This window comes from Paraburkholderia franconis, assembly GCF_009362735.1.
GTDB classification, from domain to species: domain Bacteria; phylum Pseudomonadota; class Gammaproteobacteria; order Burkholderiales; family Burkholderiaceae; genus Paraburkholderia; species Paraburkholderia franconis.
Genome location: NZ_WHNP01000048.1, coordinates 1 through 56,319, shown reverse-complemented (window position 1 = coordinate 56,319; position 56,319 = coordinate 1). Strand labels below are relative to the sequence as shown.

52 protein-coding genes (1 of these 52 only partly in view) are annotated in these 56,319 nt (G+C 64.7%); 24 read left to right on the top strand and 28 right to left on the bottom strand.

The genetic code is table 11. The features are described from left to right. Nucleotides 1-1,675, bottom strand: the 5' portion of a protein-coding gene (locus tag GCT13_RS33785) for an IlvD/Edd family dehydratase (protein WP_152765864.1). 38 nt of this gene lie to the left of the window's left edge; the window shows 1,675 of its 1,713 coding nt (coding positions 1-1,675); its start codon is at nucleotides 1,673-1,675; its stop codon lies off the left edge, out of view. 469 nt (nucleotides 1,676-2,144) lie between these two features. Between GCT13_RS33785 and GCT13_RS33780 the strand changes: the two genes are divergently transcribed. The 4 genes from GCT13_RS33780 to GCT13_RS33765 all read left to right on the top strand — a co-directional run bounded on the left by GCT13_RS33780 (nucleotide 2,145) and on the right by GCT13_RS33765 (nucleotide 6,293). Continuing rightward, entirely contained in the window at nucleotides 2,145-3,317 is a 1,173-nt protein-coding gene (locus GCT13_RS33780; RefSeq protein WP_152765862.1) for a quaternary amine ABC transporter ATP-binding protein, read from the top strand. Continuing rightward, a complete protein-coding gene (choW, locus tag GCT13_RS33775; RefSeq protein WP_152765860.1) occupies nucleotides 3,310-4,215 on the top strand; it encodes a choline ABC transporter permease subunit in 906 nt (301 codons plus the stop codon). The genes GCT13_RS33780 and choW overlap by 8 nt, the downstream gene beginning before the upstream one ends. 134 nt (nucleotides 4,216-4,349) lie before the next feature. Beyond that, a complete protein-coding gene (locus tag GCT13_RS33770) occupies nucleotides 4,350-5,327 on the top strand; it encodes a GlxA family transcriptional regulator (RefSeq protein ID WP_321574800.1) in 978 nt (325 codons plus the stop codon). 24 nt (nucleotides 5,328-5,351) lie between these two features. Then, nucleotides 5,352-6,293, top strand: a complete 942-nt coding sequence (locus GCT13_RS33765) for a choline ABC transporter substrate-binding protein (RefSeq protein ID WP_152765858.1) — start codon at nucleotides 5,352-5,354, stop codon at nucleotides 6,291-6,293. A 65-nt stretch (nucleotides 6,294-6,358) separates the two neighbouring features. On the opposite strand, the gene GCT13_RS33760 is transcribed toward GCT13_RS33765, so the two are convergent. The 6 genes from GCT13_RS33760 to GCT13_RS33735 all read right to left on the bottom strand — a co-directional run bounded on the left by GCT13_RS33760 (nucleotide 6,359) and on the right by GCT13_RS33735 (nucleotide 15,353). Continuing rightward, a complete protein-coding gene (locus GCT13_RS33760; protein WP_152765857.1) occupies nucleotides 6,359-7,501 on the bottom strand; it encodes a CmpA/NrtA family ABC transporter substrate-binding protein in 1,143 nt (380 codons plus the stop codon). 10 nt (nucleotides 7,502-7,511) lie between these two features. Then, entirely contained in the window at nucleotides 7,512-8,087 is a 576-nt protein-coding gene (locus GCT13_RS33755; RefSeq protein ID WP_152765855.1) for an ANTAR domain-containing response regulator, read from the bottom strand. Between the two features lie 72 nt (nucleotides 8,088-8,159). Then, nucleotides 8,160-10,853, bottom strand: coding sequence for a nitrate reductase (locus GCT13_RS33750; protein ID WP_152765853.1), 2,694 nt, complete (start codon nucleotides 10,851-10,853; stop codon nucleotides 8,160-8,162). A gap of 27 nt (nucleotides 10,854-10,880) precedes the next feature. Continuing rightward, nucleotides 10,881-11,210: a nitrite reductase small subunit NirD gene (nirD, locus tag GCT13_RS33745; protein WP_227747141.1), complete on the bottom strand. Its 330-nt coding sequence runs from the start codon at nucleotides 11,208-11,210 to the stop codon at nucleotides 10,881-10,883. Nucleotides 11,211-11,243: 33 nt separating this feature from the next. Continuing rightward, nucleotides 11,244-13,676 carry a nitrite reductase large subunit NirB gene (gene nirB / locus GCT13_RS33740; protein ID WP_152765851.1) on the bottom strand — a complete coding sequence of 811 codons (2,433 nt, stop codon included), beginning with the start codon at nucleotides 13,674-13,676 and terminating at the stop codon, nucleotides 11,244-11,246. 414 nt (nucleotides 13,677-14,090) lie between these two features. Next, a complete protein-coding gene (locus GCT13_RS33735) occupies nucleotides 14,091-15,353 on the bottom strand; it encodes a cyanate transporter (protein WP_321574798.1) in 1,263 nt (420 codons plus the stop codon). A 222-nt stretch (nucleotides 15,354-15,575) separates the two neighbouring features. Here GCT13_RS33735 and GCT13_RS33730 point away from each other — a divergent pair, with 222 nt between their 5' ends. Continuing rightward, nucleotides 15,576-16,283 (top strand): GntR family transcriptional regulator, encoded by a 708-nt coding sequence (locus tag GCT13_RS33730; protein ID WP_152765847.1) that lies wholly within the window; start codon nucleotides 15,576-15,578, stop codon nucleotides 16,281-16,283. A gap of 165 nt (nucleotides 16,284-16,448) precedes the next feature. On the opposite strand, the gene infA is transcribed toward GCT13_RS33730, so the two are convergent. From infA to GCT13_RS33715, 3 genes are all read right to left on the bottom strand, one after another. Continuing rightward, on the bottom strand, nucleotides 16,449-16,712 hold the full coding sequence (infA, locus tag GCT13_RS33725) for a translation initiation factor IF-1 (protein ID WP_152765845.1): 264 nt from the start codon (nucleotides 16,710-16,712) through the stop codon (nucleotides 16,449-16,451). A gap of 125 nt (nucleotides 16,713-16,837) precedes the next feature. Next, nucleotides 16,838-17,113 (bottom strand): hypothetical protein, encoded by a 276-nt coding sequence (locus tag GCT13_RS33720; protein WP_152765843.1) that lies wholly within the window; start codon nucleotides 17,111-17,113, stop codon nucleotides 16,838-16,840. A 540-nt stretch (nucleotides 17,114-17,653) separates the two neighbouring features. Then, entirely contained in the window at nucleotides 17,654-17,872 is a 219-nt protein-coding gene (locus GCT13_RS33715) for a hypothetical protein (RefSeq protein ID WP_152765841.1), read from the bottom strand. A gap of 326 nt (nucleotides 17,873-18,198) precedes the next feature. Between GCT13_RS33715 and GCT13_RS33710 the strand changes: the two genes are divergently transcribed. Further along, entirely contained in the window at nucleotides 18,199-18,609 is a 411-nt protein-coding gene (locus GCT13_RS33710; protein ID WP_152765839.1) for a hypothetical protein, read from the top strand. Here the strand turns inward: GCT13_RS33710 and GCT13_RS33705 are convergent. Then, on the bottom strand, nucleotides 18,604-19,215 hold the full coding sequence (locus GCT13_RS33705) for a histidine phosphatase family protein (RefSeq protein WP_152765838.1): 612 nt from the start codon (nucleotides 19,213-19,215) through the stop codon (nucleotides 18,604-18,606). The genes GCT13_RS33710 and GCT13_RS33705 overlap by 6 nt on opposite strands. A gap of 235 nt (nucleotides 19,216-19,450) precedes the next feature. On the opposite strand from GCT13_RS33705, the gene GCT13_RS33700 reads away from it, so the two are divergent. After that, entirely contained in the window at nucleotides 19,451-19,678 is a 228-nt protein-coding gene (locus GCT13_RS33700; RefSeq protein ID WP_152765837.1) for a CbtB domain-containing protein, read from the top strand. Nucleotides 19,679-19,710: 32 nt separating this feature from the next. Further along, nucleotides 19,711-20,466, top strand: a complete 756-nt coding sequence (locus GCT13_RS33695) for a CbtA family protein (RefSeq protein ID WP_152765836.1) — start codon at nucleotides 19,711-19,713, stop codon at nucleotides 20,464-20,466. On the opposite strand, the gene GCT13_RS33690 is transcribed toward GCT13_RS33695, so the two are convergent. Continuing rightward, complete coding sequence (locus GCT13_RS33690) at nucleotides 20,457-21,416, bottom strand: LysR family transcriptional regulator (protein WP_152765835.1); 960 nt, start codon at nucleotides 21,414-21,416, stop codon at nucleotides 20,457-20,459. The two genes, GCT13_RS33695 and GCT13_RS33690, sit on opposite strands and share 10 nt — an antisense overlap. A 112-nt stretch (nucleotides 21,417-21,528) precedes the next feature. Between GCT13_RS33690 and GCT13_RS33685 the strand changes: the two genes are divergently transcribed. Then, nucleotides 21,529-22,479, top strand: a complete 951-nt coding sequence (locus tag GCT13_RS33685) for an AEC family transporter (RefSeq protein ID WP_152765834.1) — start codon at nucleotides 21,529-21,531, stop codon at nucleotides 22,477-22,479. Nucleotides 22,480-22,494: 15 nt separating this feature from the next. Here GCT13_RS33685 and GCT13_RS33680 read toward each other — a convergent pair whose 3' ends face one another. Both GCT13_RS33680 and GCT13_RS33675 read right to left on the bottom strand, forming a co-directional pair. After that, a complete protein-coding gene (locus GCT13_RS33680; protein ID WP_152765833.1) occupies nucleotides 22,495-23,739 on the bottom strand; it encodes an NAD(P)/FAD-dependent oxidoreductase in 1,245 nt (414 codons plus the stop codon). A gap of 115 nt (nucleotides 23,740-23,854) precedes the next feature. After that, on the bottom strand, nucleotides 23,855-24,631 hold the full coding sequence (locus tag GCT13_RS33675) for an ABC transporter substrate-binding protein (protein WP_152765830.1): 777 nt from the start codon (nucleotides 24,629-24,631) through the stop codon (nucleotides 23,855-23,857). A gap of 298 nt (nucleotides 24,632-24,929) precedes the next feature. On the opposite strand from GCT13_RS33675, the gene GCT13_RS33670 reads away from it, so the two are divergent. From GCT13_RS33670 to GCT13_RS33660, 3 genes are all read left to right on the top strand, one after another. After that, nucleotides 24,930-25,895 carry an ornithine cyclodeaminase family protein gene (locus tag GCT13_RS33670; protein WP_152765827.1) on the top strand — a complete coding sequence of 322 codons (966 nt, stop codon included), beginning with the start codon at nucleotides 24,930-24,932 and terminating at the stop codon, nucleotides 25,893-25,895. 104 nt (nucleotides 25,896-25,999) lie between these two features. Next, a complete protein-coding gene (locus GCT13_RS33665) occupies nucleotides 26,000-26,644 on the top strand; it encodes a helix-turn-helix transcriptional regulator (protein ID WP_090865048.1) in 645 nt (214 codons plus the stop codon). Nucleotides 26,645-26,700: 56 nt separating this feature from the next. Beyond that, nucleotides 26,701-26,898 carry a DUF1653 domain-containing protein gene (locus GCT13_RS33660; RefSeq protein WP_321574797.1) on the top strand — a complete coding sequence of 66 codons (198 nt, stop codon included), beginning with the start codon at nucleotides 26,701-26,703 and terminating at the stop codon, nucleotides 26,896-26,898. 69 nt (nucleotides 26,899-26,967) lie between these two features. On the opposite strand, the gene GCT13_RS33655 is transcribed toward GCT13_RS33660, so the two are convergent. The 3 genes from GCT13_RS33655 to GCT13_RS33645 all read right to left on the bottom strand — a co-directional run bounded on the left by GCT13_RS33655 (nucleotide 26,968) and on the right by GCT13_RS33645 (nucleotide 30,572). Further along, nucleotides 26,968-27,315 carry a 2Fe-2S iron-sulfur cluster-binding protein gene (locus GCT13_RS33655; protein WP_152765825.1) on the bottom strand — a complete coding sequence of 116 codons (348 nt, stop codon included), beginning with the start codon at nucleotides 27,313-27,315 and terminating at the stop codon, nucleotides 26,968-26,970. 5 nt (nucleotides 27,316-27,320) lie between these two features. Continuing rightward, the gene (locus GCT13_RS33650; protein ID WP_152765823.1) at nucleotides 27,321-28,457 is read right to left on the bottom strand and encodes a VIT1/CCC1 transporter family protein; all 1,137 of its coding nucleotides are present in this window, start codon (nucleotides 28,455-28,457) and stop codon (nucleotides 27,321-27,323) included. A gap of 144 nt (nucleotides 28,458-28,601) precedes the next feature. Further along, nucleotides 28,602-30,572, bottom strand: coding sequence for a sigma-54-dependent Fis family transcriptional regulator (locus GCT13_RS33645; RefSeq protein WP_321574796.1), 1,971 nt, complete (start codon nucleotides 30,570-30,572; stop codon nucleotides 28,602-28,604). Nucleotides 30,573-30,823: 251 nt separating this feature from the next. Here GCT13_RS33645 and GCT13_RS33640 point away from each other — a divergent pair, with 251 nt between their 5' ends. Next, entirely contained in the window at nucleotides 30,824-31,162 is a 339-nt protein-coding gene (locus GCT13_RS33640; protein WP_227747139.1) for a DUF2964 domain-containing protein, read from the top strand. 310 nt (nucleotides 31,163-31,472) lie between these two features. Further along, the gene (locus tag GCT13_RS33635; protein WP_152765817.1) at nucleotides 31,473-31,763 is read left to right on the top strand and encodes a DUF1488 family protein; all 291 of its coding nucleotides are present in this window, start codon (nucleotides 31,473-31,475) and stop codon (nucleotides 31,761-31,763) included. Between the two features lie 546 nt (nucleotides 31,764-32,309). Here the strand turns inward: GCT13_RS33635 and GCT13_RS33630 are convergent. From GCT13_RS33630 to GCT13_RS33605, 6 genes are all read right to left on the bottom strand, one after another. Next, entirely contained in the window at nucleotides 32,310-32,663 is a 354-nt protein-coding gene (locus GCT13_RS33630) for a hypothetical protein (protein WP_152765814.1), read from the bottom strand. 53 nt (nucleotides 32,664-32,716) lie between these two features. Further along, nucleotides 32,717-34,018 carry an NCS2 family permease gene (locus tag GCT13_RS33625; protein ID WP_152765811.1) on the bottom strand — a complete coding sequence of 434 codons (1,302 nt, stop codon included), beginning with the start codon at nucleotides 34,016-34,018 and terminating at the stop codon, nucleotides 32,717-32,719. 530 nt (nucleotides 34,019-34,548) lie between these two features. Further along, nucleotides 34,549-34,800, bottom strand: a complete 252-nt coding sequence (locus GCT13_RS33620) for a DUF4148 domain-containing protein (protein WP_090865054.1) — start codon at nucleotides 34,798-34,800, stop codon at nucleotides 34,549-34,551. Between the two features lie 97 nt (nucleotides 34,801-34,897). After that, the gene (locus tag GCT13_RS33615) at nucleotides 34,898-35,668 is read right to left on the bottom strand and encodes a slipin family protein (RefSeq protein WP_152765808.1); all 771 of its coding nucleotides are present in this window, start codon (nucleotides 35,666-35,668) and stop codon (nucleotides 34,898-34,900) included. A 91-nt stretch (nucleotides 35,669-35,759) separates the two neighbouring features. Further along, the gene (locus tag GCT13_RS33610; protein WP_152765806.1) at nucleotides 35,760-37,292 is read right to left on the bottom strand and encodes an NfeD family protein; all 1,533 of its coding nucleotides are present in this window, start codon (nucleotides 37,290-37,292) and stop codon (nucleotides 35,760-35,762) included. Between the two features lie 281 nt (nucleotides 37,293-37,573). Continuing rightward, nucleotides 37,574-38,641 carry an AraC family transcriptional regulator gene (locus GCT13_RS33605; protein ID WP_152765803.1) on the bottom strand — a complete coding sequence of 356 codons (1,068 nt, stop codon included), beginning with the start codon at nucleotides 38,639-38,641 and terminating at the stop codon, nucleotides 37,574-37,576. A gap of 322 nt (nucleotides 38,642-38,963) precedes the next feature. Between GCT13_RS33605 and GCT13_RS33600 the strand changes: the two genes are divergently transcribed. From GCT13_RS33600 to GCT13_RS33575, 6 genes are all read left to right on the top strand, one after another. Continuing rightward, a complete protein-coding gene (locus GCT13_RS33600; protein ID WP_152765801.1) occupies nucleotides 38,964-40,097 on the top strand; it encodes an acyl-CoA dehydrogenase family protein in 1,134 nt (377 codons plus the stop codon). Between the two features lie 157 nt (nucleotides 40,098-40,254). Beyond that, the gene (locus GCT13_RS33595) at nucleotides 40,255-41,961 is read left to right on the top strand and encodes an AMP-binding protein (RefSeq protein WP_152765798.1); all 1,707 of its coding nucleotides are present in this window, start codon (nucleotides 40,255-40,257) and stop codon (nucleotides 41,959-41,961) included. 63 nt (nucleotides 41,962-42,024) lie between these two features. Further along, the gene (locus tag GCT13_RS33590) at nucleotides 42,025-43,554 is read left to right on the top strand and encodes a CoA-acylating methylmalonate-semialdehyde dehydrogenase (protein WP_152765794.1); all 1,530 of its coding nucleotides are present in this window, start codon (nucleotides 42,025-42,027) and stop codon (nucleotides 43,552-43,554) included. Nucleotides 43,555-43,924: 370 nt separating this feature from the next. Further along, nucleotides 43,925-44,818: a 3-hydroxyisobutyrate dehydrogenase gene (gene mmsB, locus GCT13_RS33585; protein WP_152765791.1), complete on the top strand. Its 894-nt coding sequence runs from the start codon at nucleotides 43,925-43,927 to the stop codon at nucleotides 44,816-44,818. After that, complete coding sequence (locus GCT13_RS33580) at nucleotides 44,818-45,624, top strand: enoyl-CoA hydratase (RefSeq protein WP_152765788.1); 807 nt, start codon at nucleotides 44,818-44,820, stop codon at nucleotides 45,622-45,624. Before mmsB ends, GCT13_RS33580 begins: the two co-directional genes overlap by 1 nt. After that, entirely contained in the window at nucleotides 45,621-46,769 is a 1,149-nt protein-coding gene (locus tag GCT13_RS33575; RefSeq protein WP_152765785.1) for an enoyl-CoA hydratase/isomerase family protein, read from the top strand. Before GCT13_RS33580 ends, GCT13_RS33575 begins: the two co-directional genes overlap by 4 nt. Nucleotides 46,770-46,843: 74 nt before the next feature. Here the strand turns inward: GCT13_RS33575 and GCT13_RS48665 are convergent, their stop codons facing one another. Then, nucleotides 46,844-47,047, bottom strand: a complete 204-nt coding sequence (locus tag GCT13_RS48665) for a hypothetical protein (protein WP_193727826.1) — start codon at nucleotides 47,045-47,047, stop codon at nucleotides 46,844-46,846. Nucleotides 47,048-47,341: 294 nt separating this feature from the next. Here GCT13_RS48665 and GCT13_RS33570 point away from each other — a divergent pair, with 294 nt between their 5' ends. The 3 genes from GCT13_RS33570 to GCT13_RS33560 are packed head-to-tail and all read left to right on the top strand — an operon-like array spanning nucleotide 47,342 to nucleotide 51,163. Further along, complete coding sequence (locus GCT13_RS33570) at nucleotides 47,342-47,893, top strand: (2Fe-2S)-binding protein (protein ID WP_152765782.1); 552 nt, start codon at nucleotides 47,342-47,344, stop codon at nucleotides 47,891-47,893. Between the two features lie 10 nt (nucleotides 47,894-47,903). After that, nucleotides 47,904-48,905, top strand: a complete 1,002-nt coding sequence (locus tag GCT13_RS33565) for an FAD binding domain-containing protein (RefSeq protein ID WP_152765779.1) — start codon at nucleotides 47,904-47,906, stop codon at nucleotides 48,903-48,905. 23 nt (nucleotides 48,906-48,928) lie between these two features. Next, complete coding sequence (locus tag GCT13_RS33560) at nucleotides 48,929-51,163, top strand: xanthine dehydrogenase family protein molybdopterin-binding subunit (protein ID WP_152765777.1); 2,235 nt, start codon at nucleotides 48,929-48,931, stop codon at nucleotides 51,161-51,163. A gap of 19 nt (nucleotides 51,164-51,182) precedes the next feature. Here GCT13_RS33560 and GCT13_RS33555 read toward each other — a convergent pair whose 3' ends face one another. The 3 genes from GCT13_RS33555 to GCT13_RS33545 are packed head-to-tail and all read right to left on the bottom strand — an operon-like array spanning nucleotide 51,183 to nucleotide 54,161. After that, entirely contained in the window at nucleotides 51,183-52,490 is a 1,308-nt protein-coding gene (locus tag GCT13_RS33555; RefSeq protein WP_152765774.1) for an MFS transporter, read from the bottom strand. Between the two features lie 27 nt (nucleotides 52,491-52,517). Next, nucleotides 52,518-53,336, bottom strand: coding sequence for a siderophore-interacting protein (locus tag GCT13_RS33550; protein WP_152765771.1), 819 nt, complete (start codon nucleotides 53,334-53,336; stop codon nucleotides 52,518-52,520). A 33-nt stretch (nucleotides 53,337-53,369) separates the two neighbouring features. Next, a complete protein-coding gene (locus tag GCT13_RS33545) occupies nucleotides 53,370-54,161 on the bottom strand; it encodes a PadR family transcriptional regulator (protein ID WP_152765768.1) in 792 nt (263 codons plus the stop codon). A gap of 1,123 nt (nucleotides 54,162-55,284) precedes the next feature. Here GCT13_RS33545 and GCT13_RS33540 point away from each other — a divergent pair. Further along, complete coding sequence (locus tag GCT13_RS33540; RefSeq protein WP_152765766.1) at nucleotides 55,285-55,806, top strand: hypothetical protein; 522 nt, start codon at nucleotides 55,285-55,287, stop codon at nucleotides 55,804-55,806. 255 nt (nucleotides 55,807-56,061) lie between these two features. Here GCT13_RS33540 and GCT13_RS33535 read toward each other — a convergent pair. After that, a partial coding sequence (locus GCT13_RS33535) for an integrase core domain-containing protein (RefSeq protein WP_152760603.1) occupies nucleotides 56,062-56,319 on the bottom strand: 258 nt, incomplete at its 5' end.

Sequence of the window (56,319 nt, the reverse complement as noted above, 5' to 3'; positions counted from 1 at the left end):
CGACGAGGAAGTCGAGATCGGCGCCCTGGTCGGCCTGCAACACATGCTTGACGTAGAGCCGGTAGTAGCCGCGCGCCGGCAATTCGGGCGCCTTCCATGCGGCGCGGCGCCGTTCGAGTTCTTCGTCGGACACGTCGAGATGCAGGCGCCGCGCGTCGACATCGAGCTCGATCATGTCGCCTGTCTGCACCAGTGCGAGCGGCCCGCCTGCCGCCGATTCGGGCGACACGTGCAATACGACGGCGCCATAGGCCGTGCCGCTCATGCGTCCATCGGAAATGCGGACCATATCGGTGATGCCCTTTTGCAGGACCTTTTTCGGCAGCGGCATGTTGCCGACCTCCGCAAAGCCCGGATAGCCTTTCGGTCCCGCCCCTTTGAGCACCATCACGCAGTGCTCGTCGATATCGAGCGAGTCGTCGTCGATCTTTGCGTGTAGTTCTTCGACGTTCTCGAATACCACCGCGCGGCCTCGATGCTTCAGCAACGAAGCCGTCGCCGCCGACGGCTTGATGACGGCACCATTCGGCGCGAGATTGCCTTTGAGCACGGCGATGCCCGCATGCGGCTTGAACGGCTCCGCGAAGGTCGTGATCACTTTCTGGTCGTAGTTGGGCGCATCGCAGACGTTCTCCCAGATCGTCTTGCCGTTGACGGTCAATGCATCACGATGCAGAAGACCTTGCTCGCCCACCTGACGCAACACCGCAGGCAATCCGCCCGCGTAATAGAAATCTTCCATCAGGTACTCGCCCGACGGCTGCAGATTCACGAGGCACGGCACGCTCGATCCGAGTTCCCAGTCTTCGAGCTTGAGGTCGACGCCGATGCGCTTCGCGAGCGCAATCAGATGCACGACGGCATTCGTCGATCCGCCGATAGCCGCGTTCGCGCGGATCGCGTTCTCGAAGGCCTCGCGCGTGAGGATCTTATCCATCGTCACGTCGTCGCGCACCATCTCGACGATGCGCCTTCCCGCGAGATGCGCGAGCACCTGGCGGCGCGCATCGACGGCGGGAATCGCCGCGTTGTGCGGCAGGCCGATGCCGAGCGATTCGACCATCGACGCCATCGTCGATGCCGTGCCCATCGTCATGCAATGGCCGCGCGAGCGGTTCATGCACGACTCGGCATCGATGAATTCCTGCTGGCTCATCGTGCCCGCGCGCACTTCCTCTGACATCTGCCAGACGCCCGTGCCCGAGCCGAGCGTGCGTCCGCGAAAGCGGCCGTTGAGCATCGGCCCGCCCGACACTGCCAGCGCGGGCAGATTGCACGACGCTGCGCCCATCAACAGCGCTGGCGTGGTCTTGTCGCAACCGACGAGCAGAATCACGCCGTCGATTGGATTGCCGCGTATCGACTCCTCGACATCCATCGAAGCCAGGTTGCGGAACAGCATCGCCGTGGGTCGCAGATTCGATTCGCCTAGCGACATCACGGGAAATTCGAGCGGCAGGCCGCCTGCTTCGCGCACGCCGCGTTTCACGTACTCGGCGAGCTCGCGAAAGTGGGCGTTGCAGGGCGTCAGTTCGGACCACGTATTGCAGATGCCGATCACGGGGCGGCCATCGAATTCGTCGTGAGGAATGCCCTGGTTTTTCATCCACGAGCGGTGGATGAAGCCGTCCTTGTCGTTGCCGCCGAACCAGCTTTGCGAGCGAAGTTTGCGCATGATGTCTCCTGGGTCTACTTCGTTTTGTCTGTTTCTTCGTTGTCCTGTCGCTGCAAGATGAGCTTAGCCGATTCACCACGCGATGATGCACACATGGAGCATGGGCTCGTCGTCACCGGGCACAGCTTTGCATTGCAGCAGAGCGGGAGCAAGGATAAAACCCCATCGACATCGCTGCGGTCCTGTGGCAGGGCACGTCCGTACAAGCCGCGCGACGCATCGCCTGAACCGCCGAATGGACGCGGACCTTTCCACAAGCGACATGCGCATCCGCTCATCGCGCACTGCACCATCGTCACAAACCCTTGCTGGGCAAGCCTCGCGGCCATCCTCTAACGGCCGTTCGCTTTTGCCCGTGTCGTATTTCCGCAAGCGTCTGTCGCAATTAGTCGGCTAGGCGGGGTTTTTTCTGGCAACTATGTAGTCACACTGTGCGGGCAGGCGCCTGCACCACGAGGAGATGGACTCGATGAAATCCCCAAAGGTCGTGGTCGAAGGTTTATGTAAGGTTTTCGGGCCCAACCCGAAACTGGCTCAGGACATGCTCTCGCGAGGCGCGTCGAAAGACGAGGTGTTCGCCAAAACGGGGCATGTCGTGGGCGTTCACAATGCGTCCTTTGACGTGCAGGAAGGCGAGATTTTCGTGCTGATGGGCCTGTCCGGCTCCGGCAAGTCCACGCTGATCCGTCTCATCAACCGGCTTGTCGAACCGACGGCCGGCAAGGTCATCATCGATGGCCGCGACGTTGCGGCCATCAAGCGGTCCGAGCTGACGTCGCTGCGCCGCACCGACATGAGCATGGTGTTCCAGTCGTTCGCGCTGATGCCGCAACGCACGGTGCTGGCGAATGCCGCGTTCGGTCTGGAAGTGGCGGGCATGGGACGCAAGGAGCGCGAGAAGCGCGCGCTCGACGTGCTCGAGCAGGTGGGTCTCGCGACGTTCGCGGGCAAGCTGCCAGCGGAGCTGTCGGGCGGCATGCAGCAGCGCGTGGGTCTTGCCCGTGCGCTTGCCGTGAACCCGTCGTTGATGATCATGGACGAGGCGTTCTCCGCGCTCGATCCGTTGAAGCGCAAGGAAATGCAGAACGTGCTGCTGGAACTGCAAAAGAACCAGCGCCGCACGATCCTGTTCGTGTCGCACGATCTCGAAGAGGCGCTGCGCATCGGCAGCCGCATCGCGATCATGGAAGGCGGCCGCGTGGTGCAGATCGGCACGCCGCAGGACATCATCGCGAATCCCGCCGACGACTACGTGCGCGCCTTCTTCGAAGGCGTCGATACGAGCCGCTATCTGACGGCGGGCGATCTGATGCAGGCGAACGGCGTGCCCATCATGCGCGATCTGGACCAGACGAGCGTCGCCGAGTCGTTGAACGGCAGCGCCGAATACGCATTCGTGCTCGATGCCGAGCGGCGTATTCGCGGCTTCGTCACGCGCGATGCGATGAGCAGCGGGACAGCGTCGCTCAAGAAGATCGAGTGCATTTCGCGCGGCGCGCCGCTCGAACATGTCGTGTCGCGCGTGTGCGCGAGCACGACCGCGCTGCCCGTCGTCGACGACGAAGACCGCTATTGCGGTTCCGTCGATCAGGCAGCTGTTTTGAAAGTCATTACGCGCAATCGAGGTGGTGCCCATGTCTGAGATCATTCCACTCGGCCGTTGGGTCGACCAGTCCGTTCACTATCTGCTCGACCACGACGCGAGCACGTTCGATTCGATCGGCAAGGCGATCGAGAGCTTCGCCGCAATGATCGAACATGGCCTGCAGGCCATTCCGATGTGGGCATTGATGGCGTTCTTTATCGCGATCGGCTTGTGGCGCGTGGGCTGGCGCTTTGCGATATTCGCCACCGCTTCGCTATTGCTGATCTACGCGACAGGCTTCTGGGACCAGACGGTGATCACATTGGGCCTCACATTGTCGTCGACGCTCATCAGCCTCGTCTTCGGCATTCCGCTCGGCATCTGGGCCGCGAAGAACAAGCACGTGCAGATGATCGTGCGCCCGATTCTCGACCTGATGCAGACGATGCCCGCGTTCGTCTATCTGATTCCTGCTGCGATGCTGTTCGGCCTCGGCCGCGTGCCTGGCATTCTCTCCACTGTGATCTTCGCGATGCCGCCCGCCGTGCGTCTGACGAGCCTCGGCATCAAGCACGTGAACCGCGAAATCGTCGAAGCAGGGCAGGCGTTCGGCTGCACGCCGTGGCAACTGCTCTACAAGGTGCAGTTTCCCAATGCGTTGCCTTCGATCATGCAGGGCGTGAACCAGACGATCATGATGGCGCTGTCGATGGTGATCATCGCGTCGATGGTGGGCGCGGGCGGTCTCGGCAACGACGTGCTGGCGAGCATTCAGCGCCTCGATATCGGCCTCGGATTCGAAAGCGGTCTGTCCGTCGTGCTGCTCGCAATCATTCTGGACCGCATCACCGAGAGCTTCGGCCGCTCGCCCGGCACGGCCGCCGCGCCGCGCTTCGCCGGTCTGCGCAGCGTGATGCGCGTGCGCCGCGAACAGGCGGTGGTCGCGCAAAGCTAAATCTCCGTCGTATCGATACTGGCGCCAGGTCTCCGGCGCGCCTGCAATACAACCAATAAGTGATCGTCCCGCGAGAGCCCTGGCGCTCTCGCGGTGGCCGAACACATTCTTCTTTGTGCATCACGGAGCGCAACGTGACGTCTACCAGGGCCGAAGCGGCGTTGTCGAATCTTGCGCATGTGGGCTTTCTGACGTTGCCCAGTTTCTCGATGATCGCGTTCACGAGCGCGGTCGAAGTGCTGCGAATGGCGAATTATGTGTCGCGCGCGCAGCACTATCGCTGGTCTGTCCTTACGCATGACGGCGTGCCCGTGCGGGCGAGCAACGGCATGACCGTGAAGCCGACGCGCTCGCTCGAGGAAGCCGGCATGCCCGATGTGCTGATCGTTTGCGGCGGCACGCAGATCCGCAACGCCGTGGATGCGAACATCAGAACCCTGCTCGCGGATGTCGCCGCGCAAGGCGTGCCGTTGGGCGGCATCTGCACGGGCGCGTATGCGCTGATGGCGGCGGGGCTGCTCGACGGATATAGCTGCGCGGTGCATTGGGAAGATATGTCCGTGCTGCACAAGGAATATCCGCACGTGCGCTTCGCCGACGAGCTGTTCGTGATCGATCGCGACCGCTTGACCTGCACGGGCGGCACCGCGCCGCTCGACCTGATGTTGGATCTCGTCAGCAGCCGCTTTGGACAGAACCTCGCGGCGCAGGTGTCGGAGCAGTTCATTCTCGAACGCATTCGCAGTGCAAGCGATCCGCAGCCGATACCCGTCGATGCGCGCGTCGGCTTTTCGCGCGCCGAGCTGATCGAAGTCGTGCGGCTGATGGAAGCGAATATCGAAGAGCCTCTGTCGCTCGAAGAACTCGCGCGGCTCGTGCAGCTATCGCAGCGTCATTTGCAGCGCATGTTCAAGGTCTATCTGAACGTGTCGCCGACCCACTACTACCTGTCGCTGCGTTTGCGGCGTGCGCGCGATCTGCTGCGCACGACGGACGCATCGATTGCGCGCGTGACGGCCGTGTGCGGCTTTCACTCGCCGTGTCATTTCAGCAAAGCCTATCGCGCGCAGTTCGGCCATGCGCCGAGCGTCGAGCGGCGTCAGGCGAGCTAGCAAGATTATTCCGAGGAGAATGCAATGAAACGCAAGCTGATGATGGCGGCTGCCCTGCTGGGCACGGCCGCCGCGACCGCGCACGCCGCCGATCCCGCCGTGTGCCGCAACGTCCGTTTCGCCGACGTCGGCTGGACTGACATCGCCGCGACGACGGGTCTCGCGTCGACGATCTTCCAGGGGCTCGGCTACAACCCGACGAAAACGATTGCATCGGTGCCGATCACGTTCGCGGGCATCAAGAGCAAGCAGATCGACGTATTCCTCGGCTACTGGGCGCCGACGATGGACCCGATCATCCAGCCGTTCGTGAAGGCCGGCTCGATCAAGGTACTCGCGACACCGAATCTGACGGGCGCGAAATACACGCTCGCGGTGCCGGACTATGTGTACAACGGCGGCCTGAAGAACTTCAGCGACATCCAGAAGTATGCGGACAAGCTCGACGGTAAAGTCTACGGCATCGAGCCGGGCAACGACGGCAATGCGCTGATCAAGAAGATGATCGACGGCAACCAGTTCGGGCTCGGCAAGTTCAAGCTGGTCGAGTCGAGCGAGGCGGGCATGCTGGTCGAAGTGAACCGCGCGATTCGCGAGAAGAAGTGGATCGTGTTCCTGGGCTGGGAACCGCACCCGATGAACGTGCAGATGAAGATCGATTACCTGGCCGGCGGCGACGACGTGTTCGGGCCGAACTATGGCGAGGCGAAAGTCTTCACGGCCACGCCGCCCGATTATGCGCAGCGTTGCCCGAATGCGGCGAAGCTCGTGTCGAACCTGCAATTCACGACGTCGATCGAGAATCACGTGATGGTCCCGATCATGAACAAGGAAGATGCGAACAAGGCCGCGCTCGCGTGGCTGAAGACGAATCCGCAAGCGTTGGATAAATGGCTCGCGGGCGTGCAGACGATCGACGGGAAGGATGGATTGCCGGCCGTGAAGTCTTATATCGCGGCGCATTGAGTTTCAGCGCTGTTGTTGCGCTCCGGCGTGCTGCGATTCACGCCGGAGCGCGGTCGAAACATGCTTCACGCCCTGATCGCGAATCCCTTCACATACGCCTCATCGGCAATGCCGTTCCATTCGCGTCCATCGATCAATAGCGAAGAGGGCGATTGCGCTGGGACATTGACGCCGACATTTGCGGCTGCCTGGCGATACAGCTCCGTTTGATTGACCTCGCTCGCAATCCGCGCAAAATCCCCACGCCAGTCCGTCATTCGCCAGCGCGCGAATTGTGCAAAGAACCACGCGCCCTCTGACGGATGCGGATAATTCACCGTACCGTCTTCGAAGAACTGCACGGGACGGCGCTTCGCATCCGAACCCGCCTTGAGCAAACGCGCCGTGATCGAACCAGCAGGCACACCGACGAACTCATCGGCAGCGAGCCAGCGCGCGATCTCCACGCGATGCTCGTCATCGTCGAGCCAGCGGCACGCTTCGAGCATCGTTTGCACGAGCGCTCGCGCAGTGTTCGGATAGCGCGTGACGAAATCGCGCCGGCTCGCGAGCACTTTCTCCGGATGATCGGGCCACACTTCGCTCGTCGCCGCGATCGTTCTGCCGACGCCCCGTTCCTGCGCAACGGCATTCCACGGCTCGCCGACGCACAGCCCGTCGAGCCGGTCCTGCGCGAGCGCATCGACCATCTGCGGCGGCGGAATGACCACGCTATCGATATCGCGCAACGGATGCACGCCTTGCGCCGCGAGCCAGTAATACAGCCACATCGCGTGCGTGCCCGTCGGGAAGGTCTGCGCGAAAACGGGCTTGCGGCCGAGCGTCGCGAGCGCGGCGGGCAGCGTCTCGTGTTCGTCGAGCGCGGCAGCGAGGCGGTTCGATACCGTGATCCCCTGGCCGTTGCGGTTGAGCACCATCAGCACGGCCATATCGGTTTGCGGTCCGCCGAGGCCGAGCTGCACGCCGTAGACGAGTCCGTAAAGCGCATGCGCGGCATCGAGATCGCCGGACAGCAGCTTGTCGCGGATCGCGGCCCATGACGGCTGCTTCAGCAGTTCGATCGTGAGTCCGTGCGCGTGGCCGAATTCGAGGAGCTTCGCGGCGACGAGCGGCGCGGCATCGCTGAGCGCGACGAAGCCCAGGCGCAAGTGAGTTTTCTCGAGCTTGCCCGTTTCGTCGGAGGAGAGGATGTGTGCGGAGGTGTTCATGGGCAGCGCTTCAATCTGGCGAGCCGGCTGCGGCGACGATCTGGCGCGCGACCTCGACGAGCTTCACGCCCTGATTCATCGCGCGCTTGCGCATCGTCGCATAGGCGGCATGTTCGGTCATCTTCTGCGAGTCCATCAGCAGGCGTTTTGCGCGGTCGATCAGCTTGCGCTCAGCGAGTTCGTTCTCGGCCTGCGCGAGCCGTTCGCGCAATTGCGACTCCTGCGCAAAGCGCGCGAGCGCGACTTCGAGGATCGGCGCAAGACGCTGCGTCGCGAGTCCTTCGACGAGATACGCGGTGACGCCCGCGCGGACGGCATCGCGGATCAGCTGCTGGTTCGCGTCGTTGCTGAACATCAGCACGGGGCGCGGCGCCGTCTCGTTCATTACGGCAAGCTGTTCGAGCGTATCGCGCGAAGGCGATTCGGTGTCGATGATGATGACGTCCGGCCGTTCGCTTTCGACGGTCTTGTGCAGCGCTTGCGGCGAGGCCGTGGCGGCGAGCATGTCATAGCCGAGCCGCGCGAGCGCGTCGCGCAACTCGCCGATCGGCTTGTCGGTATCGGTTACGAGCAAAACGCGCAGCATGGATGGCACGGCATCGAGTGGTGTGATTCAAGCGGATTCATTGCGTCGGATGCAGGGTTCTGCCCTGCGCTTTCAACTGGCGACAGCAGCAGTCTCGCACATTCGCTTCAGTTCCGGCACACACGACCCGCACACCGTGCCGCAACCGAGCGCCGCTTTCAGCTCGGGCACCGTCGCGCCGTGCGCGATCGCTTCGTTGATGCGCGATTCCTTTACCTGCTTGCAACTGCACACGACGCGATCGCGCGGCGCCGCATGCTGGCGCTGCGCGGAGAACGCGGCGAAGCGCGGGCCGAGCCACGGCTGCGCGGCGCGCAGTTGCTCCATCAGCGTGTCGCCGTTCGCGACATCGCCTGCGAGCACGAAGCCGTCGATCACGTTGTCGCGCCAGATCACGCGCTTGTCCGTTTGGCGCCGCGCATCGCGGTACTCGAGCGTGTCATCGCCCTTGGGCAGATCGAGCGCCGCGTAGACGCGTTCGAGCCAGCCTTGCGGCGCTTCGGCGTGAGCGGCGCGCAGCACGATCAGATCGCCTTCCTCGAACGACACCGATGCATACGCGCACTCCGCGAGCAGCGGCTGCACGGCCGCGTGCATCGCCAGCGTGTCGCCGCGGCGCGCGGCGAGCACGCGCCAGGCCAGTTCGGCGCGTTCGATGCGCACGGCCGCGTGCTTCAGTTCAGGCTGTTTCGAATGCGGATCGACGGCGCCGTGGGTCGTTTCGTTGATGCCGCCGCTGGCGAGGAACTGGCCGTTCCAGTGCATCGGCGCGTAGACAGTGCCCGACGGCACGTCGCCGGAAAGCTGCAACGGCAGCACGAGCGCGCCGCGGCGGCTCGCGATGCGCACGAGGTCGCCTTCGTTCAGGCCGCGCCGCGTGGCGTCCGCGCGTTGCATCGTGAGGGCCGGTTCCGGCGCATGCGAGAACAGCTTGCCGACACGCCCCGTGCGGCTCATGCCGTGCCATTGGTCGCGCAGCCGGCCCGTGGTCAGGCGGAACGGATAGCGCGCGTTGACGGCATCGGCGACGCCCAGATAAGGCGTCGCATGAAAGCGCGCCTTGCCGTTGTCGGTGGCGAACACGCCGTCCGTGTAGCGGCGCGCTTCGCCTTCTTTTGCATCGGCGCTATAGGGCCATTGCTGCGGACCCGCTTCGTGGAGCAGCGCGTAGCTGATGCCCGTGATGTCGAGATCGCGACCCTGCGTCAGCGTGCGATGCTCATCGAAGATCGCTTGCGTCGATGCATAGCCGAACAGCGTCGAGCCTGCATCCGCGATGCGCTTTTCGAGGCGCTGCGCGATTTCGTTGGCGATCCACCAGTCGGGCTTCGCGTCGCCGGCGGGCTCGATGGCGGCGCGCACGCGCGAAATGCGGCGCTCCGAATTCGTGACCGTGCCGGACTTCTCGCCCCACGTCGCGGCGGGCAGCACGACGTCTGCAAACGGAACGGTGTCCGTCTGCATGAACGCTTCCTGCACGACGACGAATTCCGCTTTCCTCAATGCCTCGCGCACCTTCGCGATATCGGGCATCGAATGAGCGGGGTTCGTGCACGCGATCCACACAGCCTTGATCTTGCCGCTGCGCATCGCCTCGAACATCTCGACGGCGGGCAGACCAGGACGATCGGACAGGCGTGCGGCGTCGGCGAGGCCCCAGAGCTTCGCCACTTCCTCGCGATGCGCGGCGTTGCCGAAGTCGCGATGCGCAGCCAGCATCGTCGCCATGCCGCCGACTTCGCGTCCGCCCATCGCATTCGGCTGACCTGTCAGCGAAAACGGGCCCGCGCCGCGTTTGCCGATCTGGCGTGTCGCGAGATGCAGATTGATCAGCGCGAGATTCTTCTCGGTGCCGTGGCTCGACTGGTTCAGGCCCATGCAGTAAAGCGACAGCGCGGCATCGCTCGCGCCGAACCACTCGGCCGCCAGCATCAGATCGTGTTCCGCGATGCCGCACAACTCGGCCGCCGCGCGCGGCGTGAACTCGCGCACGAGACGCTTCAATGCATCGAAGCCTTCCGTGTGGCGCTCGATGTAGTCGCGATCGATCAGCCCTTCCCAGATCAGGTGATGCAGCATGCCGTTGAAGAGCGCGACGTCGGTGCCCGGCTGGATCTGCAGATGCAGGTCCGCCATCGACGCCGTATCGGTGCGGCGCGGATCGACGACGATCCAGCGTATCGCAGGGTTTTTCGCCTTCGCGTCTTCGAGCCGGCGGAACAGCACGGGATGCGCCCACGCCATGTTGCTGCCCGCGAACAGCACGGTCTGCGCATGTTCGAGATCGTCGTAACAGGTGGGCGGCCCGTCAGCGCCGAGCGCCATCTTGTACGCGGCGACGGCGCTCGACATGCACAGCCGCGAATTCGTATCGATGTTGTTCGTGCCGATCAAGCCCTTCGCGAGCTTGTTGAACACGTAATAGTCTTCCGTCAGCAACTGGCCCGATACGTAGAACGCGACGGCGTCCGGACCATGCCGCTCGATTACGTCGGCAAAGCGCGTGGCGACGTGATCGAGCGCGTCGTTCCACTCGACGGGGCGGCGTTCTTCCGCGCGATGGATGCGCATTTCAGGACGCAGCGCGCGGCCAGTCAGGCTCTGCGCCGTCGACGCGAGCGCGAGCCCCTTGCTGCACAGCCTGCCGAAATTCGCGGGGTGCTCGGGGTCGCCCTGAACGTCCGTGATGCGCCCGTTCTCCGCTTCGATCAGCACGCCACAGCCGACGCCGCAATAGCAGCAGGTGGATCGGGTAACGGTTTTCATCGTGACTCCATGTTGCCGCGACGACACTCAGGCAAGGTCCAGCCACACTGCGCCGTCGCTGTCGACACGCACGGGAAAATGACGCGCGCAGCCTTCGTCGGGAGCTTTCGCGGTGCCGCTCGCGAGATCGATATTCCACGCGTGCAGCGGGCACGTGACCGTCTCGCCGTGCACGATGCCTTGCGACAGCGCGCCGCCCTTGTGCGGGCAATGATCGAGCAGCGCGAAGACGTTGTCGGTGGCCGTGCGGAAGATCGCGACGTTGCCGCCGTCGCGTTCGAGCACGCGGCTGCCCAGGCGCGGAATATCGGCGACGTCGCACACGCGCGTCCAGGAGTGAGTGACCTGCATGTCCATGGGTGTGTCCTTTGCGTTGTGCTGTGCCGCGTATCAGGCGACGACCTTGAGCGGAATGTATTCGTGCTTCTGCTTGCCGCCGATGCGCGCTTCCCACGGATCGGGCAAGCCTTCGAGCGAATAGAGCAGGCGCTCGTACAGTGCCTTGCGATTCGCCGCGTCATCGACCACTTTCTGCTTCACGTAGTCGAGCCCGACGCGCGCGATGTAATGCACGGTACGGTCGAGGTAATACGCTTCCTCGCGATACAGCTGCAGGAACGCGCCCGTGTATTCCTTTACTTCGTCGGCCGTCTTCACTTTCGCGAGAAACTGTGCGACTTCCGTCTTGATGCCGCCGTTGCCGCCCACGTACAGTTCCCAGCCGCTGTCGACGGCGATCACGCCCACGTCCTTGATGCCCGCTTCAGCGCAGTTGCGCGGACAGCCGGATACGGCGAGCTTCACCTTGTGCGGCGACCACATGTTCGCGAGCATCGTTTCCAGATCGATGCCCATCTGCGTGCTGTTCTGCGTGCCGAAGCGGCAGAACTCGCTGCCCACGCACGTCTTCACGGTGCGGATCGACTTGCCGTACGCATGGCCTGACTTCATGCCGAGGTCCTTCCACACGTTCGGCAGGTCTTCCTTCTTCACGCCGAGCAGGTCGATGCGCTGGCCGCCTGTCACCTTGACCATCGGCACGTTGTACTTGTCCGCGACATCGGCGATGCGGCGCAATTCGGCCGGGTTCGTCACGCCGCCCTTCATCTGCGGAATGACGGAGAACGTGTTGTCCTTCTGGATGTTCGCGTGCACGCGTTCGTTGACGAAGCGGCTTTGCGGATCGTCGATGGCTTCGCGCGGCCAGGTCGACAGCAGGTAGTAGTTGATCGCCGGGCGGCACGTCGCGCAGCCGTTCGGCGTGCGCCATTCGAGGAAGTCGTACACGTCGCGATGCGTGAGCAGATGCTGGTCGCGGATCGCCTTGCGCACTTCGCCGTGATTGCGGTCCGTGCACGCGCAAACTGCCTTTGTTTTAGGGGGTTCCTGAAAGTCAGAGCCGACGGTGCTCATCAGGATCTGCTCGACGAGACCCGTGCACGAGCCGCATGAACTCGCGGCCTTCGTGTGCTTCTTCACGTCGTCGACGGTGAAGAGGCCTTTTTCCGTGATCGCCTTGACGATGGTGCCCTTGCATACGCCGTTGCAGCCGCACACTTCGTCGCTGTCGGCCATCGCGGCGGCGCGGCTCTGGCCTTGCACGCCCGCGTCGCCGACACTCGATTCGCCGAACATGATGTGATCGCGCAGCTCGCCGAGCTTGCGGCCTTCGCGCAGCAGCTTGAAGTACCACGCGCCGTCGGCGGTATCGCCATAGAGGCACGCGCCCACCAATTGATCGTCTTTGATCACGAGCTTCTTGTAGACGCCGCCCGACGGGTCCGACAGCACGATTTCCTCCGTGCCGTCGGTGCCCATGAAGTCGCCGGCCGAGAAAAGATCGATGCCCGTCACCTTGAGCTTGGTCGACATCACCGAGCCCTTGTAGCTGCCGATGCCCATCAGCGCGAGGTGATTCGCGCACACTTTCGCCTGCTCGAAGAGCGGCGCGACGAGACCGTACGCGATGCCGCGATGGCTCACGCATTCGCCGACGGCATAGATGCGCGGATCGTACGTTTGCAGCGCATCGCTCACGACGACGCCGCGATTGCAATAGAGGCCCGCCGCTTCCGCGAGCGCGGTGTTCGGACGAATGCCCGCTGCCATCACGACGAGATCGGTCGCGAGCGTATCGCCGTTCTTGAAGCGCACGCCCGTCACTTCGCCCGCATCGTTGCCGAGGATCTCCGTCGTCGCCGTGCTCAACAGAAAGTTCAGGCCGCGCGCTTCGAGCGAGCGTTGCAGCAGCTTGCCCGCTGTCGCGTCGAGCTGGCGTTCGAGCAGCGTGTCGGCGAGATGCACGACGGTCACTTCCATGCCGCGCAGCTTCAGGCCGTTCGCCGCCTCGAGCCCGAGCAGCCCGCCGCCGATCACGACTGCGCGCTTTTTCACGGCGGCCGTATCGATCATCGCTTGCGTGTCGTAGATGTCGCGATACGTGATCACGCCTTTGAGCGTGTTGCCGGGGATGGGCAGGATGAAGGGCGTCGAGCCTGTCGCGATCAGCAGGCGATCATAGTGCGCCTCTGTGCCGTCGCTTGCGACGACCTTGCGGCGCACGCGGTCGATGCGATCGACCGTCTTGCCCATGTGCAGCGCGATGTCGTTCTCTTCGTACCATTCGAGCGGATTGAGAACGATGTCGTTGAAGGTCTGCTCGCCCGCGAGCACAGGCGACAGAAGAATGCGGTTGTAGTTCGGATGCGGCTCGGCGCCGAAGACAGTGATGTCGTAATGGTCGGGCGCGATCGTCAGCAACTCTTCGAGCGTGCGGATGCCGGCCATGCCATTGCCGATGACGACGAGTCGGGGTTTGCTCATGATCGATGTTCTGTCGTGGGTCGCGCCGGGATGCGTTGCCCGATGCGACGAACGTCGAACGTCATTGCCCGACCGATTATGGCGCTCTACGGCTCTCATTCCGTCGCGCGATGGAGCGCGCGGGAGGGTGCCGCGTTGCCAGATTCCTGCGTGGCCGCGCTTTCCAGTCGCCGCCACTCGTGCCGCCTTGCGCCCTTGCAAGCAGCGCTCATCTATTCGCAACTTGCATGCCATCGGACAGCAATCGCTGCGAGCCTTGCCGGACAAGGGTTCGTGGCGTGATCGGCGAGTTCTTCTATTGCACCGCAGCAGTGCGCGACGCGGCGCGCTGCACTTATTTAGCGCGATAAGGCGCGCTGACGGCGCGCGCATCGCGTTGCGTGGGCGTTGTGTTTTTGCGCGCGAAGCGGAGCGCTATCGCGGCCCGAGCCAGCGCCCGTAGCTGCGCGGCGAGAACGCGAAGGTCAACGCGATCATCGCGGCGATGCACGCCGCGAGCATGATCCACGCGGCGGCGAAGCTGCCCGTCAGATCGCGCAGACGCCCCGCGATCACGGGCGAAATCGCCGCGACGATAAAGCCGATGCCCTGCACGAACGCGACGAGCCGCCCGGCGATGCGGTGGTCGTCGGCGTGATCGAGGGCGGTCACGAGCGTCAGCGAGAAGGTTCCGCCGAGCCCCGCGCCAGCGATCGCGATCCACGCGAGCGGCGCATCGTCGGGAAACGCGAGCAAGCCGACGATGCCGAGCAGTTGCGCGGACAGACCCGCGACGAGCCACGGCCGGCGGTCGCGGAACGACGAGGCGGCGAGCGGCAGCAGCAACGCGGACGCGGCCTGGAAGACGGTCATCGCCGCGAGCAGCGAGCCGCTGTGCGCGACGCTCGCGCCGCGCTGCTGGTAGTACGCGGGCAGCCACGCGACGAGCGTCGTATAGCCGCCGTTGACGAGGCCGAAGTGCAGCCCGAGTGACCACGCGCGGCGCTTGCGCCACATCGCGATGGATGGCGCGTGCGGCAGCGGGTCCGCTGCCCGCACAGCGCGAGCGCCGCCCGACGACGACGCCGAGCGATGCAGCGCGAGCCAGCATGCGCACGCGAGCGCGGCGGGCGCGGCCCAGGCGGCGAGGCCCGCGTGCCACGAATCGAAGGCTCGCGCAATGTAAGGGCTCAGGCTCGCGCCGAGTCCGCCGCCGCCCATGATCGATGCGGAAAACAGGCCCATCGCGAGCGGCACGCGCGCATGAAAGCGCTGCTTCATCACGCCGGGCAGCAGCGCTTGAATGGCCGCGACGCCGATGCCGGCGAACAGCGCTGTCGTCAGCAAGGCCGTGCCGCTCGATGCGGAAACGCGCGCGCCGCACGCGAGCGCAATGGCCAGCAGCCCCAGCGCGACGCCGCGCATTTCGCCGACGACGCGCGTGAGCATGCCTGCGCCGAGCGCACCGATCCCCATCGCGACCATAGGCAGGCTCGTCAGAAGCGATGCGCCGGAAAAGCTCAGGCCCGTGGCGGCGCGAATCGTCGCCATCAACGGACTGACCGACGTCAGCAGCGGGCGCAGATTGAGGCCGATCGCGACGATCGCGGCAAGCCAGATGCCGTCGTTCCACGATAGGCCGGTGGCTGCCTCGGGAGGAGAGATCTGCGTGGTGTCGATGCCGGGAGTCTGGTTCACTGGAGCGCCTTGCAAGAAAAACGGAATATTGGTCAACCATAATAACAAAAATGGTTAACCATTTTTCCGTGAACCGATATGGCCGGTATTTGCGCCGGCATCGTCCGATGCCAGATGCAGCCGCGTGCGCCGGTGGCTACAATACGGCCGCTTCATACGCTTTTTTTCTGCCGCTGTCTGCGCGGTTCGTTGCCTGGCTACGTCCGTTCATCTCACATCACCATGGCCTCACGCCCAAAAACTCCGCCACCCGCCGCCGACGACGACAACGTCGAGGAACGCATCTACGCGTCGATCACGAAGGCGCTGCTCGAAGGGCGGCTGCGTCCGGGCGCGCAACTCGTCGAGCGTGATCTCGCCGCTGCGTTCGGCTGCACGCGTGGCGCGCTGCGCAAGGTGCTCGCGCGGCTCGGGTTCGAAGGCAAGCTGGTGCTCGAAGCGAATCGCGGCGCGTTCGTGCCGTCGCCGTCGGAGGACGACGTGCGGCAGGTCTACCGCGCGCGGCAGATCGTCGAGGCGGGCATCGTCACGGCGCTATGCGGTGCGTTGTCGGCGCAGGACAGGCGACTGCTGAAGGCGCATGTCGCGAGTGAGAAGAAGGTCTTGAAGCAAGGGCGCGTGGACGAGCAGGTGCGCCTTGCCGGGCAGTTTCATGTGCTGCTTACGCAGATCGCGGGCGGCGCGGAGTTGCAGGGCTTCGTCGCGCAGCTCGTTGCGAAGACGGAGTTGTACAAGGCGCTCTTCGATCCGTCGAAGGGCACGACCTGTTCCGCCGATGAGCACGCGCAGCTCGTCGAAGCGCTCGACAGCGGCGATCTGCCCGCGGCGCTCGAGGCGATGCGCGTGCATCTCGCGGAACTGGAAGAGCGCGTCGTGACGCGCATGCAGACGAGCGCGAGCGACGATGTGAGCGCTGTCTTTCGTACGTGAAGTTGGCGGGATGGATTGCGCGCGATGCGTCGCTTGTATTAGCAGCGCATTGCTGGCGCATCGCCGATGCACCATGCGCATGCATCGTGCGCCAAGAGGTTGTCAGCGTCCGGCCGTGTCAGGCGCGGGCGCGCGTGGTAAGGGTGGAAACGGTGAGTGAGGACGTCAGCGGCGGCGCATGGGCGCGCTACGCGGTGCGCTGCTGCGCTCGTCCTTGTGACGGAAGTTGATGCGCCCTTTGGTCAGGTCGTAGACCGACAGCTCGAGCGTCACGCGGTCGCCCGCGAGGATACGGATGTGATTCTTGCGCATGCGGCCCGACGCATACGCGCCCACGACGACGCCGTTATCCAGCGTCACGCGATAGCGGCTGTCGGGTAGTACTTCGTCGACAATGCCGTCCAGTTCAATGAGGTTTTCTTTCGCCATGCAAACTCCTGGTCGATGAGGGAAGGGCGCCGCGCGGCGCGCAGCGTGTCTTGCGCGGCAGCCCGTACGCTGTCGCGGTGATGCGTGTGAAGCAGGCGGAACGCGCCTTGGGCGGCGCGCGGGCGTCAGAGGTCGGAAACGGATTGCCCGTCGACCCGACCGTCGATCACCTGCGCCGCATGTTCCATGCAGGCCATGCGCGCCTTGCCCGCGCCTTCGAACGGCCGGAACTGCGCGAGACGGAACACGCGGCCTTCGTCGGCGGCACTCGCGCCGACGCGACAGATGCGCACCGACGCGTCGTAGCCGCCGTCGATCGAATTGCGATCGGTCACGCCGCTCGCCGTGCGGCGCGGATAGACGAGCGGATGAATTTCATAGCCCTTATAGGTCTTGACCATATGCGTACTCCTGTCGTGCGGGCTGCCGGCGCGCGCAATGAACGAGCGATGCGCGGCGAGCGGGGCAGCCGGCGGCGCGGCAATATGAGCGCGCCGCAATGGAAAAATGTTGGCGTGAGCCGTAAGCGCTGGCTCGAACGCAGCCGCGATACACGCGGAACCATGGAGAACACTACGTTGATGCCGCGATGGCACCCGACGCATGACGAATGTCACCCTGTTTGGTATCGGCGCGTAGCGCGTTGCCGGAGTGACGGGGACCGCCGACGCCTGCCGCCTGTTTTTGTTGCGGTGGCTGAACGGCTGTGATGTAACGCGATTGGTTCAACGATTCGTGCAACCTGGCGCAACGCGATGAAGACGTTGAACAACAGCATTGAAGCGCTGCGATCAGGAAGGTGTCAGCCGATGCCGGCAGAAAACTGCAATGCACATATTATGCCCTAAAAGCAGGCCTCTGTGTAGCGCAGGCTTCGTTATATCGGTATCTGCCGGGCGAAACGGATCGAGAGGCGGTCACGGCGCACGCGATGGATGGGCTCATTCGGCGCTTTGCGTCGTGCGCTTTTGCAGCTCGCGCGTCGCGGCGAGGGGAATGCGCGCGTCATCCCATTTCGCGAGCCATTCCACTTCCCTGGACGTGAAGATCTGGCCGTGATTGCGCAGCGCGTATTGCAGCGAGTCGATGATGTGATTGCGGATGATCTCGGGCGTGCGTGCATCGTCGAGCACGGTACGAAACGCTTCGAGCGTAGCCATCGGTTGCCTCTTGTCGGTGAGCGCTTGTGAAAGACGTGCCCGTTATCGCACGTCAAAAAGCGCGGTGCCACGCGGTCAAAATTCGCGCGCGTACGCATGACGCGCGATTCACGCACACGCGACGATACAGGCACACGCGACGATACAGGCACACGCGACGATACAGGCACGAGATGTTGGGTACGACCTTGCAAAGGCATGACGCCCGATCGCCGATCAGATTCCCGGAACGAAGTCCAGCACTTCAAGCTCGAAACCTGCGATCGCAAGACTCATGCTCAAGCCAGCCAGATAAACCTGAAGCCCCAGGCGACACGAGGCACTTCATGACATTCAGAACGATGGCGCCCCTCGCGCTATGGACGGTCGCTCAACTGTCAGTCGCCGCGACGGGCGATGCGTCCTGCGGCGTGCTGTCGGGCGCACAGGGCGGCGCGGCCGCGTCGGGCGCATCGAGCGTCGCGGCGGCGAGCGGCTTTGCGTTGCGCGACGGCGAGCCCGTCGATTTCATCGCAGGCGGCAAGACGGTGCGCGGCACGCTGCATGTGACGTCGGATGGCGGCGTCTATCGCGCGTACTGGCAGCCGCAAGGCCGCCCCGAGCGCTACGTGCTCGCGAATGCGGGTACGGATGCCGTGCGCCTGATCGCAATGCCGGTGCAAGGCACACCCGCCACGAACGGCATGCCCGGCACGACCGTCAACGCGCAGCAGGTGTTGTCGTGCCCGGCCTTATGAGCCTGATGAACGTGATGAGTCTTGTGAGCGCGGCGCTTCGGGATGCGCGGGCCACCACGTCCAGCCGCGCTCGCCGCGCTGCAATTCGATGATCGAAAGCGGCGCGATCTCGATCCGCGCAAACGCATCGGATGGCGCGCGCAGCACATGCAGCAGCGCCGCGCGGATCACGGGCGCGTGCGTGATCGCGAGTGTGGTGCCTTCGCAATCGAACGCGTCGAGCCAGTAGCCCACACGCAGCATCAGCGCGTCGAACGATTCACCGCCATGCAGTGCCGCCGACGGCACGCGCGTCCATGCCGCGAGCGCTTCGGGCTCTTCGTCTGCAAGCTCGCTCAGGCGCTTGCCGCGCCAGCGGCCATAGTCGATATCGGCCAGATCCGGCGCGATCGCGGCGTCGAGTCCGAGTGCCCGAGCGGTGTCGAGCGCACACGCAGCGGGGCTGCTCAGCGTGGTATCGACGGCGTTCAGCAGAGTGCCGTTCGACGCGCGAAATCGCGCCGCTTCGGTGATTGCGCGCGCGTCGAGCGGTTCGTCGGCGGGGAATGCGCCTTTGGGCTGTGCGGCCGTCGCCGGGTGGCTAATCAACAACAGGCGTGTGCGCATGACGGACTCTTATCCAGGGAACGGGGAAGAAAGTAGCAAGCGTGCGCGAGTTTAGCGCGTAGAATAGACGCCACTCGAAGCGCGGAAGCCGGTGCAAGCCCGGCGCGGTCGCGCCACTGTAATCGGTAGTGAATGCGTACGCAGTCATGCAGTACACAAGCCGGAAGCCAGACCCAAGCTTCGACTTCATCCTCAATCGACTATCGGGGCGCGCAACCCCAAGGAGATGTCCGTCATGAACGACGCCGTTCTCGACCACGCCGGTCAATCTGTCCAGCCCGCTCAACCCACGCCGATCCCGTTGCGCGAACTGCTGCCGTGGGTGATCTTCGGCGGCCTGCTGTTGCTGCTCGCGCTGTATTTCATCGGCGCCGAACAGGGCGCGACTTCGCTGATCCCCGGCATGTACGTGCATGAGTTCGTGCACGACGGCCGCCATCTGCTCGGCTTTCCTTGCCACTGATCGGCCACTGATCGCGTAGGGGAGTCATCACCATGGTTGGGAAGCTGTTGATGCGAGGGATGCTCGCAGGCATCGTCGCGGGCCTGCTCACGTTCGCGTTCGCGCGCGTCGCGGGCGAGCCGCTGGTCGATACGGCGATCTCGCTCGAAGAAAAGATGCATGCGGCGCACGATCACGGCGACGGGCACGAAGAAGAACTCGTCAGCCGCGGCACGCAGGCGGGCCTCGGCTTGCTGACGGGCGTCGTCGCGTATGGGATGGCGTTCGGCGGGCTGTTCGCGCTGACCTTCGCGTATCTGCACGGCCGCGTGGGCAGACTCGGCGCGCGCGCGCTGTCGGCCTGGCTCGCGCTCGGCGCGTTCGTCGCCGTCGTGCTCGTGCCGACCATCAAGTATCCGGCGAATCCACCTTCCGTCGGCGACCCCGACACGATCGGCATGCGCACGGGGCTCTTCTTTCTGATGATCGTCACGTCGCTCGTCGTGATGGTGTTCGCGATGAAAGTCCGCAAGCATCTGTTGCCGCGGCTCGGGCAATGGAACGCGTCGATCGTCGGCGGCATCGCGTTCGTGGCGATCATCGCCGCGATCCAGATCGCGCTGCCGGCCGTCAACGAAGTGCCCGAAGCGTTCCCGGCCGTCGTGCTGTGGAAGTTCCGTATGACGGCGCTCGGCATGCAGGCGCTCATGTGGGCGACCATCGGCCTGCTGTTCGGCGCGCTGGTCGAGCGCCGCGAACGCATCGCGCGCGCGTCGGGCACGGAGGCACGCAAGTCGGCTTATCTGTAACGCGTCATCGCCGCGTCCGCGCACGAACGCGCGGGCGCGCGCCGTTGTTTTTTTCCGCTTCCTTTTCCGCTTCCCTTCCGCTCGACCGCCATCTCCAGAAACCGCGCAAGACACGGATTGCGGTTCGACCGCGACCACACGAGCAGCTGCGAAATCGTCGGCGCATCGGCGAGCGGTTTGAACACCACGCCCGGCAACTGCGCCTTGCGCATCGACTCGGGCACGAGCGCGATGCCCACGCCTTCGTCGACGAGACTCAGCACCGTCTGCTGCAACTGCACTTCGAAGCGCACATCGGGCGTGAAGCCGCCTTGCAGGCAATGATCGACGATGGTCGCGCGCAGGCTTGGCGCAACGGCTTCCGCCGCCATTACGAACGGCTCGCGCGCGAGCTGCGCGATCTTCAGATGCCGCGCGCGAGCGAGAGCATGATCGCGCGATAGCGCGACGCACAGCGGCTCGGTGAAGATCGTGCGCGTGTCGAGCCCTTTGTCGGGCGCGCCCGGAAACATGATCGCCGCATCGATTTGCGCGTTGAGCACCTGCGACGCGAGATCGTTCGACACGACTTCACGCAGATTGAGCGTCACGTCGGGATGCGCGCTGCCATAGGCGCGCGCATAGGCGGGCAGCACGCTGTACGCCGCGCACATCGTGAAGCCGATGGTCAACTGACCCATATCGCCGACGGACGCCGCGCGCGCATTCTTCGCGGCCTGTTCGATCGACGCGAGGATCGCTTTCGCGTCGGCATAAAAGCGCTCGCCCGCGGCCGTCAGCGTGACGCTGCGCGGATTGCGCTCGATCAGCGTCACGCCGAGCGACGCTTCCAGCGATGCCAGTTGCCGGCTCAGCGGCGGTTGCGACAGATGGAGACGGGCAGCCGCGCGGCCGAAGTGCAGCGTCTGCGCGAGCGTGACGAAATAGCGAAGTGGCTTGACGTCGAGCATGATGCAGAAAAGGTATCGTCGAGGGTTTCAATCAGTATTGGATTGTATCGGGGTAAACGGCTTACGCTTGCACGTCTCCGCTTTCGCACGTTTCCGCGCGCCGTCACTCTTCATGTTGTCCACGCTCGAAATCCTGCTGCCCGTGTTCGCGCTGATCTTCGCGGGCTTTTTTTGCCGCCGCCGTAATCTGCTGGGCCCGGCAGCCGCTTCCGAACTGAACCGCTTCGTCGTGTGGCTCGCGCTGCCCGCGCTGCTGTTCGACACGATGGCGCATTCGACGTGGCGGCAGCTCGATCAGCCCGCGTTCATCGCAACATTTTCGATTGCATGCGCGGGCGTGTTCGTTGTCGTGCTGATCGCGCGTCTTGCGAGCGGGCGGCATCTCGCGGATGCGAGCGTCGATGCGATCGCGGCGTCGTATCCGAATACGGGCTACATCGGCTTTCCGCTCGGGCTGCTCGCGTTCGGCAAGGCGAGTCTCACGCCGACGACGATCGCCACGATCCTCGTCGCATGCGTGCTGTTCGCGCTCGCGATCGTGCTGATCGAAGCCGGCTTGCAGACGGAGCGCACGCCGCACAAGCTCGGCGCGAAGGTGCTGTGGCGGCTCGTGAAGAATCCGCTGATTGCGTCGCCGATTGTCGGCGTGCTGGTCGCGAGCGCGGGCGTGAGCTTGCCGCAGAGCGCCGAGACGTTCCTCAAGCTGTTGAGCGGCGCCGCGAGTCCTTGCGCGCTGGTGAGCCTTGGGCTCTTCCTCGCGGAGAAGCGTCCGGCGGCGGAAGGCTCGTCCGGGTCCGTCACGTCGCTCGTGCTGACGGCCATCAAGCTGATCGCGCAGCCCGCGCTCGCATGGTGGATCGCCGCGCGTGTCTTTTCGCTGCCCGCGCCCATCGTCGATATGGCCGTGCTGCTCGCCGCGCTGCCGACGGGCACGGGCCCCTACATGCTCGCCGAGTTCTACCGGCGCGAGGCACAGATCACGTCGCAGACCATTCTGCTGTCGACACTGGGCTCGCTGGTTTCGTTGTCGCTGCTGCTGTTCTATCTGCGCGCGCCGGGTTGATGTGGCGCGCGAAGCCTAGCCGAAGCGTTCCGCGCGATAGGGCTTCGGATCGGTGAAGGGCGTCGCGCCCGTCATCATCTCCGCGAGCAGGCGGCCGGTGACGGGCCCGAGCGTGAGCCCGTGATGGTTGTGCCCGAACGCGAACCACAGGCCGCGATGGTGCGGCGCGGGGCCGATCACGGGGCGCATGTCCGGCGTGCAGGGCCGCATGCCGAGCCACGGCTTGTCGTCGACGCGTTCGCCCAGGCCGAACGTCGCGCGCGCGAGCGGCTCGACGCGTTCGAGCTGGATGCCCGTCGGCGGCGCGCCGCGCTGCGCGATCTCGACGCCCGTGGTCAGGCGCAGGCGGTTGCCTTCCATCGGCGCGACCACGTAGCCGCGTTCCGTATCGACGATGGGCACCGACAGCATCTGCCGCGCGGGACGATAGTGCATGTGATAGCCGCGCTTCGCGCGCAGCGGAATGCGATAGCCGAGCGGCCCGAACACGGTATCGGACCACGGCCCGAGCGCGAGCACGACTTCCTTCGCGCTGATCGTGCCGTGTTGCGTGTCGATGGTCCACGCATCGCCCGATGAACGCAACGTCGTCGCGTCGCCGGCGACGAACGTGCCGCCTTCTGCTTCGAAAAGCCGTGCATAGGCTTTGACGAGCGCGCCCGGATTCTTCACGCTCTTCGGGTCCTTCCAGTGCAGCGCGCCGCAAATGCCAACGCCTACGCCCGGCTCCTGTGCGTGCAGCGCGGCCGCGTCGAGCACGCTCACGCGCAGGCCGTGCTCGCGGATCGCGTCTTCCGACGCTCTGGCTTCGTGGTCGAATTCGGCGGGCGTGCGGAACGCCTCGATCCAGCCGCCGTCGTGCACCAGCTCACCGACGCCCGCGCGCGCGATCAGCCGGTCGTGTTCCTCGACGCATGCGCCGATCAGCGGCAGCATGTCGCGCGCGGCGCCCGCAAGCCGCTGCGGCGCCGATTCCCACCAGAAGCGCGCGAGCCACGTCGCGTACGAGGGCAGCGCCCTGTAGTCCCAATAGAGATCCGTTGACTGGTTGCGCGCGTAGCGCAGCAGCGTGCCGAGCTTGCGCGGAAAGCCGTACGGCACGATCGACGAACGCTCGATCAGCCCCGCGTTGCCGAAGCTCGTCTCTTCGCCGGGCGCGCGCCGGTCGACGAGCGCGACGCGCCGTCCGCGATCCTGCAGATGCAGTGCCGACGATACGCCGACAATCCCCGCTCCCAGCACGATGACGTCGAAATCCATAGCGTTCAGAGTGGTCTTTGATGTGACTTGTGGAGAAGCCCAAAGCGCAACGAGCGCGTGTCGCCACGCGCTCGCCTGTCGAAGCCGGATCGTCCGGCTTCGAACGGAAAGCGTATCACTTGGCGATGATGTCGCGCTTGAAGTATTTCTGCGAGAGCGCCGTCAGCGTGCCGTCCTTTTTCAGCGCATCGAGCGCGGCATCGACTTTCGCCTGCAACGCCTTGTCGCTTTTGCGCAGGCCGAAGCCCGTGCCTTCGCCGAGCGTCGACGGGTCTTTGAGTGGCTCGCCGACCATCTCGAAGCCCGCGCCCGCCGGCTTGCCCAGAAAGCCGTCCTGGGCCGTCTGCGCTTCCTGCACGGCGGCATCCAGCCGACCGGCGACGAGATCCGCATACACCTGGTCCTGATCCTGATACGACACGACCTGCACGCCCGCATTCGCCCAGTGCGCCTTGAGGAAGTCCTCCTGCGACGAGCCTTGCAGCACGCCGACGCGCTTGCCTTGCAGGCTCTTCACGTCGGGATGCAGGCTGGAACCGTGCTTCGCGATCATCACGATGGGTACGACATAGATGGGCGGCGTGAATGCGATGCTTTCCTTGCGCTTGGCCGTGATGTTCATCGCCGAATTGATCACGTCGAACTTGCGCGCCTGCAGCGCGGGAATCAGGCCGTCGAATGCATTCTCGACCCACACGCATTTCATTTTCAGCTTCGCGCAGACGGCGTTGCCGACATCGACATCGAAGCCTTCGAGCTGGCCCGATGCTGTCTTGCTTTCGAACGGAGGGTAGGCGGCTTCGATACCGAAGCGCAGCGTATCGGATTGCGCATGGGCGGCGCCTGCCGTCATAGCAAGGACGGCGGCGGCGAGGGAGAGCTTCAGGTTCATGACGGTTCCTGTCGTTGATGATCGGTGCGGACGCGGCAGGCGGCGCAGGTGAAATATAGACTGAAAGTCCAGTATGGACTATAGGGAATACGATAGTCCAGTGATCAAAAACGCTCGTTCACATCGCGCCGCGTCTTGCCGGAAGCGGGAGAGAGCCGTGCAAAGAGTCGTTGAGCGGGCCGATTGCGCTCGCCAAGCGGGTGTCTCGTCGTAGATTTTTTGTCCGGTTTTGGAAAGTCTCAAGTAGACTATAAGTCTACACTTGACGCATCACTCACCGCTGAAGGAGACAGACCCGATGATGACCGCCTTGCCACTTGCCGTCGACGATCAGGCCGTCCGCGAAGCGCTGCCCGCGCTCGACGTGCGCGGCGCGCTGACCGCGATGTTTCGCGCGCTGGCTTCCGCCGAGGCCGTTCAGCCGCCGCAGACGCTGACGCTGTTTCCGAACGGTACCGGCGATTTCATTACTTATCTGGGCGCGCTCGCCGATGCGAAAGTATTCGGCGCGAAGCTCTCGCCGTATATCGTCACGGGCGGCAAGCCGGTCATCACGGCGTGGACGGCGCTGATGTCGATGGAAACGGGCCAGCCGTTGATGTGGTGCGACGCGGGCCTGCTGACGACTGAACGCACGGCGGGCACAACGGCGCTCGCCGTCGACCGGCTCGCGCGCGCGGATGCGACGCGGCTGGCGATCGTCGGTGCGGGCGCTGTCGCGCTCGCGCATCTGCGGCATGTCGCGCCGCTGCGCGCGTGGAAGTCGATTCGCGTCTGGTCGCCCGGTCTCGCGAGCGACGACGCGAAGCGCGCTGCGTTCAAGGCCGCCGACGCGCGCGCGCTCGCAAGCACGAGCATCGAAGACTGTGTGAAGGATGCGGATGTCGTGATGCTGTGCACGTCGTCGGGCACGCCCGTTCTGCCGCTCGACGCATTGACGAAGTCCGCGCTGATCACGTCGATCAGCACGAACGCCGCGAATGCGCATGAAATCGACCCGGCGTGGCTGCCCGAGATGGACGTGTACTGCGACTATCGCGCGACGACGCCCGGCAGCGCGGGCGAAATGAAACTCGCCGCGCAGCACGGCTGGTCGGCGGACAGGCTGAAGGGCGATCTGCCGTCGCTCGTTGCGGGCACTTGCGCAAAGCCAGGGTACGAGCGGCACGCGTTCTTCCGCTCGATCGGCCTGGGCCTCGAAGACGTCGCGATCGCCAGCGAGCTTTACCGTCATCTGACGCGCGATCGGGCGCACGCACAATAGCTACAATGTCGATCAGCCGCCGCTGCGCGCCGTTGTTCCGTCAGGCACGCGCGGCATCACGAGGAACGCCGCAGAGACACTGCGAACACTGCCACTGCCCGCCGATGCGCAAGAAGAAAACGTCTCCCGTCAAGGACCTGCTGCTGACCCGCTATGCGCCGATCGCGGACGGCATCGCCGCGCTGTTTTTCCCGTATGCGGAAGTCGTGATCCACGATCTGCACGACCAGACGGTGCTGTATCTCGCGAACAATCTGTCGAAGCGGGAGATCGGCGACGATTCCGCACTTGAGGAGATCGACCATTCGGCGCGCGAGCGCGTGATCGGCCCGTACGAAAAGCTCAATTGGGACGGCCGCCGCATGCGCTGCGTGAGCAACATCCTGTTCGACGACAACGGGCAGCCGGCGGGCATGATGTGCATCAATTTCAACATCGCCGTGTTCGAAGACGTGCGCTCGACGCTCGATCTGTTCATCAAGGGCGCGGGCGTCGTCGCGCAGCCGGAAGAACTGTTCCGCGACGACTGGCAGGAGCGCATCAACACGTTCCTGCATGGATGGCTGCGCGAGCGGCAGATCGGCCTGAACGGCCTCACGCGCGAGCACCGGCGCGAGCTGGTCGAAGCGCTGTATGCGGAAGGCGCGTTTCGCGGCAAGAGCTCGGCCAACTACGTCGCGAACGTGCTTGGCATGGGGCGTGCAACGGTTTATAAGCATCTGAAGCAGATGAAAGAGGGCGCGAGCTGACGGCTGTTGCGGCGCGCGCTGCCTGATCCGTTCCAGACACCTTCGAGGACACGACCGTGACCGTGCGTTATCGACACTACAAAGGCGGTATTTACGAATTCATCTGCGAGGCGACGCTCGAATCGGACCCGAGCGTTACGATGATCGTCTATCGCGCCGAAAACGGCACGATCTGGACGCGTCCGTCGTCGGTGTTCTTCGAGATGATCGAGCACGAAGGCGACAAGGTTCCGAGGTTTTCGCCGATCAACTAGGGGTTTTGGCTTACGGCCCGGTTGCAGAGGTGCCGCGCGCTCGAGTTCGATCGCGCCGATGCGGACCTGTCAGCGCGGCGCGTGCGTCGGCAGATCGACAGCATCGGGCGCTTCGATCACGAGATCGCTCTGCGCGATGGCGACGCACGGCAGGATGTAGCCCTCCGCCTTTTCTTCGATGCTCACGCCCGGCCACTCGACCGTGTAGCGCACGCGGCCCGACGTCATCTTGCACAGGCAGGTCCGGCACGTGCCGTTGCGGCACATACGCGGCAGATAGAGATTCGCGAAGCCCGCCGCCTCGAGCACGGTCAGCGATTCGGGCGCGTCGAACGTGCGGCCGAGCGGCTCGACGCGCACGTCGAAGGTCTGTTCGTGTTCTTGCGGCCCGCTGCGGGACAGTTCTTCGCTCGCCATCGTGCTCACGAAATCGACACACCCAAGAGCCGCCCGACGCCGAACGTAAAGGCCGCCGCGATGAGCCCGATCACGATCTGACGGAACGCCGAGAACGCGGCGCTGCGTCCATTGAACAGCGACGTGAAGACGCCGACGGCCGCGAGCCCGAAGGCGCTCAGCGCGACGCACTGCAAGATGGCCGGCGTGCCGCGCGCCCACAGGAAGGGCATCGCTGGAAAAATCGCGCCGAGCGAGAACAGGCAGAACGACACGCCTGCCGCCGTCCATGGGTTGCCGCCCAGTTCCGCCGGATCGAGGCCCAGTTCTTCGCGCGTCAGCGTATCGAGCGCCTTGTTCCGGTCGCGCATCACCTGTTCGGCGACGCGTTTCGCTTCGCTCGCGTCGATCCCTTTCGACTGAAAGATCAGCGCCAGCTCGCGCTGTTCGGCTTCCGGCGTGTGCTCGATTTCGTCCGCTTCTTTCGCGATCTGCGTGCGCGCCAGCTCGCGTGCGTTCGTCACCGATAGCCACTCGCCGAGCGCCATCGAGCACGCGCCCGCGATCAGCCCGGCGAGCCCCGTCAGCAGGATCGCCTTGTTGCCCGTGCCCGCGCCCGCGACGCCCATGATCAGGCAGAAGTTCGACACGAGGCCGTCGTTCGCGCCGAGCACGGCCGCGCGCAGATCGTTGCCCGATGTCACGTTCTTGTGCCACGACTCGGCGGCGGCAATCTGTGCGCCTATGGACGGCGGCTGCTCATTCCCTTTGACGTCCGCGACCATCTGCTGCATCACGGCTGCGTGATGCTGTTCGTCTTTCGACAGCTGGACGGCGTCGGGCTGGTTCGCGTATTTGTCGCGGTCCGCATATTCGGCGGCGGCGAGCGACGGCAGCACGTAGTTCGGTCCGAGCGTGTGGATCAGGCCGCGCATCAGATGCGTCTTGATGCTGTGCCGGTGCGGCGGCACGCGCACGCCGTTCGCATGCAGCTTGTCGGCCCATACGTTCGCATGCACGCGCTCGGCGCTCGCGAGCTGGCTGAACAGCGTGCGGCGCCGCGGATCTTTTTCGACGCGCGACAGCGTCTCGTACAGCGCGGCGCTGTCGAGCTCGTCGGCGAGGTTCGTGCGATAGCGTTTGAGTTCGTGCCGGGAGGCCATCGATCGAGGCGCGGTCTGGGCCGGGCATTCGTGGGGTCAGGACGAAGCTTAACGCAGCGCGGGCCGTTGCGCTGTTTCAGGAGGCAGGAGGCAATGCGCCTCATGCCCATCCGCGAAGAACGAGAGGGCGATGCCCTCCGCGCGTCAATGCGTGGTGCGCATCCGCATGTAGCGATAGATCGTGTTGCGCGCGAGCCCCAGTTCGCGCGCCGCCGCCGAGATGTTGCCGTTGTTGCGCGCGAGCGTCTGCTCGATCAGCGTCGCTTGCCATTCTTCCATGCGCGCGGGGCGCAGCGGGGCACGCGAATCTGCGACGGGCGTGGCATCGGCGTGCGGAGGCTCGCTGCGTTCGGGGCCGTCGTGCGATTCTGGCTCGCAGTCGTGCAGAAAGTCGTCGGGCAGATGCTCGACGCCGATCTCGTCCGCGCCCTCGGCCATGACGACGGCCGTGCGCAGCACGTTCGCGAGTTGCCGCAGATTGCCCGGCCAGCGGCAGCGCGTGAAGATCGCGAGCACGTCGGCCGACACGCGCGCCGGCATCCGCCCGCTGTCGGGCTCCTCGCTGTGCAGCCGCGCGAGAATCCGCTCGACGAGCACAGGCAGATCGCTGCGCGCGGCGAGCGCGGGCAACGTGACGACGAGACCGTTGATCCGGTAATACAGGTCTTCGCGGAATGTCCCTTCCTCGATCATCGCGCGCGGATTGCGGTGCGTCGCGCAGACGATGCGCACGTCGACGGGAATCGCGCGCGTGCCGCCCAACGGCACGACGGAGCGCTCCTGCAGCACGCGCATCAGGCGCACCTGCTGCGCGAGCGGCATGTCGCCGATTTCGTCGAGAAAGAGCGTGCCGCCGTCCGCCTGCACGATCTTGCCGACGCTGCCGCGCTTTTTCGCGCCCGTGAACGCTCCGTCCTCATAGCCGAACAGTTCCGCTTCGATCAGCGTGTCGGGCAGCGACGCGCAGTTGACGGCGACGAACGGCGCATCGCGGCGCGGCGACTCCTCGTGCATCGCGCGCGCGAGCCACTCCTTGCCCGTCCCCGTCTTGCCGAGCACGAGCAGCGGAATGTCGCGGCCGCGCACCTTCGCGACGCGCTGGAGCACGGCGGCCATCTGCGCGTCGCCTGTATCCAGCGTCGCAAACGTGATGGCGGCGGCGCGCGCTCTGGCCGCCTGCGATGCGGCCGATGATTGCGCGGCCGTCCGCGGGCTTCCTGCATCGGCGGAAAACACGGGACGCGCCGCGTATTCGGCTCGCGCCACCACGCGCACGCCGCTCGGCAGCACGAGCGTCAGGCACTCGCCCGGCGCGCGCGACGCCTGCTGGAGCGCAGCCGGAAAGGCCGTGCCGAACAGCGCCTCGAAAGGCTGCGCGAGCAGCGTATCGAGCGGCCGCCCGAACTGGAACAGCGCGCTGCGGTTCGCGGACAGCAGCGTGCCGTCGATGCCGAACGCGGCGAGCCCTTCGAACAGCGTGCCGATGAATTCGCTGCGCGCATGAAAGCGCACGCGCATGGCTTCGGCGAACTGGTTCGCGAACAGATGGTTTTCGATGATCTGCGCCGACATGCGCACGAGCGCGAGCGTGTGCTTGTGAAAGCCGCGCGTGTCGCCACTGACGTCGAGCGCGCCGATCGTGCGGCCATACGGATCGGCGATGGGCGCGCACGAGCAGGTCAGGATGCGGTTCGCCTGCAGAAAATGCTCGCCTCCGTGGACGACGGTCGGCTGGCTGTCGACGAGCGCCGTGCCGATCGCGTTGGTGCCGCGATCCGCTTCCGCCCACGACACACCCGGGCACAACGCGACGCGCTTCGCTTTCTCGACGAAATCGCTGTCGCCGAGACTGTGCAGGATCACGCCGTTGCTGTCGGTGAGCAGCACCATGCTTTGGGTATCGACGATTTGCGCGTGCAGCGTTTCCATCACGGGCAGCGCGTGCGCATACAGCGAGCGGTTGCATTCAACGAGATCGCGCAGCGCGAGCCGCTCCAGCGGATGAAAGTCGGGTGCCTCGGAAGCGCGCAGGCCGAAATCGCGCGAGCGCGCGTGAGCTTGCGCGATCACGTCGGCGCGACCCGCGGCGGGCGGCGTGACGGAACGTTGGGTCACTGCTTGTCTCCGTTGTTGTGCGCGTCTTGCACGCTGTGCTTTCGCGCTGACGGGCGCGGCGCTTGCGCGTGCTTTATACATGCGATTGCGCGAGCCGGCGATGTGACGCGATACAGCACTGCGTATGCAGTATCGGCGCATCTGCTGCAACCGCGCGTGCGCGCCGACGCATGCCGGTTCATCTTACAGGAGGACGCACGGCGCGTGTTTCGCTTGCCTTCCTGCGCAGAAGTGCAATCATCGTAAATGGCATGCGTTCGCGCCGCGTGCCGCACGGGGCTATCAACGATCGCCCCGGCCAGCGCCAGTTCGAGGAGAACGTCATGGTGCGCATGGAGTTGAGAGTCGTCCTCGCCACGCTTGCGATCTTCATCGCGCTAGGGGGCATCGGGTTGTCGATCCATGGTTCGCTGTACTACCTGGATCGCGAGGTCTGGACGGGCGTGATCGCGATTGCGATCGGCATCGTCGGCTGCGTCACGATGCTCACGCTGTGGCCGCGCGATCTGCCGGGCAAGACGCCGCCCGATCATCCCGCCGACGACAGCGGGCCGCACGAACACCATCATCATCTGCCGAGCCAGTTCTAGCGCGTATTTGCGCTGCAGTGCCGCATTGCCCAGGGTTTGTGCGCAGGGACTTTCCCTCGGTTCGCATAGCCCATCGAGCGTACCGTCGAGCCGATCAAATGCCGGTTCGCGGTGCGTGGCGGCGCCATGCTGGCGTGTGGCGTAACAAAACTTGCGGGCGGCCGCAGGTCGTCTACAGTGTTGAGATCAACTGGGGCGCGCGCGATAACGGCGTGCGTTCCTGATTGACAGCCCGCGCTGCGATCCATAACGGAGGCATGAACAGGGGCACGCGCGGCCCTCGGCGATGTCGTCCATCCAAGGTGTTCCCATGCAGATCATTTTCCCGAAAGAAGCCCCTGAGTACTCGGGGCGCGAGCTGACACTGGCGTTTCCGGCTATGGTCGATGGGCAAAGGGTGGAATGCATGATTACCGCCGAGGCGCTCGAAGACCATTTCGGCGCGGCCTCGCCGCGTATCGAAGACATGATCGGCGCGTTCTCGACGCACCGCGATCGCATCGAAGCGGCCACGCGACGTTTGTTGTCCGAGACGGGCGCGCAGTGTGTCGTGTTGCGTAGCGGGTATGTTCGCTTTTACGAAGCGAATTGGCGGAATTAGAGCAGCGGCGCTGCGGGCTTTTTTCGTTTTGTGTCTGCGACGCTCCTTTGGTTTGCCTTTGTTTTCGCTGGCATTCGCGATTGCGTGGGTATTTCAGCGTGCCGCTGGCATCCGCGACTGCGTGGCTATTTCCGCGTGCCGCTGGCATCCGCGACTGCGCCTTGCGGCGCGGGCGTTGCCCCTGTGCGGGGCGGCACCTACTCTTCTTTGCCGCGGCAAAGAAGAGTAGGCAGAAGAAAGCCGCTCACACCGCCAGTGCTTGACATCTACCCACGGGCTCTCAGCGTCCCCATCGTTCATGCGGCAGCGTGATATCTCATGCGCATTGCCAGCGCGTTTATTCGAGGCCTCACCTGCTTCATGCACCTGCATCGCGGCCCGCGACATCGAACATTCCCGCGCCCCTTTGCGGCAAACTGTGTGTAGGCATTCGCACCACACAGGACACCCGCGCTACGCGATACGCCGCATCGTGCGGGCGGCGTCCTGTACGACACAGCAATCCACATTCACTACCGACATGCGGCGCTGAAGCGTTCGATGCCCTTAGCTGTACCGCGCGTGCATGAAGCGGGTGAGACGTTTAGCCAGAATGTTGGCAACGAACATAAGCCAGCACACTGCAGCGCGAAGCATGGGGACGTTGAGAGCTCGTGGGTAAAGGTCAAGGATTGGCGGTGTGAACCCGCTTTCTTTGCTTACTTTCTTTGCGGCGGCAAAGAAAGTGAGTGCCGCCCCGCACAGGGGCAACGCCCGCGCCGCGAGGCGCATCGCGGATGCCAGCGGCACGCGGAAATAGCCACGCAATCGCGGATGCCAGCGGCACGCGGAAATAGCCACGCAATCGCGGATGCCAGCGGCACGCTGAAATCGCAACGCAATCGCGAATGCCAGCGGCAAGCCAAAATAACCGCAGACCCAACCCCATCAAACAGCACGCGCCAGCGTCGACCCTACTCCGATCCCAGATAAAAAAACCGGAACAAAAACACAGCCGCGATAATCCACACGACGAGCTTCACCTGACGCGCCTGGCCCGTCAGCAGCTTGAGCCCCGCATACGAAATGAAGCCGAACGCGACGCCGTTCGCAATCGAGTACGTGAACGGCATCAGCAGCGCGGTGAGTGCGGCGGGCACGACTTCCGTCGCGTCGTCCCAGGGCAGGTCGGCCATTTCGCGCAGCATCAGACACGACACGTAGAGCAGCGCCGGCGCCGTCGCGTAACCCGGCACGACGCCCGCGATCGGCGCGAAGAAGAGCGCGAGCAGGAACAGCACGGCGACCGTGATCGCCGTCACGCCCGTGCGGCCGCCGGCCTGCACGCCCGATGCGCTTTCGATGTAAGCCGTCGTCGACGACGTGCCCAGCATCGAGCCCGCCAGGATGGCCGCGCTGTCTGCCATCAGCGCGCGGTTCAGGCGGTGCATCTTGCCGTGCACGAGCAGCCCCGCGCGATTCGCGACGCCCATCAGCGTGCCCGTCGCGTCGAACAGCTCGACGAGGAAGAACACCAGAATCACGTTGAGCACGCCCGTCGACAGCGCGGCCTTGATGTCGAGCTGGAAGAGCGTCGGCGAGATCGACGGCGGCGTCGATACGATGCCGTGAAACTCGTTGCCGCCGAAGAAGAAGCTCAGGATCGTCACGCCGACGATGCCGATCAGAATCGAGCCGCGCACGCGCAGATGGTCGAGCGTGACGATCGCAAAGAAGCCGATGATCGCGAGCACCACGTGCGGATCGTGCAGGTTGCCGAGCGTCACGAGCGTCGCCGGATTGCCCGTCACGATGCCCGCCGTCTTCAGCGAAATGATCGCGAGAAAGAGACCGATGCCGCCTGTGATCGCGATGCGGATCGAATGCGGAATGCCCGTGACGATCACTTCGCGCACCCGGAAGAGCGTGACGATCAGGAACAGGCACCCCGAGATGAACACGGCGCCGAGCGCGGCCTGCCACGAGAAGCCCATGCCCTTGACGACCGTATACGCGAAGTACGCATTGAGACCCATGCCGGGCGCGCAGGCGATCGGGTAGTTCGCATAGAGGCCCATGATCAGCGACGCGAGCGCCGCGACGAGGCAGGTCGCGACGAACACGGAGTCTTTCGGCATGCCCGCGTCGCCGAGGATCGCCGGATTGACGAAGATGATGTAGGCCATTGTGAGGAACGTGGTGATGCCTGCCAGCACTTCCACGCGCAGGTTCGTGCCTGCTTCGTCAAAGCCGAAATACCGTTTTACGGAGTCCATGAGCCGAGTCTCTCGTCGTGTGAAATGTCGTTCGTAACTGCTTGTCGTACCGCTTCGATTTCCGCTTCTTTTCACGCTCTTTTCAGCCGACCGACGGCGTCGTGCACAGGCACGACCGCGGCTCCAGGGGGAGCCGACGTATCCGGGCCGTCGGGCCGCCACGGGCGGATTTAATCACGATTGGTGCGCCATTGCCGCATTGGCGGCGCGCACGCGCTGAGCGCATGCAACACTCGCGGCGTGAGCGTGCGGCATGCCCGCCCCAGTCCGCTTCGCGGCCAGCAATGCTCAAAGGTGACTTTCTGTAGCGAAGGGGCGTGATGATACCTGACGCGGCGCGTCAGGTCGGATTACAAGGGAATCGCAGCAAGGGAAGGGGGAATGAACGTCCACGGCATGTTGCGCCGGGCGTTGCGCATCGTGGCATCGACAATGGGGATGTCACGGTGCAACGCGTGGCATGCGTCGCCGAAGACGCGCCACGCATCGCATCCGGTTGTCGCGCACTAGCGCTGTAACTACTGCTGTATTTACTGCTGCACGCCTTGTGCCTGCGCGCGGCGTTGAGCGACGATGCGTCCCGCCGCGATCGCATTGGACGGATAGTTGATCCAGTCGAGCGGATCGTAGCCGGCATTGCGCCATTCGATCAGATCGGCTTTGACTTCAGCGCGCGTCTTGGGCTTGTTCTGGTCATAGACACGCGATGTTTGTGCGAGCGCGGACGACACGCATACCGCGCCGACGAGCGCACCCAGAACCATACGAGGAATCAGCTTCATGGCAGGGCCTGAAAAGTTAGGATGACCTGTTTATTTTAGGTTCTGCATCCCCGATAGGTAAGTTTCGCAAGTGAAATGAACCGTTGCATGCCTTGAGTCAATGGGACGGCTTGCCCATCCGGTCGAGCACGGCCGTCAACAGATCGACGGGCAGCGGAAACACGATGGTCGAATTCTTGTCGGCGGCGATCGTCGTCAGCGTCTGCAAGTAGCGCAGCTGCATCGCCTGCGGTTGTCGCGCAAGCATCTGTGCGGCCTGCAGCAACTTCTCCGATGCCTGCAACTCGCCCTCGGCATGGATGACCTTCGCGCGCCGTTCGCGTTCGGCTTCCGCCTGGCGCGCAATCGCGCGGATCATCGTCTCGTTGATGTCCACGTGCTTGATCTCGACGTTCGATACCTTGATGCCCCACGCATCCGTCTGCGCATCGAGCACGCGCTGGATGTCGGTGTTCAGCTGCTCGCGCTCGGACAGCAGCTCGTCGAGATCATGCTTGCCGAGCACGGCGCGCAGCGTGGTCTGCGATAGCTGGCTGGTCGCCTCGAAGTAGCGCGCGACCTGGATCACCGCGCGCTCCGGATCGACGACGCGAAAGTACACGACGGCATTCACCTTGACCGACACGTTGTCGCGCGTGATCACGTCTTGCGGCGGCACGTCGAACACGACGGTGCGCAGATCCATGCGCACGACCTGCTGCACGACAGGAATGATCAGCACGAGGCCCGGACCCTTGACCTTCCAGAAGCGTCCGAGCATGAACACGACGCCGCGTTCGTACTCGCGAAAGATGCGTACCGACGAGGCAATCAGCACGATTGCGAGCAGGATCAGGATGCTGCCGAAGCCGAAGGTGAAACCGATCATGTGCGTTCTCCTTTTTGTCGACCAGAGCGGGCGCTCGAGCTGTCGGCTGGAGTTAGCGCTTTAGCACTTACTCCAGCCCCATGCAGAGCACTTACCCGGGTCCCATGCGAGACGATTGCGGTTGAGGGATATCGCCAGCGGGGACGACAGTGAGCGTGAGACCGCGCCGCCCGGTGACGCGCACGGCGTTGCCCGCCGCAAGCGGCGCGGTGCTGCTTACGCGCCAGCGCTCGCCATGCACGCGCGCCCAGCCGACGCGCTCGGGCTCGCCGTGCAACAGGCTGTCTCTTGACGATTCCGTCCTTGCGTCCGTTTCGCCGACGGCGACAAGGCCATCGTCGAGCACCACGCCGACGCTGCCGATGATCGCCTCCGCGCCCGTCACGACGGGCCGCCGCCGCGCGCGCAGCACCATCCCCGAGACGCCGAAGATGAAGAGCACGCTGAACACCACGACGGCGGCGATCATCGGCAGCGGAATGCCGTAGCCGGGCAGGTCGGTGTCGATCAGCATCAGAGCGCCGATCACGAAGGCGATGATGCCGCCGAAGCCGAGCGTGCCGAAGGTCGGCAGAAACGCTTCGGCGATCAGGAACGCGAGGCCGAGGAAGATCAGGCTCAGGCCGACGTAGTTGACGGGCAGCAGTTGCAGCGCGAAGAGGCCGAGCAGCAGGCTGATGGCGCCCGCCACGCCCGGCAGCACGAAGCCCGGATTCGAGAATTCGAAGAAGAGGCCATACATGCCGATCATCAGCAAGATCAAGGCCACGTTGGGATCGGTGATGACGGCGAGGAAGCGGCTGCGCCAGTCCGGCTGGAGCGTGACGATGGGCGCATGAGCCGTCGACAGGCGCTTGGCGCCCGCGGACGTCTCGTACGTGCGGCCGTCCACCTGCTTCATCAGATCGGGGATGTCGCGCGCAATGAAGTCGACTACTTTCTGGTCGAGCGCGTCGTGCGCCGACAGGCTCACCGCTTCGCGCACCGCGCGCTCGGCCCATTCCACGTTGCGGCCGCGCAATTGCGCGAGCCCGCGGATATAGGCTTCGGCGTCGTGAAGCTGCTTGCGCAGTTCCGTCGACTGGCTGTCGAGCGCAAGCGCGCCCGGCGCGGCGCCGTCGCTCGCGGCGCTCGCGCCGGAAGCGGGCTTTTCGCCTGGCATGGCGGGTGTCTGTCCCGGCTTCGGCGCTTCCTGTCCGCCGATCCCCAACTGCACCGGCGACGCGGCGCCGAGATTGGTGCCCGGCGCCATCGCCGCGATGTGGCTCGCATACGTGATATAGGTGCCCGCGCTCGCGGCGCGCGCGCCGCCCGGCGCGATATACGTCGCGACGGGCACAGGCGAAGCGAGAATCGCCTTGATGATCTGCCGCATCGACGTATCGAGGCCGCCCGGCGTATCGAGTTGCAGGATCGCGAGTTGCGCGTGGTCGTCGGCGGCGCGGGAAAGTCCACGCACGATGAAGTCGGCGGTCGCGGGGCCGATCGCGCCCGCGACGGGAATCACGAACACGCTGCCGGGCGTGACGGCTGCTTGCGCGGCATCGGCCGGTCGGACGAGCGATACGGCGGCGCAGAACGCGAGCGCGAGCAGGGCGATCCGGCGCGCCAGCGTGCGGCACATGCGACACACAGCGCGACGGGCGATGCAATATGCAACGCGGCATCCGACGGAACCGGCAAAACGCGATGCGACGCTCGGGCCGCAAGCCAATGCTGCGCATGCGGCGGCCGCCGTCGAGGCGCCGTACGCCGTGCCTTGCGCGAGGCGCGCGCGGATCGGCGCGCGCCATGAACCCGCTTGCCGGGACGGGAGAAGCCGGTACGTTCTCATTGTCGGCGGCCGGCGCGCCGCGACGTATGTCGTGCAGCGCCCCGGCCTGAAAGGGCTGGCCTGTCTTAAGCTTAGTCGGATTCCGCCCGTTCCGCCCGACGGGACATACCCGCGTTCGCGGCCTGGGCGAGCGCGTTCGCCGCGCGGTAATCGGCGGGCCGCATCCCCGTCCATTTGCGAAACGCGCGGTGAAACGCGCTCGGCTCCGCAAACCCGAGCGTCGCGGCGATCTCGGCGATTGGCTGCCCGCCGCGCTGCAAAGCCGCGATTGCGATGTCGCGCCGCAGGTCGTCCTTGATCGACTGATACGTATAGCCTTCCTGCTTCAGATGCCGCCGCATCGTCGCCTCGGCGAGATTCAGCCGCTGCGCCACTTCACCCGAGCCCGGCCACGCGGACATCGGCAGCGCGCGCAGCGTCTTGCGCACCCGCGCCGCGAGCGAGCCGGGATTGCGGTACTTGATGATGAAGCTCGCGGGCGCGTCGCGCAGGAACGGCTTAACGGACTTCGTCGTCTGCACGACGGGCAGTTCGAGGAAGTCCGGCGCGAGATCGACATACGACTCGCCTTGTTCGAACGCGAGGTCGTCGCAGAACATCAGACGGTATTCGTGGGCGGCGGGCGGCTCCGCGCAGCGAAAGCGCGCCTCGATCAGCGGGATGCGCCGCCCGACCAGCCAGCACACGAGGCCGTAGACGAGAATGAAGTACGTTGCATACGCAAACATGGCGGGCTGCGGCGCGCCGTCGCGATGGACGAACGCGAGGCGCACGCGGTCGTCGTGCTTGCTGATCTGCGCGGACAGGTCGTCGAGCACAAGCCGCATGAAGCCAACGGCGCGCGTGAGCGCCTGGCCGCCGCTGCGGGCCGTCAGCGCCATTTGCGTCATCGCGATGAAGCTGCCGCTTTTCATCGCGTGCGTGTCCTGGCCGAAGAATTCATCGTCGAGCGCGCGGGCAATGTTGGCCCACAGCGCGCCGTATTGCGCGGGCGTCACGCGGCTTTTCGCGCTCGCGAGCATCTGCGGCGCGATGCCCGCCGCCTCGACGATCGGCAACACATCGAGTCCGCGCGCGCGAGCGAGCGCCAGCGTCTCTTCGACGAGGCTCACGGAGATCGTGCCTCTTTCTGCTTTCATCCCGTCATGGGTCCTTGCGTAGCCTGGAGGGGGGTGTTTCGAAGCCGGATCGATGGGTTACGTCGATGCATGCATCTGGTAAATCCGCTCACTTCGATCTCTGGATACGGCCGCGAAAACCGTCATTTTGCCGCATCAGGGCCGCAGCCGATGTCACGATATGGCAAATGCGCTCACGCAGATTGATCGGACGCGGCATCGAATCGCGCTCGCGCCACGCCTACACTGGGTCCCGACAGTCGCGCCGCAAGAGCCACGCAAGAGCCATGAAGCAGGCGCAACAAAGAACACAGAGAAGCACACGGAGACGCAAGGGGCACACATGGACGAGTTCTATACCGACGAACAACGGATGATCCGCGACGCGGCGCGCGACTTTTCGGCCGAGCGCCTTGCGCCCAACGCGGCGCAATGGGACCGCGACGGCCAGTTGCCCGCCGACGTCGTCACGCAGATGGGCGAGCTGGGCTTTCTCGGCATGATCGTGCCGCCCGAATGGGGCGGCTCCTACACCGACTACATCGCCTATGCGCTCGCGCTCGAAGAGATCGCCGCCGGCTGCGCGGCCTGCGCGACGCTGATGAGCGTGCACAACTCGGTCGGCTGCGGCCCGATCCTCAACTTCGGCACCGACGCGCAGAAAGACCGCTATCTCGCCGATCTTGCGACGGGCAAGCGCATCGGCGCGTTCTGCCTGACCGAACCGCACGCGGGCAGCGAAGCGAACAACATCCGCACGCGCGCCGCGCTGCACGACGGACAGTGGGTGCTCAACGGCAGCAAGCAGTTTGTGACGAACGGCTCGCGCGCCGGCATCGCGATCGTGTTCGCCGTCACCGATCCCGATGCGGGCAAGCGCGGCATCTCGGCCTTCATCGTGCCGACGGATACGCCGGGCTTCAACGTCGGCCGCCCGGAGAGCAAGCTCGGCATTCGCGCGTCGGACACATGCCCGATCTCGCTCGACGATTGCGCTGTCTCCGAAGCGAACCTGCTCGGCGCGCCGGGCGAGGGGCTGCGCATTGCGCTGTCGAATCTGGAGGGCGGGCGCATCGGCATCGCGGCGCAGGCGATCGGCATTGCGCGCGCGGCGTTCGATGCAGCCCGCGCGTATGCGAACGAGCGCATCCAGTTCGGCAAGGCGCTAAAGGAGCATCAGACCATCGCCAACATGCTCGCCGACATGGCCACGCGTTTGAACGCCGCGCGCCTGCTCGTGCATCACGCGGCGCGGCTGAGGAGCGCGGGCCGGCCGTGTCTGTCGGAGGCATCGCAGGCGAAGCTGTACGCATCGGAAGTGGCCGAAGAGGTCTGCTCGAAGGCGATCCAGATTCACGGCGGCTACGGCTACCTCGAAGACTACGCCGTCGAGCGGCACTATCGCGATGCCCGCATCACGCAGATCTACGAAGGCACGAGCGAAGTACAAAGAATGGTTATCGCGCGGCACGTTTGAGCGCAGAATAAACCGCCCATAGAGCGCACCCGCGCAGACGACCAGCTTTGCATGGGACGGGAGTAAGTGCTCTGCATGGGGCTGGAGTAAGTGCTAAAGCACTGACTCCGGCCGACAGCTAAAGCGCCAACTCCGGACGACAATGATGGAGACGACGATGACGGCAGCCCAAGGCTTTTTCGACGCGCGCGACTTCTTGTTGCGCCACCGCACGGACTATCAGCTCGCGTACAACGAATTCCGATGGCCGGAACTCGGAGAGTTCAACTGGGCGCTCGATTATTTCGACGTCGTCGCGAGAGGCAACGACAATCCCGCGCTGTGGATCGTCGACGATCCGGCGCAGGAGGGCCTCAAGCTTTCGTATGCGCAGATGTCGGAGCGTTCGTCGCGGATGGCGAATTTCCTGCGCGGCCTGGGCGTCACGCGCGGCGACCGCCTGCTGCTGATGCTGCCGAACCGCGCCGAGCTATGGGACGTGATGCTCGCGTCGATGAAGCTCGGGGCGATCGTGCTGCCCGCCACCACGCAACTGTCGCCTGACGACGTGCGCGATCGCGTGCAGATCGGCGGCGCGAATTTCGTCGTGGTCGATAGCGCGGAGACGGGCAAGTTCGACGGCCTCGACGCGAAGCTCACGCGCATCTCGGTCGGCGCGCCGCGCGAAGGGTGGACGGACATTGCCGCTGCTTACGATGCATCGCCTTCCTTCACGCCCGATGGCGTCACGCGCGCGGCCGACCCGATGCTGCTGTACTTCACGTCGGGCACGACATCGAAGCCGAAACTCGTCGAGCACACGCATCAGAGCTATCCCGTCGGCCATCTGTCGACGATGTACTGGATCGGCCTGCAACCGGGCGACATTCACTGGAACATCAGTTCGCCGGGCTGGGCGAAGCATGCGTGGAGCTGCTTCTTCGCGCCGTGGAATGCGCAGGCGTGCGTGTTCGTCTTCAACTTCGCGCGCTTCGTGCCGAAGGAAACGCTCGACATGCTCGTGCGCTGCAACGTCACGACGCTGTGCGCGCCGCCGACCGTATGGCGGATGCTCGTGCAGGAGCCGCTCGCGTCGTATCCCGTGAAGCTGCGCGAGATCGTCGGCGCGGGCGAGCCGTTGAATCCGGAGATCATCGAGCGCGTGCGGCATGCCTGGAACATCATGATCCGCGACGGCTACGGGCAGACGGAAACCACCTGCCAGATCGGCAATCCGCCGGGGCAGCCCGTGGTGCCGGGGTCGATGGGGCGAGCGTTGCCCGGCTATCGCGTCGAGCTCGTCGATGCCGACGATCATCCCGTGACGGAAGGCGAAATCGCGTTGCCGCTTACGGACCGGCCGCTCGGCCTGATGACGGGCTACGCGAACAACGCAAAGGCCACCGAGCACGCGATGCGCAACGGCTACTACCACACGTCCGACGTCGCGATGCGGCGCGACGATGGTTATCTCGTGTACGTGGGCCGCTCGGATGATGTGTTCAAGTCGTCGGACTACCGGCTGAGTCCGTTCGAACTCGAAAGCGTGCTGATCGAACACGAAGCGATCGCCGAAGCGGCCGTCGTGCCGAGCAACGATCCGCTGCGTCTTTCCGTGCCGAAGGCGTTCGTTACCGTGCGTCAGGGCTACGAGGCGGGGCCCGAACTGGCGCGCGACGTGTTTCGCTTTTCGCGCGAAAAACTCGCGCCGTACAAGCGCATTCGCCGCCTGCAATTCAGCGATCTGCCGAAGACGATCTCCGGCAAGATCCGCCGCGTCGAACTGAGGCGCCGCGAACTGGAGCGCACGGCGGAGCCCGCGCGGCTGCCAGGCGAGTACTGGGAAGAGGACTTCCCCGAGTTGCGTAACGGTAACGGCAACTGAGCGGCAACTGAACGGCAATTGAAGCACGCCACCGATCGATATTCATTTCAGGAGACATTCAGCATGAGCGCAATTCCAACGACTGTCGCAGGCCAGAAAGTCGACACCGTCAAGCTGCTGATCGACGGAGAGTTCGTCGAATCGAACGCGACCGAGTGGCGCGACATCGTGAACCCGGCGACGCAGCAGGTGCTCGCGCGCGTGCCGTTCGCGACGAAGGACGAAGTGGACGCCGCGATCCGTGCCGCACACGCCGCATTCGCGACGTGGAAAAACACGCCGATCGGCGCGCGGATGCGCATCATGTTGAAGTACCAGGCGCTGATTCGCGAGCACATGCCGCGCATCGCGAAGACGCTGACGGCCGAGCAGGGCAAGACGTTGCCCGATGCCGAGGGCGACATCTTCCGCGGCCTCGAAGTGGTCGAGCATGCGTGCTCGATCGGCACGCTGCAGCAGGGCGAGTTCGCGGAGAACGTCGCGGGCAGCGTCGACACGTACACACTGCGCCAGCCGATCGGCGTGTGCGCGGGCATCACGCCGTTCAACTTCCCCGCGATGATTCCGCTGTGGATGTTCCCGATGGCGATCGTCTGCGGCAACACGTTCGTGCTGAAGCCCTCCGAGCAGGACCCGCTGTCGACGATGCAGCTCGTCGAACTCGCGCTCGAAGCGGGTGTGCCGAAGGGCGTGCTCAACGTCGTACATGGTGGCAAGGAAGTCGTCGATGCGCTGTGCACGCATGAGCTCGTGAAGGCGATCTCGTTCGTCGGATCGACGGCCGTGGGCACGCATGTCTATAACCTGGGCAGCCAGCACGGCAAGCGCGTGCAATCGATGATGGGAGCGAAGAACCACGCCGTCGTGCTGCCCGACGCGAACCGCGAGCAGACGTTGAACGCGCTGGCGGGCGCGGGCTTCGGCGCGGCGGGGCAGCGTTGCATGGCGACATCGGTGATCGTGCTGGTGGGTTCTTCGAAGGACTGGCTGCCCGATCTCGTCGAGAAGGCGAAGACGCTGAAGGTGAACGCGGGTCACGAGCCGAAGACAGACGTCGGGCCTGTCGTGTCGCGCACGGCGAAGCAGCGCATTCTCGGATTGATCGAAGCAGGCGTGAAGGAAGGCGCGAAGCTGGTGCTCGACGGCCGCAACGTGAAGGTGGCCGGCTATGAGGACGGCAACTTCATCGGCCCGACGATCTTCGGCGACGTCACGACGGAGATGGAAATCTACAGGACGGAAATCTTCGGCCCGGTGCTGTGCGTGATGACGGTGCCGACGCTCGACGATGCGATTGCGCTGGTCAACCGCAATCCGATGGGCAATGGCGTTGGCCTTTTCACGCAGAGCGGCGCGGCGGCGCGCAAGTTCCAGAGCGAGATCGATATCGGCCAGGTGGGCATCAACATTCCGATTCCCGTGCCCGTGCCGTTCTTCAGCTTCACGGGCTCGCGCGGCTCGAAGCTCGGCGATCTCGGGCCCTATGGCAAGCAGGTCGTGCAGTTCTACACGCAGACGAAGACGGTGACAGCGCGGTGGTTCGATGACGCGACCGTGAGCGACGGTGTGAATACGACGATCAGCCTCAAATAGTTTTGTTGAAGTCTGCGACGCATAGGCGCTTGTTCACTGAGCGATAGGGCGGCGAGATTTTCGACGCCGCATGCCGTGGTGCAAGAGAGTGAAGCTGGTGAGGCACCTACCGGTGCGATGGCAACGAACACGGGTCAAGGACGTTGCCGGGTGAAGGATGGGGACGTTGAGAGCCCGTGGGTAAGTGTCAAGCACTGGCGGTGTTAGCCCGCTTTCTTTGCTTACTTTCTTTGCGGCGGCAAAGAAAGTAAGTGCCGCCCCGCACAGGGGCAACGCCCGCGCCGCGAGGCGCAATCGCGGATGCCCGCGAAAGGCATAGCGAACCACAGCAAAGCAGCCGTCGCAGACAAAAGAGAAGGACACACTTCATATGAAAATCGCCTTCATAGGCCTGGGCAACATGGGCGCGCCGATGGCGCTAAACCTGCTGAAAGCGGGCCACTCATTAAACGTGTTTGATCTGAACGCGCACGCAGTGCAATTACTCACGGACGCAGGCGCGACAGCAACAAAAACACCGAAAGCCGCGTCAACCGACGCCGAACTAGTCATCACGATGCTCCCCGCAGCAGCACACGTCAAAGCCGTGCTGACAGGCGAAGAGGGCATCCTCGCGGGCATCGCGAAGAACGTAACGATCATCGATTCGAGCACGATCGACCCGGCCAGCGTGAAAGCCTTCGCCGAACTGGCGAAAGAAAACGGCAACGCGTTCGTGGACGCACCGGTATCGGGCGGCACAGGCGGCGCAGCAGCGGGCACATTGACCTTCATGGTCGGCGGCAGTGCACAAGTCTACGAGCAGGTAAAACCAGTCCTCATATCGATGGGCAAGAACATCGTCCATTGCGGCGACACGTCGACGGGACAGGTCGCGAAGATCTGCAACAACCTCGTGCTCGGCATCACGATGGCGGGCGTCTCTGAAGCGATGGCGCTGGGCGAGGCGCTCGGCATCGATCCGAAGGTGTTGGGCGGCATCATCAACACGTCGACGGGCCGCTGCTGGAGTTCGGACACGTACAACCCGTTCCCTGGCGTGATCGAAACGGCGCCGTCGACGCGCGGCTACACGGGCGGCTTCGGCACCGATCTGATGCTCAAGGACCTGGGCCTCGCCACCGACGCCGCGAAGCTCGCGCGTCAACCGGTGTATCTGGGCGCGCTCGCGCAGCAGCTCTATCAGACGATGAGCACGAAAGGCGCAGGCAAGCTCGACTTTTCCGCGGTGATCAAGCTGTATCGCAACGATGGGGACGCGTAATGATCGAACTCGACTACGCGCATGAAGGCAGCGTCGTGCTGCTGACGTTGAAGCGCCCGCCCGCCAACGCGTTCACGCCCGAAGGCCTGTTGCAGTTGCAGCGGATCATCGGGCGCCTGAACGGCGAAGCGCAGGTGCGCGCCGTCGTGATCACCGGCGATGGCCCGAAGTTCTTCAGCGCGGGCGCCGATCTCAACACGTTCGCCGACGGCAACAAGGAAGTCGCGCGCATCGCAGCCGCGCGCTTCGGCGCGGCGTTCGAAGCATTGCAGAACGCGCGGCCCGTCGTGATCGCGGCGATCAACGGCTATGCGATGGGCGGCGGGCTCGAATGCGCGCTCGCGTGCGATATCCGCGTCGCCGAACAGCATGCGGTGATGGCGCTGCCGGAGACGGCCGTCGGGCTGCTGCCGTGCGGCTGCGGCACGCAGACGTTGCCGTGGCTCGTCGGCGAAGGCTGGGCGAAGCGCATCGTGCTGACGGGCGAGCGCGTCGATGCGGCGACCGCGTTGCGCATCGGTCTCGTCGAAGAAGTGGTCGAGAAGGGCGCGGCGCGCGAGTTCGCGCTGCAAATGGCTGCGCGCGTCGCGGGCCTGAGTCCGCAGGCCGTCACGTTCAGCAAGGAGCTGATCCAGCAGGCGCGCAACGGCGTGCCGCGCGCAGCAGCGCTTGCCGTCGAGCGCGAGCGCTTCGTCGATCTGTTCGACGGCGCCGATCAGCGCGAAGGCGTCAACGCGTTCCTCGAAAAGCGTGCGCCGCAATGGCAAGCGGCGCAAGCGAAGCGATCCGAGGAGTCGCAGCGATGAGCGCCGTTCTCGAGCAACAACGGGCCGCCGAACCGGACGTGCTGTTTCGCGTCGTCAATCGCGTCGCGATCGTCACGCTGAACCGGCCCGCCGCGCTGAACGCGCTGTCGCACGAGATGGTGCGCGAGCTGGCCGTGCTGATCGAGCGCTGCCGCACCGATCGCGAGATCGTCGCCGTCGTGCTGCGCGGCGCGGGCGCGAAGGGTTTCTGCGCGGGCGGCGACGTGCGCGCGCTGTACGCGATGCGCGAGCGCAATGAAAGCGGCTGGCAGCAGTTCTTCATCGACGAATACCGGCTCGATTACGCGCTGCATCAGTTCCCGAAGCCCGTCGTCGCGCTGCTCGACGGCATCACGATGGGCGGCGGCATGGGGCTCGGCCAGGCGGCGCGGCTGCGCATCGTCACCGAGCGCACGAAGATGGCAATGCCGGAGACGCGTATCGGCTTCCTGCCCGACGTTGGCGCGACGCGCTTTCTGAGCGTGATGCCCGCCGAAGTCGAACTGTATGTCGGGCTGACGGGCGTGACGCTCACGGGCGCGGAAGCGCTGCATGTCGGTCTCGCCGATCTGTGCGTGCCGTCCGAGTGGCTCGATACGTTCGAGGAGCGCCTGTTGCGCATCGCGACGGCCGACGCGAGCGCCGACGAGTTGATGCGCGCGCTGCGCACGGTGTTCGAGCCTCCGTGCAACATCGTGCCGCACGCGGGCCTTGGCGCGTTTGCGCAGTTGATCCTGCGCCACTTCGACCGGCGCTCGGGCATTGAGCGCATCGTCGCGACGCTGCGCCAGGATCTGGAGCGCGAGCATCCGCGCGAGGTGCGTCAATGGCTGCAGTCCACGTATGACGCGATGACGTCGCATTCGCCGACCATGCTGTACGTCACGCGCGACGCGCTGCTGCGCGGCCGTCAGATGACGCTCGCCGAATGCTTCAGGATGGAACTGGGCATCGTCACGCGCGCGATCGAAGAGGGCGATTTCAGCGAGGGCGTGCGCGCGCATCTCGTCGACAAGGACCGCAAGCCACGCTGGGCGCCCGCGACACTCCCCGAAGTGCGGCCCGAGCACGTGCGGCAATTCCTGGCGTCGCCGTGGCGCGTGGATGCGCATCCCCTCGCGGACCTCGGCGCGCAACAGGCGTGAGTCTCGCTGCGTATCCGGTGCCGCGCGTTCAGAAGCGATAGCCGATGCCGCCCAGCAGCACATCGGTATCGCAGCTATAGCGCGTTCACGACGCGGTTCCACGTGACGCGCGCCGCCCAGTGCTTCGTGAACCTGTGCGACGCCGACAGCGACACGAGCCCCGGCAGAATGCCGTCGCCCGACGGCCGTTCGTCGGGATTGGTGACATCCCGAGGCGCGTCGGCGCAGGAAATCGGCTGGTAGGGCGGCTGGCTGAAAGGTAGCGTCGGGGAGCCCACCTATTCATGGGCGATCGACTACACGGAAGGCGATGACCGAGGGCGGCAGCAGCCGTTCGACGCTTGTCAGGCATCGCGCTTGCTCGCTGTTTCAAGTTGACGCCCGCCGCCCGGAGCGCGGCGTTCCGCATTGGCACGCCATCGGCGCGTTTGCGGATCGACGCCTATACTTTGCGCTTGTCCATCGGTGCTTCACGGTTCCGCGATACCGTCGAGGATCGTGACTTGCGCCATCAGGCATTCGACAGCTTCCTTCCGCTCGCTCCGTTCCGGTTGCCACATGGAGATGCCCCGATGCCCCACACTCTCACCCGACCCGAAGTCACCCAGCAGGAAGCCGGCCAGGACGCCGCCGCGCAGCCAGGCCAGCCTGTTTCACCCGTCGCGATTCCCGTCGAACTCAACGTGAACGGCACGCAGTACGCGCTGTCGCTCGATCCGCGCACGACGCTGCTCGACGCGTTGCGCGAGCATCTGCATCTGACGGGCACGAAGAAAGGCTGCGATCACGGCCAGTGCGGCGCGTGCACCGTGCACGTGAACGGCCGCCGCGTGAACGCGTGCCTCTCGCTGGCCGCGACGCACGCCGAGGACACGATTACGACGATCGAAGGCATCGGCGAGCCCGATGCGCTGCATCCGATGCAGGCCGCGTTCGTCGAATGCGACGGCTACCAGTGCGGCTATTGCACGTCAGGCCAGATCATGTCGGCCGTCGCGCTGCTCGACGAAGCCATCGGCCCGGACGACGCCGACGTGCGCGAAGCGATGAGCGGCAACCTGTGCCGCTGCGGCGCGTATCAGAACATCGTGACGGCCATCCAGACCGTGCGCGGCAAGCGCTGAGGAGACCGCGATGGAACTCTTTCAGCTCTCGCGCGCGAACGACGTGCGCGACGCCGTCGCGGCGGGCGCCGCTTCGCAGACGGCGCAGCAGGGCGCGCACGTGCGCTTTCTCGCGGGCGGCACGACGCTGCTCGACCTGATGAAGCTCGATGTCGAGCGGCCCGCCCGCGTGGTCGACATCAGCCGGCTGCCGCTCGATCGCGTCCAGACGACGGACAACGGCGGCATCAAGATCGGCGCGATGGTGCGCAACGCCGATCTCGCAATGCATCCGCTCGTTCACGAGCCTTACGCGGTGCTGTCGCAGGCGCTGCTGGCGGGCGCGTCGGCGCAACTGCGCAATATGGCGACCACGGGCGGCAATCTGCTGCAACGCACGCGCTGCGTCTATTTCCGCGACACCGCGATGCCGTGCAACAAGCGCGTGCCCGGCTCGGGCTGCTCCGCGATCACCGGCTTCAACCGGACGATGGCGATACTCGGCACGAGCGACTCGTGCATCGCCACCAATCCGTCCGATATGAACGTCGCGCTGACGGCGCTCGGCGCGACGATCGAAGTCGAGGGCGCAAAGGGCGCGCGCAGCATGCCCATCGACGACTTCTATCTGCTGCCCGGCGATACGCCTGAGCGCGAGACCGTCCTCGAACCGGGCGATCTGGTCACGCACGTCACGCTGCCGCCCATTCCGGGCAGCCGCTCGCTGTATCTGAAGCTGCGCGACCGCGCGTCGTATGAGTTTGCGCTGGTGTCGGCGGCCGTCGTCGTCAACGTGACGGACGGGCGCATCACGCGCGCGCATGTCGCGCTGGGCGGCGTCGGCACGAAGCCTTGGCATGCGATCCAGGCGGAAGCGGAGCTTGCGGGCGCCGTCCCCGATGCGGCGAGCTTCGCGCGCGCCGCCGATGCCGCGCTCGCCGATGCGAACCCGCAGAGCCAGAACGGCTTCAAGATCGAGCTCGCGCGGCGCTGCCTGATTCATGCGCTCATGCAGGTCACGCAGTCCGTCTGATCCCTTTTCGAGGACTTCCTTCCATGTCCACTGTGTCCGAATCCTTGCTGTCCGTGCTCGGGCAGCCGCAGTCGCGCGTCGAAGGTCCGCTGAAAGTGAGCGGACGCGCGCAGTACACCTCCGACATCGACTTGCCCGACATGCTGTACGCGGTGCCCGTCTGCGCGACGATTGCGAGCGGCCGCGTGACGTCGCTCGAATTCGCCGCCGCGCAGGCGATGCCCGGCGTGCGCATGATCCTGCATCGCGGCAACATCGGCCGCTTTTATCGTATCGCGGGCAATTCGATCGACAACGGCTTCGTCGACGAAGCGCGGCCGCCGTTCGACGACGATGTGGTCCGCTACTACGGTCAATATGTGGCTGCCGTCGTCGCCGATACGTTCGAGGCGGCGAGCGCCGCCGCGGCGGCCGTGAAGGTCGGCTACGAGCAGACGCCGTATGACGTCAGCGACGAACTGAAAGCGAGCGGCGAGTTGCACGCCGAAAGCGAGCGCGGCGATGCGGCCGCCGCATACGAGCGAAGCGAAGTGAAGCTCGATGAAACCTATGTGACGCCCGTCGAAACGCACAACCCGATCGAGCTGCACGCGAGCATCGCGCACTGGGACGGCGAGGGCTATACGTTCTACGAGACCACGCAGGCCGTCACCAATCATCAGGGCACGCTGACGCAAATGCTCGGGCTGCCGAAAGAAAAAGTGCGCGTGATTTCGCGCTATCTCGGCTCGGGCTTCGGCGGCAAGCTGTGGGTGTGGCCGCATACGCTGCTCGCTGCGGCCGCGTCGCGCCACACGGGGCGGCCGGTCAAGCTCGTCGTGAGCCGCAAGATGATGTTCCAGAATGTCGGCCATCGTCCAACGACGCAGCAGCGCCTGCGTCTTTCCTCTGACAGGAGCGGCAAGCTCACGTCGATTCGCCACGACTACCTGAACCACACCGCGATCGCCGACGACTACCAGGAAAGCTGCGGCGAGATCACGCCGTTCCTGTACAGCGTGCCGAATCTGCGCGTGAGCTCGGGCCTTGCGCGGCGCAATGTCGGTTCGCCGACGGCGATGCGCGGGCCGGGCGCGGTGCCCGGACTGTACGCGCTCGAATCGGCGATGAACGAACTGGCGTGCAAGCTCGACATCGATCCCGTCGAGTTTCGTTTGATGAACGAGCCGAAGGTCGACGAATCGACGGGCTTGCCGTTTTCGTCGCGGCATTTCGTCGAATGTCTGAAGACGGGCGCCGAGAAATTCGGCTGGGCGAAGCGCACGCCCGCACCCGGTTCGATGACGCGCGACGGGCTGACGCTCGGCTGGGGCGTCGGCGGATGCGGCTGGCCTGGGCTGCGCTTTTCGGCGGAAGCGACCGTCGATCTGCGCGCGGACGGCACGGCGCGCGTCGTGTGCGGCACGCAGGACATCGGCACGGGCACGTACACGATTCTTGCGCAACTGGTCGCCGGTCATACGGGCATTCCGCTCGACAAGATCGAAGTCGGGCTCGGCGATACGATGCTGCCGCTCGGGCCCGTGTCAGGCGGTTCGGCGGCGACGGCTTCCGTGATTCCCGCTGTGTTGCAGGCGGCTCGCGCGGCGACCGACATGGTGCTGGCGCGCGCCGTCGCAATCGGCGATTCGCCGTTTCACGGCGAAAAGGCTGACGCGCTCGCGTTCAGCGCAGGGCGTGTGCATCGCAAGACGGATACGGCGGAAAAGGGCGTGCCGTTCGCGCAAATCCTGGAAGCGGCAAGAATGCATTCGGCGACGGGCCGAGGCAGCGCGAAAGGCGGCTTCGACGATCCGCTGAAGAAGGACTATTCGATCTATTCGTATGGCGCGCATTTCGCCGAGGTGACGTGGCAGCCGGAAATCGCGCGGCTGCGCGTGAGCCGCGTGGTCACGGTGATCGACGCGGGGCGCATCCTGAATCCGCGCGCCGGGCGCAATCAGATCGAAGGGGCCGTCGTGATGGGCGTCGGCATGGCGCTGTTCGAGCACACGATGTATGACGCGCAAAACGGCGCGCCCATCAACAGCAATCTCGCCGATTACATCGTCGCATCGCATGCGGATGCGCCCGAGATGGACGTGACGTTTCTCGATTACCCCGATCCCGTGTTCAACGAACTCGGCGCGCGCGGGATCGCGGAGATAGGGCTTGCGGGCATCGCGGCTGCCATCACGGATGCCGTGCATCATGCGACGGGTGTCAGAGTGCGCAAGCTGCCCGTGATGATCGAGGACTTGCTGGGCAGCGCGGCGTAACTGTCAGGGGGCGCGGGGCTCACGCCTCGCCAACCACCTCCGCCCTGGCGGCGGGCGCTGCCTCGACGCCCGCTGCATTCTTCTCGTCCCGCGCGCTCTTCACGCGCCCGATCCACGCGCACGCAAACACGGCGCCCCCTGTCGCGAGCCAGCCCGCAGTGCCATAACCGGCGATGTGTCCGTGCGCGTCCGTCGACAGCAGCAAGCCGCCGAACCACGCGCCGCAGCCCGTGCCCATCGCCTGCACGGCACTGTTCGCGCTCAGGAAAGCGCCGCGCGTCTGCGGCGCGGGCACGGTCGTGAGCAGCGCTTGCATCGGCACCATCCGCGACGACATCGCGACCATGAAGAACGGGAAGAACAGCACCATCGCATAGAACGGCACATCGGGCAGATGCGTGACGAACAGCACGGGCAGCACCGACAGCAACGCGGCAATACGGAACACCTGCTTCTTGCCGTAGCGATCCGCAAGCTCCCCGACGCGGCGCGATGTGAAGAACGTCGCCGCGCCGCCCGCCATGTACAGCCACGACAGGTTCGCGGGCGCGACGCCGTGATTCGCGACGAGCGTCGGCGCGATGAACGGGATCACGAGCATGTGCGAGATCATCACGACGAACGTCAGCGCGAATGCGTTGAGGTGACGCGCATTCGCAAAGAGCCGCCACAGATCGGGCAGCACCTGCGCGAGCGGCGCGCGCTGCTGCTGCAGATGCGCGGTCAGCGACGGCACGATGCGCAGACCGCCGAGCCAGATCGCGCACGACAGCGCGACCAGCAGCACGAACGGCGCGGCCCAGCCGAAATGCGCGCCGAGCATCACGCCGGCGGGCACGCCCGCGATCGCCGCGAGCGAGAACGCCGTCATGATCGTGCCCGTCGCGGCGCCGCGACGCGACACGGGAATCACGTCGCCGACGATCGCCATCACGACGGAACCCAGCACGCCGCCTGTGATGCCCGCGAACGCGCGCGCCGCGAGCAGCAGCGGATAGTTCGGCGCGAGCGCGCAGCCCAGGTTCGACAGCGCGAACAGCGCATAGATCGCGAGCAGCAGACGCCGCCGGTCGAAGCGGTCGATGTACGTCGCGGCGAAGAGGCCCGACAGCCCCGAGCACCACGAGTACGCCGACACGGCCGTCGCGAAGCGCGCGGGCGAAATCTGGAACGCGTGCATGATCTGCGGACCGAGCGGCATCATCACCATGAAGTCCATGATGATCGTGAATTGCGTGAGCGCGAGCAGCCACAGGAGGCGCCGCTCGCGTCCTTTGTCGAGTTCGTTCAGGCCGTTCAGTTCGTTCGGTTCGTTCAGTGGGCGCATCCGGCGGCTCCGGGTAAAAGCATTGCGTCAGTCATCGAGGTTTTCATGGACGGCCTGCTCGCCTTCTTTCCAGTACGCCGACGCGCGAATCCGCGACTTGTCGATGCCGCGCTCGTTGACGAGGTGATAGCGGACCGCGCGCATCGTCGCTGCTTCGCCGGCGGCCCACACGTAGCCGTCGCCATCGGGCAGGAACGTTTCGCGTACGGCTTGCAGCAGCGCGCTGCCCCGATATGCGGCTTCGCTGCGAAAGCGCCATTCGATATACAGATCGGCCGCCGTGTCGAATTCGATGCGCGCCGACGGATCGGCCACTTCGATCACGGCCGCGACGCGCGAGCGTTGCGGCAATTCCGCGAGCCGCCGGCCGATCGCGGGCAGCGCCGTATCGTCGCCGATCAGCAGATGCCAGTCGAAGCCCGTCGGCACGACGAACGAGCCACGCGGCCCGCCGACGCCCAGACATTGCCCGGCCTTCGCCCGCGTCGCCCATTCGGTCGCGGGACCGGCTTCGTGCAGCGCGAATTCGAGTTCGAGCTCGCGCGCGTCGCGGTCGAAACGCTTCGGCGTGAAGTCACGCGCGACGGGGCGCGGCTGGCCGGCCGGAAACACAGGACCGTCGGGGCCTGCTTCCGGCATCGCCGGCTGCGCTTCGCCGGGAGCGGGGAAGAACACTTTCACGTGATCGTCGAACGAGGCCGACGCGAAGTCGTGCAGATCGTCGCCCGTCAGCGTGACGCGGATCAGATGCGGCGTGACGGTCTCGACGCGCTTCACTTGCAGCAGACGAAATTTCAGTGGATGACGCACGCGCGTCACCGTCAGATCGGATCGGGTTGCTTGCATAGGTTGTTCTCTCCAGGTGGTCGGCCGAATCGTTCAGGCCGGGGCGCCGTTACCGGTGTCGGGCGCCGTGCGGCCGTTCTCGCGCGGCTTGCTTTCGATTTCGGCCGTGGCGCGCGCGAGAATCGCCGCGATGCGCCGCTGTTCTTCCGGCGATGCGTTGTCGCGCAACAGCAGCGCGTTTTTCAGCGCGCGGCGCGCGGCGGTGAGCTCGGGCAGCCAGCCGCCCGGCGCATCGTCGCCTGCTTCGCCCGGTTCGCCCGCGAACGCGCGGCGCACCGAGTCCATCTTGCGGGCGATGTGCGCGAGCTTCGCGAGCATCAGATCGGCGCGCTCGCGGTTCGCGGCGAGGTATTCGCGGCCTGCGTCGGCGAGCGAGTAGCGTTTGCGGTTGCCTTCGAGTTGCACGGTCACATAGCCGAGTTCTTCCAGATACGTGAGCGCGGGGTAGACCATGCCGGGGCTCGGCGCATAAAAGCCGTTCGAGCGCGCTTCGAGCGCCTTGATCAGCTCGTAGCCGTGGCGCGGCCGTTCGTCGATCAGCGCGAGCAGCAGCAGTTGCAGGTCGTCGGACGTGAACTTGCGGCCGCGCGGAAAGCCGTCGCCATCACCGCCAAACCCGCCGCCCCCGCTGAACGGACCGCCGCCGAAGCCGCCGCCGAACGAACCGCCGCCAAACGGCCCGCCATGACGTCCGCCGCCGCGATGGCGGCCGATCGCATGCCAGAACGCGTGAAAGCGCTCGTAAATGTGGAAGAACGAGGGATCGCGGCTGAATGCGCCGTCGCGCGAGAACTCGCGTGAAAAGCGCGAATGGTGATGACGCATGGTTCATCTCCGAGTGTCGTAAGATGTATCTTAAGATATATATCGAAAGATAATCCGTCAAGCTCGATTTTGCTGTTATCGGCGCACAATAAAGTCTGCGGGAAGCGGGGAAGGGCGGTTCAGATGCAACAAAGTCTGCGGGAACGCCAATTTTCATTGTGCAACGCAAGATATCTCACACTGACAGATGGGCTTCCGGTTCCCATCGGCGGATGTCGCCTTGCCGTCGACACCAAGTGCCGATCCTCCGCTTTCTCCTGCCGTGTCATGCCGCGCCAATGCGCAGTCACCAAATAAGCGCGTAGTCTTTATGAAAGGTGGCTTACTCACTTCGACTTGTGGGAAAGCGACCTGTTAGGGGAGGCGAAGGCCGCTGCGCGCGGCATTTCCAGTCAAGACGCCTGCGGGACCGACCGAGGAAGACGTTATTGCGTAAATTGGTTGGCGAGATGCCGCGGCAACAACAGTCAAGTTGTCGGCCATCGCGGACCTTGGGTCGGGCGGCTTCTGCGTCCGCAAATTAGCCAATTGCTGACAGTCTAGGCGTTCGAGCAGTCGACGAGTAGTTCCCTCTATCAGTGACATTGCACTCGTGACACTCTCGCCTGCCACACGGTCGAGGATCCAAGGGTAGCTCCCAGAGGGGGGGCCAGCGTAGCTTTCCTGCTTGACCGTTGTCGACCATCGTCGATCACCTGCGCCGCCGGATCGACCTTGGGTCAATCGTTGGCCGCGCCCACCAAAACTGAAACTGCGTAGCCGCGGCAAATTACGGGCGGACGATGGCTAAAGTGGAAACTCGGCTATTTTATTGCCGCATAAGTTGCCGTCGCCCCCACTGCGAGGCTTCACCACAGTTCAAGAAGTAGCCACACTTGCCGTAAAGCCGATTTGCGGTTGGCAGCACTCCGGGGACTTTGCCAACTCAACAAGTGCCAGCTATCCGAAACCCGCTGACATCGGGGACCATGCGTATCAGATCGGTCGACACAACTTACGAGCGCCTGAAGCGCGAGGGTTGGATTGGGATTGAGCGGACACATCGAACGGCTTAACGGCACCTGATCCTTGCCGCTTGACGTAGGCGGCGACATTCAGGCACTAATGACACGGAAAACGAATTGTGAACTGGAATACGATCTTTTTGGCAGCACTGATTGCATGCGGATCATTGTTGTGCGGATGTGCCACACAACCACCGAACAGCGAACTCGGCACTAGCGCCAGTGGCAGCTTCACGGTAGTCGCATCTTCAGGTGATCATTGGAAACTGGACCATCTAGACGTTGGAATAGATGGCGCCACAGGATCCCTCTCTCTTTGGATTAAAGACTCGGGAAATTCCCGTATTCCGTTAAAGCTGGTCAGGTGCACCTTGCTCGCGGATGGGACGGTCGACGCGCTATCTTGGAAGTCCAGTTTCCTCGATGGTCAAGAGGCAGACGTGATTCGATGCGACGCAGTTGGATCAGGATTTGCAAAACATTTTGCGGCGGCACGTGCACGTTCGGGGGCGTTGGCTTATCAGCCGCCAATCTTGGCTAGGCTATTGCCCAACACACATAATATCAACTCGGAGCAAGGCCGGCTCTTCTTCCTTTGGGATGGTAGCGGTACTGCGGCGTATGCGGTTAGCAAACAGTGACCGCACGCCTTCAGGACCTGTCGGATGGACCGATGGTAGCGTGTTGGCCAAAGCAGTCGTTGAGCGCTAGTCCGCCTCGACCACAAAGCAGTCATTGCGGCTGGTCTGAACAACAGCCGCTCCAAGGCCCACTATGATCTGTCAAAGTTATAGTCGAAGTGACTCAGATGCGGCGTAAGTAGCCGAGTTTCTTGACTTTCAGACAGGAATCGATGTGACCTTGCCCCTGTTTCACGAATCCCATAGCCGAGGGATTTATGCGGCCGCACCTTGCTGAGCGGCGAACCAGTTCTTCTCGAACGTCATGGGGCTGACGTAATTGAGCGTCGAGTGTAGCCGATGCGCGTTATAAAAGTTGAGCCAATCAACCACTTCGTCCATTGCCGCACGTTTGGTCGAGAAGTGTCGACCGTGCAGGCGTGCAACTTTCAGCGAACCCCACAGACTTTCGGTCGGCGCGTTATCCCAGCAATCACCACGTCGACTCATGGATGAGCGCATGCCGTATGCTTT

Excerpts from the sequence above, each read along its gene's own strand:
- GCT13_RS33570 (WP_152765782.1), top strand. The coding sequence starts at position 47,342 with ATGCCCCACACTCTCACCCGACCCGAAGTCACCCAGCAGGAAGCCGGC.
- choW (WP_152765860.1), top strand. The coding sequence starts at position 3,310 with ATGTCTGAGATCATTCCACTCGGCCGTTGGGTCGACCAGTCCGTTCAC.
- GCT13_RS33575 (WP_152765785.1), top strand. The coding sequence starts at position 45,621 with ATGAGCGCCGTTCTCGAGCAACAACGGGCCGCCGAACCGGACGTGCTG.
- GCT13_RS33750 (WP_152765853.1), bottom strand. The coding sequence starts at position 10,853 with ATGAAAACCGTTACCCGATCCACCTGCTGCTATTGCGGCGTCGGCTGT.
- GCT13_RS33595 (WP_152765798.1), top strand. The coding sequence starts at position 40,255 with ATGACGGCAGCCCAAGGCTTTTTCGACGCGCGCGACTTCTTGTTGCGC.
- GCT13_RS33635 (WP_152765817.1), top strand. The coding sequence starts at position 31,473 with ATGCAGATCATTTTCCCGAAAGAAGCCCCTGAGTACTCGGGGCGCGAG.
- infA (WP_152765845.1), bottom strand. The coding sequence starts at position 16,712 with ATGGCGAAAGAAAACCTCATTGAACTGGACGGCATTGTCGACGAAGTA.
- GCT13_RS33695 (WP_152765836.1), top strand. The coding sequence starts at position 19,711 with ATGGTTGGGAAGCTGTTGATGCGAGGGATGCTCGCAGGCATCGTCGCG.
- GCT13_RS33625 (WP_152765811.1), bottom strand. The coding sequence starts at position 34,018 with ATGGACTCCGTAAAACGGTATTTCGGCTTTGACGAAGCAGGCACGAAC.
- GCT13_RS33610 (WP_152765806.1), bottom strand. The coding sequence starts at position 37,292 with ATGTGCCGCACGCTGGCGCGCCGGATCGCCCTGCTCGCGCTCGCGTTC.
- GCT13_RS33555 (WP_152765774.1), bottom strand. The coding sequence starts at position 52,490 with ATGCGCCCACTGAACGAACCGAACGAACTGAACGGCCTGAACGAACTC.
- GCT13_RS33545 (WP_152765768.1), bottom strand. The coding sequence starts at position 54,161 with ATGCGTCATCACCATTCGCGCTTTTCACGCGAGTTCTCGCGCGACGGC.
- GCT13_RS33640 (WP_227747139.1), top strand. The coding sequence starts at position 30,824 with ATGCGTTCGCGCCGCGTGCCGCACGGGGCTATCAACGATCGCCCCGGC.
- GCT13_RS33765 (WP_152765858.1), top strand. The coding sequence starts at position 5,352 with ATGAAACGCAAGCTGATGATGGCGGCTGCCCTGCTGGGCACGGCCGCC.
- GCT13_RS33560 (WP_152765777.1), top strand. The coding sequence starts at position 48,929 with ATGTCCACTGTGTCCGAATCCTTGCTGTCCGTGCTCGGGCAGCCGCAG.
- GCT13_RS33580 (WP_152765788.1), top strand. The coding sequence starts at position 44,818 with ATGATCGAACTCGACTACGCGCATGAAGGCAGCGTCGTGCTGCTGACG.
- GCT13_RS33690 (WP_152765835.1), bottom strand. The coding sequence starts at position 21,416 with ATGCTCGACGTCAAGCCACTTCGCTATTTCGTCACGCTCGCGCAGACG.
- GCT13_RS33655 (WP_152765825.1), bottom strand. The coding sequence starts at position 27,315 with ATGGCGAGCGAAGAACTGTCCCGCAGCGGGCCGCAAGAACACGAACAG.
- GCT13_RS33780 (WP_152765862.1), top strand. The coding sequence starts at position 2,145 with ATGAAATCCCCAAAGGTCGTGGTCGAAGGTTTATGTAAGGTTTTCGGG.
- GCT13_RS33565 (WP_152765779.1), top strand. The coding sequence starts at position 47,904 with ATGGAACTCTTTCAGCTCTCGCGCGCGAACGACGTGCGCGACGCCGTC.
- GCT13_RS33720 (WP_152765843.1), bottom strand. The coding sequence starts at position 17,113 with ATGGTCAAGACCTATAAGGGCTATGAAATTCATCCGCTCGTCTATCCG.
- GCT13_RS33590 (WP_152765794.1), top strand. The coding sequence starts at position 42,025 with ATGAGCGCAATTCCAACGACTGTCGCAGGCCAGAAAGTCGACACCGTC.
- GCT13_RS33675 (WP_152765830.1), bottom strand. The coding sequence starts at position 24,631 with ATGAACCTGAAGCTCTCCCTCGCCGCCGCCGTCCTTGCTATGACGGCA.
- GCT13_RS33760 (WP_152765857.1), bottom strand. The coding sequence starts at position 7,501 with ATGAACACCTCCGCACACATCCTCTCCTCCGACGAAACGGGCAAGCTC.
- GCT13_RS33730 (WP_152765847.1), top strand. The coding sequence starts at position 15,576 with ATGGCCTCACGCCCAAAAACTCCGCCACCCGCCGCCGACGACGACAAC.
- GCT13_RS33550 (WP_152765771.1), bottom strand. The coding sequence starts at position 53,336 with ATGCAAGCAACCCGATCCGATCTGACGGTGACGCGCGTGCGTCATCCA.
- GCT13_RS33605 (WP_152765803.1), bottom strand. The coding sequence starts at position 38,641 with ATGAAAGCAGAAAGAGGCACGATCTCCGTGAGCCTCGTCGAAGAGACG.
- GCT13_RS33600 (WP_152765801.1), top strand. The coding sequence starts at position 38,964 with ATGGACGAGTTCTATACCGACGAACAACGGATGATCCGCGACGCGGCG.
- GCT13_RS33680 (WP_152765833.1), bottom strand. The coding sequence starts at position 23,739 with ATGGATTTCGACGTCATCGTGCTGGGAGCGGGGATTGTCGGCGTATCG.
- GCT13_RS33685 (WP_152765834.1), top strand. The coding sequence starts at position 21,529 with ATGTTGTCCACGCTCGAAATCCTGCTGCCCGTGTTCGCGCTGATCTTC.
- GCT13_RS33755 (WP_152765855.1), bottom strand. The coding sequence starts at position 8,087 with ATGCTGCGCGTTTTGCTCGTAACCGATACCGACAAGCCGATCGGCGAG.
- nirB (WP_152765851.1), bottom strand. The coding sequence starts at position 13,676 with ATGAGCAAACCCCGACTCGTCGTCATCGGCAATGGCATGGCCGGCATC.
- nirD (WP_227747141.1), bottom strand. The coding sequence starts at position 11,210 with ATGGACATGCAGGTCACTCACTCCTGGACGCGCGTGTGCGACGTCGCC.
- GCT13_RS33710 (WP_152765839.1), top strand. The coding sequence starts at position 18,199 with ATGACATTCAGAACGATGGCGCCCCTCGCGCTATGGACGGTCGCTCAA.
- GCT13_RS33715 (WP_152765841.1), bottom strand. The coding sequence starts at position 17,872 with ATGGCTACGCTCGAAGCGTTTCGTACCGTGCTCGACGATGCACGCACG.
- GCT13_RS33665 (WP_090865048.1), top strand. The coding sequence starts at position 26,000 with ATGCGCAAGAAGAAAACGTCTCCCGTCAAGGACCTGCTGCTGACCCGC.
- mmsB (WP_152765791.1), top strand. The coding sequence starts at position 43,925 with ATGAAAATCGCCTTCATAGGCCTGGGCAACATGGGCGCGCCGATGGCG.
- GCT13_RS33615 (WP_152765808.1), bottom strand. The coding sequence starts at position 35,668 with ATGATCGGTTTCACCTTCGGCTTCGGCAGCATCCTGATCCTGCTCGCA.
- GCT13_RS33700 (WP_152765837.1), top strand. The coding sequence starts at position 19,451 with ATGAACGACGCCGTTCTCGACCACGCCGGTCAATCTGTCCAGCCCGCT.
- GCT13_RS33650 (WP_152765823.1), bottom strand. The coding sequence starts at position 28,457 with ATGGCCTCCCGGCACGAACTCAAACGCTATCGCACGAACCTCGCCGAC.
- GCT13_RS33705 (WP_152765838.1), bottom strand. The coding sequence starts at position 19,215 with ATGCGCACACGCCTGTTGTTGATTAGCCACCCGGCGACGGCCGCACAG.
- GCT13_RS33670 (WP_152765827.1), top strand. The coding sequence starts at position 24,930 with ATGATGACCGCCTTGCCACTTGCCGTCGACGATCAGGCCGTCCGCGAA.
- GCT13_RS33620 (WP_090865054.1), bottom strand. The coding sequence starts at position 34,800 with ATGAAGCTGATTCCTCGTATGGTTCTGGGTGCGCTCGTCGGCGCGGTA.